This window comes from Actinomadura physcomitrii (assembly GCF_008923205.2).
Taxonomy (GTDB): domain Bacteria; phylum Actinomycetota; class Actinomycetes; order Streptosporangiales; family Streptosporangiaceae; genus Spirillospora; species Spirillospora physcomitrii.
In genome coordinates, this window is sequence record NZ_WBMS02000052.1 from 1 (window position 1) to 57,671 (window position 57,671).

Here is a 57,671-nt window from a genome sequence, read left to right on the forward strand (position 1 = left end):
CATCCACTGGCAGAACTGGCGAGACCGGCACCGAGCACGAGCCCGCTGGCACCACCAACGAACCCGCCTCCGCCGACCACTCGAACACGCATACCCGCAGCTCACCTAACGAAATGCGGCTGCCGTAGTAGCGACACCCGCCAGAGACAGATCAATAATGCGGATGAATCGCCCGTGACGCGGGCCCGCGTCGACGCGGCAAGAGCGACATATTGCCCACCGACGAAAGCTTGACCCGACGATCTCGGCTGAACGAAGAGCCAGGTCGCCCGGCTTTCGCACGCTCACCTCGGCTTTGCCTGCGCCCACCGGACGATGTCGCTCGACACATATTCGCAGGTCAGCGCGTTTTGGAACGCATCCAGCGACGCTTCAGCGACACCGCGTCCGTCCCAGAAGTGTCGCTGAGGTGTTCCCGCCGTGGCCCATACCTGCTGGCAACAGTTCGCAGCGACCAGCAGGAGACCACCATGACCACCCGGCAGACCGCCGAAGCCACCATCGCCAGCTCCGGCGCCATCGCGTCCCAGCCGACCCGCCACGACGCGGTCAACGCCCTCGACGTCGCCGAGCACTCCTTCCAGCAGCTGACCTCAGGTCCGACGCCGCTCGCGATCGACGGCCGCTCCATAGGGCATGGTCTTCCCACCCGCTCTATCAACCTGCGCGAACTTCGCACGCTGCTGCTGCAGCGGGGCGACTGCGGTGACCTCAAGGACGCGGCCTGGAGGGAGCTGGTGCGGCGAGCCCGTACCGGCGATCCCGCCTGGGTGGTGGGCTGCCTCGGCGTGGCCATGCCAGGGCTGAGGAACATCGCCGCCCGGGTCGTTCGCAGCACCCCGAGCCGTCACGTGGACGACGTCGTCTCGGAGCTGGTCGCCGAGTTCATCACGCAACTGGCCAGGGTCGACATCGACCGCCGGGGCATCGCCGTGCGCCTGCTGGCCTGGGCTCGCAAGAGCGCACTGCGCGCCCGGGGGCGCGAGATGCGGCAGGAGGCCTGCGACCTGCCGCAGGTCGCCGCCCCAGCGACGAGGTCGGACGTCGATCCGGCGGACCTCCTCGACAGCGCCGCACGATTGCAGATCATCAGCTGGGATGCCGCCGAGCTGATCAGAGCGACCCGCCTGAACGGTGGTGCGCTGTCGGAGATCGCCCAGCGTCGCAGCGTATCGGCGAACCAGATGTACAAGCAGCGGAGGGTGGCGGAGGCCAGGCTCGTCGCCGCTATCCGCGACGGCCGGGTCCACGCGGGCGCCGGCACGTGAGCCGTCCGAAGCATCGCTCACCCGGACGCACACATTCAGCAAACCGCCGAAATGAGTTCATTTCAGCTCGCAAGCGACAAAGGGAATGCAACTCGAAGAGCCTTGGCCTCGCCTGTACAAGGATTTGCCCTTGCGGCAATGTGAAGGCGAAGCGCACTATCCGGTTCGCGTCTACCATCGCACCGCACCCACGACTTGTCGCTGGTAGAAGCGCTCAACCGGCTCGACCTCCCGGATCTGCCGATCAAGAAAGTGGACACAACGTGAACAGAGATCGACAGCGCTCAGATGGGCGACCACCGCACCTCTCCGGCGCTATGGCAGGCGCCATTGGATTGGCCCTGCTTCTCTCCGGGTGTGCCGACCAGGGCGCGAATGCGGTCCTCCCCACCACCAGCCGCACGGCAACTCCGTCGCCACACTCCGCAAGCGATGAGGTCACCAATTCGTACACGAGCCTCGTGGCCGTGCTGGATCATGCGGACTCCCTTCCCGCGGATTCACGTCGACGGGAATTGTCGGCGCGCCTGGCCGATCCGCAACTGTCACGCGTGCTCGATCGCATCGAGCAGATGCACGCCAAGCACCTCGCGTCGTACGGGACGTCCGTCGTCCATGTCAGCAACGTCCGCGTCGATGGAGCGAACGCGATCCTCCGTGACTGCCAGGACTCCAGCAACGCCGGACTCATGAACACCGTCACGCACAAGAAGGTGAACCGCGGCCTCAAGGAGGAAGGCATCAAGGCGTACCTGTCCAAGGGCGGCGACGGGGTGTGGCGGGTGACCAAGATGGTCTCGCTCGGCAAGGGCTGCTGAGGATGGGCGTCACCCCACTTCTCGTCCTCGCGGGCGGCGCGGCAACCGCTCATGCGGTCGCCGCCGCGCCGGCACCGCAGGACCCGCTGCCTCCGGTCGCCAACAAGCAGGGCTACCTGTACGGCGCGCAGGCCGACGGCAGCACCGTGGACCCGTCGCCTGCCGCGCCCGAGGGCAAGAGCCGGCCCATCGAGAAGTCCGACGACATCGGGCCGCATGACTGCCGGACGCTCAGCGGCAACGTGCAGGTCTGCACCCCGGCACACCCGAACGGCAAGACGCCGAGGATCTCACCGGGCGAGCTGGCGCTCACCCGGTGGGCACAGCTGCCGATCCCGGCGCCCGTGGTCCGGACGGCGCCGCCGCGCCGCTCCGAGGGGCTGGTCGGTCTTCCGGAGTGGTTCTGGGTGACCAACTGGAAGCCGCTGAACGGGCGCGCCGCTGCGCGAGGAGTGTGGGTGCGGGTGACGGCCCGGCCGCAGAGCATGACGATCGATCCCGGTTACGGCGAGCGGGCCGTCGGCTGCCCCGGCCCTGGGACGCCCTACGACAAGTCGCGACCGGCGAGCTCGCAGCACACCCCGTGTTCCTACACCTTCTCTCATTCCTCGCTGCGGCAGCCGGGCCATGCCTACCGGGTGCGGGTGACCGTGGTGTGGAGCGGAACCTGGGTCGGCTCGGACGGCTCCAGCGGGGTTCTGCCACCGGCGAGCCGATCGACGACCTTCCGCCTCCGAGTAGCCGAGGCCCAAGCCCTCTACGGAAAAGGAACGTGATGACAGCGCTCGGGAAGAGGACCCGCCGCGATACCGGGTCGGCGAAGCCGGCGGCGTCCTTCAAGCCGCTACCAAGGCAGAGGCGCCCCGCCTGGATGGTGGGTGGCGTGGCGCTGGCCGTGATCGCGACGGTGGTGAACGTGGGCGTGTACCGCGCGTCCGATCAGCGGGTCGCGGTGGTGCGGCTGGCGCGGGACGTCCCCTCCGGGCATCAGCTGGTGCGGAGCGACCTGGACGTGACGCGCGCCGCGGTGGACGCGACGGTGCCGACGGTCCCCGAACGCCAGTTGCCACAGGTCGTGGGGAAACGCACGGCGAAGAGCCTGAGCAAGGGCACGCTGCTGGCGGGGTCGCAGCTCACCGCGCAGGCCGTCCCTGGGAAAGGCCAGGCGCTGGTGACCGTGCCGCTGAAGGCCGGTTCGATGCCGCTCGGCCTGACGCCGGGCTGGCGGGTCCAGGCCGTGTTCACCACCGGCGCGCAGGACCGGAGCACCGACGACGGCGCACCGCTTGGAAGCGATCGCTCATCGGCCGACGAGCCGGGAAACGTGCAGGCCGTGGTCGAGGAGGTCGGCGCCGCCAATGCCGAGGGCACGGTTCCGGTGCAGTTGCTGGTGGCCGACTCGGACGCGATGACGGTCGCGCGGAAAGCGGCGGACGGCCTCGTCGTGCTCATCGTGACGGAAAGGCTGGGCTGACCATGGCGCTGTACTGCCTGCTGTCGCCGGGCGGCTCACCCGGGGTGACGACGACCGCGCTCGGGCTGGCACTGACATGGACGGACCGGGTGCTGCTGGCCGAATGCGACCCGATGGGGCGCCGCGTGCTCCCCGGGTTCATGGCCGATCGGCTCAACGGCCCGGTCGGCCCCGGCCTCCTCGGGCTGGCGATGACCGCGCCGGCCGTCGGGCACGGGCCGCTCCCGCTGGAGGAGTACACGCTGCCGATACTCGATGACGGCCGCGTGGCGCTGTTGCATGGGCTGCGGGACGCCCGGCACGCGCGCCATCTCGCCGGGCTCTGGAGTCCGCTCGCGGAAACCCTGCTGGCCCGCGAGGGCGATGTACTCGCGGACCTGGGACGCATGGGCGGCCAGGACACCCCGGTCGAGCTTCTGCGGCACGCGGATGCCGTGGTCATGGTCCTCAAGCCGACGCTGGTGCATGTCGATGCCGCCGGGGCACGGCTGAACGCCCTGAAAGAGGTGGTGAGCGAGCAGGCCCAGGTCGGCTTGTGCCTGATCGAGGACGGCGGCCACAACCGGGGGTACGGCGCGGGCGAGGTCGAGCGGGCCTTGGGGGTGCCGGTGCTGACCGTGCTCCCGTGGTCGTCGGCGGACGCGTCCGTGCTGTCGGACGGAGCGCCTTCGCGCCGGCTGTTCATGGCCTCGCTGCTGATGCAGTCGCTGGGGCGACTCGGACGCCGGATGCGCAAGACGGTCGGTAGACCGTCCGTGTCGAGCATCAACGAAGAATGCCTCGTCGAGGCACCCGCCGTGCCCGCACCGGCGGGGCGCTCGTGACCGCCACGGGATGGACGGCCGCTGGTCCTCCTCCGAGTGCGACCAGTACCGATGCCGGCGAAGTGAACGTTTGGGCGGCGGCACGCCACGTATCGACTCAACTGGCGGACGCGCTCGCCGACGACTCGGACCGGGCACGAGCCTGGCAACTGATTGACGCGCAAGTCCAAGCATGGGCTCGCGAGCAACTCGCATCCGGAAGCCCTGTCTCCGCCGGTCTGGAGCGGCAGGTAGCGCGGCTGGTCTTCGACCGCCGGTTCGGCCTCGGCCCGCTGCAGCCGTACCTGGAACGGTCCGACGTGGAGAACATCGTCGTCAACGGCTGCCGCCAGACCTGGATCACCTACACTGACGGCTCGAAGAAGCCGGGTCCACCGGTCGCCGAGACCGACGACGACCTCATCGAGTGGGTGCAGCTGCTGGCCCGGCGTGGCAACACCGGGCGTGAGTTCTCACACGCGTCACCACTGCTGGACGTCGCCCTCGCCGACGGCGTCCGCCTCGCGGTGGTGGGCTGGGTGTCGCGCCATCCGCACCTGGCCATCCGCGTGCACCGCCTGGTGGACATCACGCTCCCGCAGCTCACCCGGCTCGGCACACTGACCGAGCCACTGGAGCAGTTCCTCCGCGCCGCGATCAGGGCGCGCCGCAACATCATCGTGTGCGGCGAGGTCAACACCGGCAAGACCACCCTGATCCGCGGCCTGGCCAACGAGATCCCGCCGGACGAGCGGATCATCAGCTTGGAGAGCGACTTCGAGCTGTTCCTCGACGACCCGCGCCTGGCGCACCGCCACCACGACGTGGTCGCCATGGAGGCTCGCCGGGCCAACGCCGAGGACGCGGGCGAAGTGCGGCTCCAGGACCTCGTGCCAGCGTGCCTGCGGCTGAACCCCGACCGGGTGATCGTAGGCGAGGCCCGGCACGGTGAGTTGGCGCCGATGCTGGAGGTGATGTACTCCGGGGCGCGCGGCTCGATGTGCACCCTTCACGTGCACCGCCCGGAACACGTCTTCAGCCGCGTCGTCCAGTTGGGTCGCCGCGCCGACCTCGGCCTGGCCGCCGACGACCTGCACCTGATGTTCGGACTCGCCCAGCCCCTCGTCGTCCACCTCGAACGCGATCCGGCCGACAACGCGCGGTACGTCTCGCAGGTGATGGAGGTCGGCCCGCCCGCGGACGCGACCGAACCGACCCGCAACCTCATCTTCACCCCCGGACCCGATGGGCGCGCCACCCCGTCGGGCGGGCACATCAGCGCCGAACTGCTGGACGAACTGGTCGGGCACGGCTTCGATCCGGCCCTCTTGGCCCCGGAAGAAGCCATCGCGGGCGGAGGATGGACATGATGTCGGTGCTGGCCGGGCTCGCGGGCCTCTGCACCGCCGCAGCCGTCCTCGTGTTCGTCGCCGGAGCCCGCGGGATCGAATTCGGGAGCCGGACCGCCCGGCCACCATCCCGGCTGCGAGCCGCGATGCGTTCGGCAGCATCACCGGGTCGGCGGAATCGGCTGCTGGGCGGGCTGACGGCCGGGGTGATGGTGGTGATCGCAACCGGCTGGCCGGTCGCCGCGCTGGCCGTCGCTGCCGGCGTGTACGCAGTGCCGCCGATGCTTTCGGGACGGCCGCCACAGCGCCGGATCGCGCGGCTGGAAGCGCTGGCGCAATGGTCGCGACGGCTGGCCGAGATGATGGGCGCCAGCCGCGGTTTGGAGCAGGCGCTGGCCGACAGCGCCCGCGTCGCACCCGAGGCGATCCGCGCGCCGGTCACCGTGCTGGCCGGACGGCTGAACAACCACGCCAGCACCGAGCAGGCGCTCCGGGCGTTCGCCGACGAACTCGACGACCCGATCGGCGACCTGATCGCCTGCGCACTGATCCTGGCCGCCCGCCGCCGCGGCCGCGGAACCCGCGAGGCGCTGAACCTGCTGGCCGACGCCGTCGAGCAGGAGGTCCTTGTCCGCCGGGACGTCGAGGCCGAACGGGCCGGACTGCGGACCACCCTCCTCGTCATCGTGGGATCCGTTACCGCGCTCAGCGCTCTGTTCGCCGCGTCCCAGACCCTGGCCGCCCCTTACGGGACACCACTGGGGCAGACAGTGCTGGCCGTGGTCGCCGCCCTGTATGCGGGCGGGCTCTGGTGGATGCGACGGATCGCCGTCCTGTCCACCGGCGCCCGCTTCGTCCACACGCCCGCTGTCTCTGGGAAGGAAGCGCATCCATGACCGCCCTCGTCGCTCTCGCCGGCTGCCTCACCGCCATCGGCGTCGTGCTGTTCGCGCGAGGGTTCCAGCCCGCGCCGCCGCGCCTGGACGCCGCACTCGCCCGCCTCCAGGCAGCCGCGCTTCCTCCTGTCCCGGCCGAAACCGTGAGCAGGCGCGATCGGCTGGGCCAATGGCTCGTCGCGAAAGTCGCGCGTCCGGCCGGGCCGCTCGCGGTTCCACGAGCCGATCTGAGGTTGCTGGAGCTGCCCGTCGAACGATTCATGCTGGACAAGCTCGCGCTCTTCCTCACCGGCCTGGCCGCCCCTCCTCTGCTGACGGGCATGATCGCCCTGGCTGGAGGCTCACTGCCATGGACCCTGCCGACGCTCGGCTCGCTGGTTCTCGCATCGGTTCTGGCGTTCGTACCGGACTGGAACGTGCGCGCCCAGGCACGGCAGCGACGCCGCGATTTTCGCTACGCCTTCACCTCCTACCTCCAGCTCGTCGTCCTGGAACGCGAAGCCGGCGCCGCCCTCAACGCCGCGCTGGAGGAACCAGCGAAGATCACCGGAGGGTGGCCCTTCCTGCGCGTCCACCAGGCGCTGACCCGGGCCCGGAGCGCCCAGCAGCAGCCCTGGCGCGCACTCGCCGAGCTCGGTGAGGAGATCGGTGTCCGCGACCTGATCGACCTGGCCCACACCGCCGAGATCGCCGGAACCGAGGGCGCCAAGATGCACGACGTCCTCGTCGCCAAGATCGCGTCGATGCGGCACGAGGCGTCCGCCGACGCACGCGCCGAGGCCAACTCCCGCACCACCGCCATGTGGGTGCCGACCAGCCTGCTCATGCTCGGCTTCGTGATCCTCGTCGGCTTCCCGTTCTTCTCCAAACTCCTGGCGTCCGGCTGAGCGGCCGGGCTCCCACACACGACGCATCGGGGGACCATGAACACACTCAACGCCGCGGCGATCCGCATCGCGGTCGCCGTACACGAGCGAGGCCGACGACTCGCCGCCAACCTGCGCGACCGAGGCGACCGCGGGTCCGGAGTGGTCGAGACGATCATCATCGTCGCGGGCTTCGCCGGGCTGGCCTTCGTCGTCTACATGGCCGTGTCCAGCAAGGTGCACGGCTGGATCAACAGGATCCCCGGATCGACTGGCCCATGAGAATCCGCACATCCGGCGAGCGCCCCGGCGACACGGGGTCTGCGACCGTCGCGGTCGCCATCACCTTCCCAGCTGTGGGGCTTCTGTTCCTGGCCCTCGCCCAAGCGGTCATGGTCTCCGTCGCCCGCGACGTCGCCCAGGCCGCCGCCGAAGAGGGCCTGCGCGCCGCCCGCGCCAAAGAGGGCTCAACTTCGCGGGGACTTACCGCCGCACAGTCCTTCGCCCACCACGAACCCGTCCTGCAGGCACCCGCCGTCTCCGTGTCCGGGACGAACACCATTGCGGTACGAGTGACCGGACGCGCCCCGTCACTTCTGCCGGGCGTCCACATCACCGTCCGGCGCACTGCCCGCGGCGTTCGAGAACGCTTCACCACCGAAGGCCCCGCATGACGAGGCAGGCCCGTCGGCGGCTCCGGCGACAGCTCCGGTCGAGCGACGCCGGGAACGCGGTGGTCGAGACCGCGATCCTCGCGCCGGTGTTCATCGTCTTCCTGGCCGGGCTCCTGGTCGCGATGCGGATCCAGCACGGCAGCTCCATCGTCGCCCAAGCCGCCGCCGATGCGGCACGCCAGGCGTCCATCGCCCGCACCAGCGCCCAAGCCCAAGCCGCCGCCACCTCCAGCGCCATGGCCACCCTGCACGACCGCGGTCTGCACTGCACACCGACCGTCCACCTCGATCTGGCCGGGTTCACGCGCGAGGTAGGGCAGGATGCGACGGTCGCGGCGCGGGTGACCTGCGTCATCCGGCTCTCCGACGTGGCCCTTCCCGGACTGCCGGGATCGCGAACGGTCACCAAGTCACACCGATCACCCATCGATCCCTATCGAAACAGCACCCGATGACGCCCGATATGACGGCGATCGACCTTCGCCGACGAACAGACCGCCACGCACTCAAGCGCCGCACGGACGAGGGCAGCGTCAGCGTCTTCGCCGTCATCATCACCCTGGTCGTAGTCGTGTTCTTCGGCGCGGTCGTGGACTTCGAGCAGGTTCTCGAAGCCAGGCAGGACGCCGGCACCGCCGCTCAGGAAGCCGCCCGCGCCGGCGCAGGCCACGTCGACCTCGAGCACGCTTACGCCGGCGGCCGGTTCATCGTCGACCAGGCGACCGCGCTACGCGCCGCCCGGGAGTACCTGCGAACAGGCGGCTACACCGGCACCGCCTCGCCGGTCGGCGCCCGCGCCATCCGCGTTCAGGTCTCCATCACCCGCCGCGCCCTCTTCCTCAATGTGATCGGCCTGGCCACCCTGCGCGCCGATGCGACCGCAACCGCCGACCTCACCACCGGAATAGAAGGACCCAGCCGGACATGACCTCACACAGCCGCGCCGTCCGCATATGCCGTGGGCTTGCCGCCCTCCTCACCCTCGGGACACTGGTGATCGGTGCCCCGATCGTCATGTACATGCTCGAGGGCTCCCCCATCCCGGACCGGATACCGGACTGGGAGACGGTGTCGGCGTTCCTGATGCGTCCCGACACCGACGGCCAAGCATTCCTCGCCACCCTTGACGTCATCGGCTGGGCGGCATGGCTGGTGTTCACCGCCATCATCCTCACTGAGGCGCTCGCTTGCCTCGCCGGATTCACCGCGTCGCTGCCCCGCCCCGTCCAGCCCGTCCAGCGTCTCGTCCGGGACATGGTCGCCTCGATCACCTTGGCCTTCGGCACCGCCGCGGTGCTCGCCAACCCCGCTTCGGCTTCCGTTCACACCACCTCCGGCACGGCGGCCACCGCCCCGCACAATCCCGAGGACGCCTTCTCGGCGTCGCCTGCCCGTCACGACCCGGACTACCAAGGCGCGCAACTCCAGGTCGTTGAACGGGGCGACACCCTCTGGGACATCGCCCGCCGCACCTACGGCTCCGGCGCCCAGTACCCCAAGATCTTCAAAGCCAGCCGCACCATCGACCAGCCCGACGGCCTGCCGCCTCTCACAGACCCCGACGAACTGCACCCCGGCCAGCGGATCCGCCTTCCACATATTCACAGGCACGGAACCGCTCGCCATGCTCCCCAGCCCAGCGCTCCCCACAAAGCGACGTCGGCTCCTCACCATGCGCCCGGACATGACCACCGCGGACCGGCCGCCGCGGAGCAGTACACCGACCCCCGAAACGACGCTTCCGAGCCGGCCACGCCCCCGCACGCATCATCCGTCCCGAAACAGCCGCCCCACTCCCCCGACGGAACCCCGACCCCACACCCCCATGAGAGCAACAAGGGCACGGCGCCCGGTAACGCCCCGTCCGCCTTCACACTGCCAACCGGCTCGCGGATCGGCCTGGGTCTGGCCGCCGCGGTCAGTGTCGCGCTGGCGACCGGACGCATCCACCGGCGACGCCGCGCCCGAGCCGGCGCGGACGTCGAAGCCGTGACCACGGCCGAACCACCGCCGCCGGACGCCGTCGCCAAGGCACACAGAGCAAACCTGGACACCTACGCCGACCGCAACCAGCCGGTCCCGACCGACGCCGAACTCGTCATCACCGACCGAGACACCGAACCGCCCGACTCACTCATCCTCGGAACCCGCGACGGCCGCCCCACCGCCCTGTCGCTCCATGGCCTCAACCTCGGAGTTTGCGGTGACGGTGCCGTCCCCTTCGCCCGCGCACTCGTCACCGAACTCCTCGCCAAGGCCCACCGCGACCGCGCCGAACTCGTCATCACACAACCCGATGCCGAGACCCTCTACCCGCACCTCACCGGCGAGCTCCCGGGGCTGACCATCACGCCTACGCTCGACGACGCCGCCTTCCGCCTCGAGGCCGAGTTCGTCCACCGCTCTCGCCTCATGGAAGCGGCCAACCAGCCCGACCTGACCGCCCTGCGCCTCCACGACCCGGCCGAGCCCCTGCCCACCCTGCTCCTTGTCACCTCGGTAACCGACGAGACCAAGCAGACGCTGGAACTGATCATCCGGCTGGGACGCCGCTACGGAATCGGCAGCCTGATCCTCGGAACCGGGCCGGCCGACGCGACCAACATCCGCCTCGCCGCCGGCGGAACCGTCACCGACGTCGGCGGTCCCTACGCCGACATCCTGACCGGTGCGAGCCTGTTCCATCTCACGGCAGAGGACGCCGTCGGCATGCTCTCCACCATCCGCACCGCTGCCGACGATCCCGCTACAGGGTCCCCGAGCCCTGCACCGCCCGCCACCGAATCCGAATCGGCGGTCATCGAACACACGCTCGCCGAGCCCCCGGCCGCAGCCGACGGCACCACCGGCCACCCCGTCAAGCTGCAACTCCTCGGCTCGATCCGCGTGTCCACCGCCGACGGCCCGATCAGCACTGGCCTGCGGACCAGCGCCCGCGATCTCCTGGCCTACCTCGCCCTCAACCCCAACGGCATCACCCGGGAGCAAGGCACCGCGGCACTCTGGCCCGACCACACCCAGAGCCAAGCCAACGACCTGTTCAAAACCGCGGTCACCACCGCCCGCAGAGCCCTGCGCACCACAACCGGCCTGAAGGAACCCGCGTTCATCAACCGAACCGGCATCCTCTACCGGCTCGACCCCCACCTCTTCGAAGTCGACCTCTGGAACCTCAGCACCGCCATCACCAGAGCCCGCCAAGCCCTCGACGACGCCGACCGCACCCGAGCCGTCCAGTCCATCGTCGACCTCTACACCGCCGATTTCGCCGTCGGCCGCAACTACGAATGGGCCGACAACCACCGCGTCTACCTCCGCCGCACCGTCACCAACACCCTCGCCCGCCTCGCCACAGACCTCCAAGAACAGCACCCCGACGACGCCACCAGCGCCCTCGAACACGCCATCAAACACGACCCGTACTCGGAGTCCGCCTACCGCTCACTCATGACCCTCGACGCCCGCCTCGGCAGGCACGACGCCGTCCAGCGCACCTTCCACCTTCTGGCCACCCGCCTCGCCGACCTCGGTACCGAGCCCACGCCCGAGACCCACCAACTCCTCTCCGACCTCCGAGCCACGCCCCCGCAACAAGCCCCTTGAGGGGAGGGCGCTACCTACGACGTGAGCGGATCCTGCGCGAATTCGGCATGGTGATGGACGACGTCGTCATCGGTCACCTCGAACACGAGGATGCTGAGCAACTCCCGGATTCGCGGGCCGACTCGAAGCGCCGCTGAGACGGCGCGCGAGGGCACGACCACTCCGAAGATCTCCGAGCCATCGAGCACCGCAGGAACTCGCCGGAGCAGTTGACCGTACAGGGTGTCAACGTCCAAACCAGGGGAGGATGTCCGCCCCTTGGCCTCCGCGTACAGCGTCTGGCCGTCACGACTGGCGACGACATCGCAGAACTCTTGTTCTCTCGCGACCGTCCACCCATGGGCCCGGAGGTGCCGACAGAAGGCATCCACGACCCGAGCTTCATCACCCCTCACCGACGACCTCACCCTTTCGGAAGTACCGGTCGAAGAACCGGTGGAGCGTTCGAGCCGAAACCGTCACCAAGCACCATAGACCGGGTCCCAAGATCGCAGCCTCCGGCAGCACTCACCTCGGAAGCAATGTCCGCGACCAACGTCTCCTCGCGCGCGAAGCAGAGTCCTGCCCACCAAGAGCGGCTGCCGGGCTGCCGGGAATCCGTTGACGCCGCCTCTCACCCTGCGAAAGCCTTGCCTTCAATGCTGATCGATGTGAGGGGAACGAAGGGCGACTCCTGGTGAGCGCACCACCGGGCTGGTACCCGGATCCACAGTGGATGGGCCGCGAACGATACTGGGACGGTCAGGGCTGGACCGATCAGTCACGCAAGTGGGAGGGCAAGGCCGGAACCAGCGCAAGTTCGTCGAGCCCCACCCCATCAACGCCCCTGAGAAGCCGAGCCCCGGTGCCCTCCACCAAGGTCTCCAAACCCTCGACGCGAACTCGCGATACCGGCCTGAGTATGCCGAGACCTCTCGCGGCGATTCCTCCGCCAGCACGGGCGAACACGCCAGTCCCAGCGTCCGCGGCCAAGCCGAATCGGCCCGCGCTCGGCGAGCCGGGCAGCAGGGCAATGTCCGTCCTCGTGATGCTGGTGGTGCTGGCGTTGACGCTCGCCAGCGAGGCGACAGTCCTTGTGCCGGCCGCCTACGGCCTGCACCTGATCTGGCCGTTCTTTGGCGCGCTCATACCGTTCGGCGTCTGGTTGGCACTGGCGTTGGTGTTACTCGTACCGGGCTTTCGGCAACTCAACGTGCGCCTTGCCTACGGCGCTCGCGAGCCCCGTCACGAGGAGCAGACACGGCTACAGGAAGCCTGGCTCGGCCTCCTACCGGCCCACCAAGCAGCCGGATTCCACCTGATGGTGTCCGACACGGAGGACCTGAACGTCTGCACCCCGGTCGGGCGCGTCGTTATAGCCAGCGCCAGCTCGGTCCAGTCCCTCCCCCTCGCCCGGCTACAGGCTGTTCTCGCGCACGAGCTCGGCCACCGAACAGGGCTGCTCGCCGCCTCGGCGTTCGTAGATGCGCACCTGCTTCTGCCGAGCCGGGCGCTGTTGTGGGTGTTGCGTGCGCTGTGGTCCCCCGTGAAACCGATGTGGAAACGGGCTGTCGCATGGCACCGCCCCATCGGCTTCCTACTTGTCCTAGTCCTTGTGCTGTGCGGAACCGCCGTCACCTTCATCACGGCGCTGCCCGCCGCCTTGGCGCTTGGCGCCTCGGCGGCCGCTCGGCTGGCGAAGGGCCACACCGACGCTCGCGCGGACGCCTTCGTCGTCCGGCTCGGCCTCGGAGCCGAACTCCTCGCCGCCTTGGAGCACCGGATCGAGAACACCAGCAGGCCCGCCGACTCCGAGCACCATCCTGCACTCCCCCTACACCTTGTCCGGCGCGCCCAACACATCCGCCAACTGATGCAGGCGACGGCTCCGGTCATGTACTAACGACAGGGTGAAGCTGCGGATGGCGGGAGCCACTGACGCACGCGGCCCCGGACGCTGTCCAACCCGTAATGAGAGCCGGCGCGATGCCAACGGAAGGCGTGACGAGCTTCCCTGAGCGCCCCGCAATGAGGTCCTCAGGCGAGAGCCGGTGGCGGCGTCGCTCCAGTACCTCTATTCCGGTCGTCCGAGGCGGACGCTCAGGCCCTAAGTTCCACCACGCACGACCCTTGAGCCACAAACCGGCTGTTTGACTCAGGTATCTGAACGCATGTCCGCCTCGCTCAACGCGCATCTGCCAGCCACTTATCGGCGAGTTCGCGAGCGTCGGCGAGCAACTTGTCCAGCGCCCCATCGGATGGATTCGTACGAAGAACCAGTCCCGTCAACAGGAGCGTGCAGTACTCGCCTCGAGCCTCATCCCCGATGTCGTCGATATTCTCGTCGGTGAATGTGGCCAGGAGCAATCGTTCGGCGATGCGCGGGTCGAAGTCGTCTGTCAACGGGTAATTGGCCCGAAGATCGGCCACGAACGCGATCGCGGCGGATGCATCCTTGTCCTTGAACAACCGGCCGCCGGCCAGGGCGAAGGCTGCGGAGACCAGTGCACCGTAGGCAGGTGCGGCCGCCGGGTCCAGTTGACGGTCGATCTGCTCGAAACGCTCGGTATTGCGGGTGATCAACGCGCGCACCGACTCAACCTGGTCAGCGGTTACCTTCATTGCCTCTCCATTCTCGAATCCTACTCAGAACCCGTCTGCCTGCTTCAGCTCCGACGACGCCCAGCGTGAGCAACGCTGATGCCGTGCTTCCAGCGTCGATACCGGAGTGATGTGGCTCGGCCATCGTGGGGCCATCTACTCTGGTCTCTGCGTGGCCAGTCGGGCGCGTCCCGAAAGCCTGGTCTATAGTTTTACCGATCGCCTTGACTCGGTCATGAATGTCGCTGTAGTTCTTATAAGCCGCTTGCCGGAACTTGTCGTCCCTATCCTGATTCTCGTCGCCTTCCGCCAATGCCTCGCCGGTCGGCAGGTCCCCGAAACGGTCCACCCCGCCGGTCCACTCAGCATCAGAGCTGCGAATAGTCCTATCGAAGGGCTCCTTTTGCCCTTCAGCCTTGCCACGATCCGGGGCGAATGGGTCGATATTGCCCTTGACCGCCCCTTCTTCCAGCTTAGCTGAACCGGAACCACTCTTGCCCGTTTCGAGTGTCCGCTCACTCTCTGCGCCGTTCCCTTGGGTGGCCTCTCGACTTTCTTGCCGGGCGTCGAACTCGTTCGTCGGTTTGTCGGAACCACCCGCTGGTGTCCGCTCAGGTGAGGAGTTGCCCTCCTTTGACTTCACCTGGCTGTGTTCACCATCCCGACTACGATCGGGTTGGGTCGATTCCGACTCGCCGGGCACCTCCTCGTTGACTTCCGGAGGCTTGGAGTTGCCTTCAACCTTCTCTGTCTGCCCACCCGGCACGCGAGTTTCCGGGGAGGGCATCCGGCCCCCGCTGTCGTTTGTCCGCTCAGGTTCTTGTCCGCCATCGGCAGTGGCGCGAGCGGGCTCCTGATCGCCAGATCGTCCCCTGTCCTCCACCTCAGTGGAACGCTTCTGGTCAGCCGTGCTGGTCTCGGCTTCCGGCCGCTGCACGTCCGGCTCGCGGGTTTCAGACTGCGTCGCGGGTCGGTCGTGCTCGCCGCGCGAATCAGAGACGGAGCTGTCCGTTGGTTGGCTACTGCCCTCACTCGTGCGGCCGTCTTTGCGGGGCGCATCCCGCTGCTCGGGGCCTTCCGTCTCTGGCTTGGACGCGGTAGCAGTGTCTCGTTTCTCACCGGCCGACTCCGCAGGCGCCTGTGGTGCTGGCTTGTCCTCGCGCTCGCCACGTTGTTCAGCGCCTGTTTCCCGAGGAGCCTCTCGGGCGGCGGTCGTCGCGGCGCGGCTCTCGGCACGCGAAGGGGCGCCTTCTGCTCCTGGCTTGTCGGGTGGGGGCGATGACGGTCGGTCGGCTGCTTGCGGCTTCTCGACGGTCTCTACGTGGGTGTCGGTGCCGCTGGTGGGGTTGTCGGCGGCCATGAGTCAGCCCTTTCCGCCGAAGAGTGGTGGAGGGCCTTGCCGACGAGGAGGATTTTCTGGTGGCTCGCGGCGAGGCCGGGGAGGCGGTGGGGCCTGACTCGACGGTTTCCGCTGGTCGGGCCAGCTTGATTTTGGCTCCCTGAAGTCATGCTCAGGCTGACCGCCGTATGCGGCCGCAGTTGGGCTGGCCGCAGGGTGCGGGCCCGTCTGGTAGCCGGTGGGCAGCCCGGGCTCGTACGGCAGGGGCGCGCGCGGTGTCGGCGGGGTGGGTGGTGTGGCCCACTGAGGAGCGCCGGCAAGCGGGCCGTACCCAGCCGCGGTACCGATGATGGCCTGCTGCGGGGCCGGTGGATCGGGTAGTGGGGCGGTGCTGACGCGGTCCAGAGTGATGATGGCCGGGTCGCATTCCACCGGGGTGAGGCGTCGACCACCGCCGGGGGCGGATTCCACGAGGAGCAGGGCGTGGTCGGGCAGATGCTGCAGGGTGACGGGTTCGACGACGTACTCGTACACGCGCTGGGTGGTGTCGGCGTCGCTCCAGTTGGTGCCTTCGGCGTAGGAGTAGGCGGCCGACCAGTTGCGGGAGGTGGAGACGGCGGTTCCGGTGGTGTCGCTGGTGTTCTGGCCGCCGCCGCGGCTGCTGCCGGATTGGCGGTTGGTGGAGCGGTCGGGGAACAGGCCGAAGGCTTCGCCGCCGGAGTAGTTGACGCCGGACGAGCGGGTGGTGCCCCAGTTGGTGGATGTGCCGGTGGAGTGGCTGGTGCTGTGGGTCGTGGAGTCGCCTTCGCCGGTGGTGTCGGTTTGGGTGTGCGACTCGTTTCCGCCGATGTTCTTGGTGATCTGGGAGAGGACGAAGCGGTAGTCGCGGCCGATGAAGTCGGCCGCGCGGGAGGCGTCCTCGTGGTTGCCCAGGCGCATGAACGCGACCGCTCCGCCGCCGATCATTTCCGCAGAGGTCTCGCGAAGCCGCCGGAACAGGAAGGTCAGGGGGACGCCGCGGCGTTCGCAGGCGTCCGAGAGGCGTTCGAGGTGGCGGCGAGCGAGTTCGTCCGCGCCGGCGACTACGAGCGCGGGTGTGGACTCGCCACTGGCGGTGATGCGGTGGGTGACCCACTGCACGATCAGGTCCGTGAGCAGTTCCGAGCGGACGTTGCGGGCCTGGCTGTCGAGCGCGATGCAGGTGAGGTAGCCCGTGGTGTCGCGTTGTCTGGGCTCGGTCCCCAGGGTTTCGAGGGGATGAATGTAGGACTCGATCCGCGACAGGTTGGCGTGGGCCTGCCGGCGGTACTCCACGGTGAACAGTTCGTTGCTGATGCGACGCCGTTCGTCGCGGGTCAGGGTCTCGGAGGTGTCGGGTTCGCCCATCAGGACACGCAGTGCGGTGGCGATTCGTCCGAGTGTGATCTCGCCGCCCAAAGCGTCGCAGATCTTGCTGAGGATCCGGTCGTCCATGCTGCGGTCGGCTCGCGCGGCGTCGGGGGTGCCGCCGTGCATGGATTCGACTATGGCGTCCACGAGCTCCTGGGGCGAGAGATCGGCGAGCAGTGTGGACGAGGCGAGTTCGCTGGGAAGCCGCTGGAGGTCGACGCCCATCCATGCTGATTGGCCGAGTTCGGCGAGTTCTCGGGTGACCAGTTCCCGGGACAGGTCCAGTACCAGGAGGGGTTGTCCGGGGAGGGTGGACGAGCCGTAGGTGGTCAGCAGCGCCTCCCAGGACCACAGGGTCCCGCCGAAGACGTCCAGGCGGCGGGTGGGGCGGGGCACTGCTCCCCATTCGGGCAGTCCGTTCAGGCGAGCGTGCTCGTTGGCCTCGTGTTCCTGTTTCCGGGCCTGCCACTGCCGGAGTTGGGTGTCGTGGCTACCGATGGTCTGCTCGTGGGCCAGAGCGTAGGTGTTGCGTGCGGTGTCACGCTGCCGTGCCGCGAACCATGTCATGACCACACCTGGCGCCGCGACGATGACGGCCAGGATCAAGGCGCCGACGGGGAGCGGGGTCTTGGACATCTGCGCGTCGCTGGCCTCGCACGCCGAGAAGAGCACCAGGATGGCGGCGGCGGCGAAGCTCAGTGGCAGGGTCCGGGACATCCGGCGACGTGCGGCCTGTTCGGTCTCGCTGACGCGACGAGCGAGATACTCCGGCAGGTTCTGCTGCTGGGGCGGCGCCTCGTTGAAGGGCCGCAGGAACCACCACCGGTCCCTGAACACCCAGCCGAGGCGCGGGTCTGGGCTGAACAGCTTCTCGCGGCGAGCCAGTAATCCCTGGTGATCGACCGGTCCGCCCCTCACGACGCCGAACCCCCGTTCCTTTTGGGTGCTGTCTCGATCATCACGGCCCCGGCACTGAGCGTGACGACACCGCAAATCACCCAAGCAGATTGACAGCGGACTTGTCACCACGTCCGATCAGAATGGGGGGTTCCCATTGGGGAGCTTGCTCAATAGCCTGACTGAGCCGCGCCTCGGGCGGCAACACCTTCGCCGCAATCGGCCGCCCAGCCGCCGGCGGGCTCCAGCAGTCTTCGTGGAGGATTCGGACGCATGGTCGCGTGCCTGATGGCACCTGTCCCTTCACCAGAGGTCGCCGCATCGCAGGAACGTCGTGACCACAACGGCACCGCGCTCGGGGACGGCAATGGCACTTGATCACACCGCCGATGCGGGCGGCACCGTCGAAAAGGCCGACGAGCGGGCGAGCGCTGAGCAGCCGCCTCCGCCGGACCGACCTGGCACCGCGGGCGCGCCATCTCGAGGTGACAGCCGCGCCGCCACCGCGCAGGGCGGTGATCGCAGTGCCGGCGCCGCGCCAACCGAAGAGCCCCGGACCAGCGGCCCTGCGAGCTCGCCGAGCGCCGGGGCAGCAGGTGAAGGGCAAGGCCCCACCGAGCAAATTGACGAAGTGCCGTCCGAATCAGCCGACGCACGCGACGCCGAGGTGGTCGGGGCTGATTCAGCGGAGGTACCGGACGCCGAGTCCGACGATGATCAACCTGAAGCATTGGGGACCGACGGCCAGGAGACCGAGATCGACTCGGACGGCGATGCTGAACCACAGCAGGCCGCGGACGACCTGGCCGACGAGGCCGATCGAGATGGTGGCAAGAAGCGAGTCGTCGTCGACAAGGATACCGACGGAGTAGGGCCGCACTCGGCTGGGCCCACGCCCGAAGCGGGAGGCTGGTTCGGCGGCGCCGACCAGACCAGCCCGGATCACACCGCCGCTTCAGACGGCAACAGCGACCGTCCCGAGTATCCCGAGGTCACCGACCGCTCCGAGTACACCTTTACGGAACGCGAGTACGCGTTCGCCGAGGTGTCGCCACAGCAGGCCCAGGACATGCACTCCCAACGCGTGCCCTTGGGAATGGACGGCGCCCGTTGGGGTGAGTGCCTGAACGAGCTACGCGAGGCGCTCGCAAACGAGGGCATCGGTGACGCTGACGTACGCCTGCAGGGGCCGGGAGCGCGGTTCTGCTCCGAGGATCCCAAGAAGTGGTTTCCTCAGAACGAGGACGAGTTGCGCGCCAAGGTCGCCGAGCACCACCGGAACGCCCCCGAACAGGACCGCACCCAACGCGCCGAGAACGCGGTCTCCGCCTATCGGGCCGCCGGATTCTCCCAGGATGGGCGCAAACCCGTGGCGCCGTTCTTCGACAGCCTCCACAGGCTCAATCTCAGCGACAGACCCGACGGCTACGACTTCGAGATCGTCAGCGACGACCTCGCCAGGCGGTTGCAGGAGCAGGCCACCGACGCTCCGGACACCGAGTCGCGTCCCCAGGGCGACACCCGCTTCGAACACCGTCACCACGAGCATGCGGCTCCAGCACTCCACACCTGGGCCCGACGCTGGGAGGACACTCTCGATCGCGAGGTGACGCTGACGACCTTCGACCGGCAGGTTCCTGACGCGGCCTCTCACGATGACGACTGGACGGTCATAGCTCCTGAGGAGCCTCGGTGATCGCGCGGGAGAACCATGACAGTTGATCCCGGCGGTCCCGTCTGGGACTTGGTGCGGAACCTTCCAGTCTGCCGGCTGCTGGAAGTACCGCGCCGCCGCGGCCAGGACGCGGAAGCCGACGGGCGCGATGAGTGGCGGGACCAAAGGCTCGCGGCGCTGGTATCGGCCTACCACGCCGTCGGCGGACCAGTGGGCAGCAGCGCGGTGCTGGTGGGCTGGCGGCGCGCCCAGGCGTTCGGGCCCACCGAAGTGTTCGTCGGCGGGGATGCGCTCATCGCCGACCACGCCGGCGGCACCGTGCCAGGCGCCGCAACGTTGAGCCTGCCCGCGGGTGGACGAGGCTCGATGCTTCCTCCCGGCGTGATGGCCGACGCGATGCTCACCATGCCGCATTGGGTTCGGATCGGCGCCATTGCCGATGGCCTGCTGACCGAGTCGTCGTCCCCGAGCCTCCCCGAACTTGCGAGACCGTCCCTGGAGGACGGTCTGCTCTCGGTGTGGATGCAGCCGTTCGCGTGGCTCCTGGTCGCCGAGCCCGTCGAACCACAGCAGGCAGCCTCGCTTGCCGACGAGCTGGCCGACCGGCAGCAGCGCGCCCAGTCGATGGCGGAGATGTCACCGGAGAACGCTGTGGCCGCCGTCCGTCTGGAGCGCCGTCACCGCGAGATCCGGCAGGCCGCGACATCCGGGCTGTGGCGCGTGCACCTACTCGCGGGCGCGGCGACGCCCCAGGCCGCCGCGCGGGTGGCCGCGCTGGTGTGCGCGTCCGCCGACCTCGACCAGATGCCGTACGCGCTGGTACCTGAACCCCAGGTCGACCTCACCAAGCAGCTCATCGGCCACCACGACGACGTGCCGGGGCCGTCGGTCCCGTTCGAGGCGAGTACGCAGTTGGTCGCCGCCCTGGCGCGTCCACCGGTCCGCGAGGTCGCAGGTGTCCGGTTCGTGCTGCGTCCAGAGTTCGACGTCACCCCCGAGCCCAGCGGCAGCGGCGCGGCGGTGCAGGTGGGACGGGTTCTGGACCGTAACCGCCGCGAGGTCGGCCCGCTGGCGCTACCGCTGTCGAGTCTGAACCGGCACACCTTCGTGTGCGGCGCCACCGGGGCCGGCAAGTCGCAGACCGTCCGGGCCCTGCTCACCGCCGCGACCGGCGCAGGACTTCCCTGGCTTGTGGTCGAGCCCGCCAAAGCCGAGTACCGGATGATGGCCGCCCGCATCCCCGATGCCGAGGTCGTGGTGATCCGGCCCGGGGACGCAGAGGCGATCGCAGCCGGCATCAACCCACTCCAGCCCTCATCTGGACCGGACGGACGCGCGTTTCCGCTACAGACCCACGCCGACCTCGTCCGCGCCCTCTTCCTCGCGGCGTTCGAGTCCGACGAACCGTTTCCCCAGGTGCTGAGCGCGGCCCTGACCCGCTGCTACGAGCAACTCGGCTGGGACCTCGCGCTCGGCGAACCCGCCGTTCCCGGCACGAGCCCCCGCTACCCCACGCTGGCCGACCTTCAGGCCGCCGCCGAGCAGGTCGTCTCGGAGATCGGCTACGGGCAGGAGATCACCGACAACGTCCGCGGGTTCATCCGCGTCCGGCTCTCGAGCCTTCGGCTGGGCACTACCGGACGGTTCTTCGAGGGCGGTCACCCCATCGATTTCGACGAGTTGCTCGCCCGCAACGTCGTCCTGGAGATCGAGGACGTCGGCGACGACCGCGACAAGGCGTTCCTGATGGGCACCGTTCTCGTCCGCCTTGTCGAGCACCTCCGCCTCCGCGAACGCCAGCGCTCCGGCGCGGGCAGCGGGTTGCAGCATCTGAGCGTGTTCGAGGAGGCTCACCGGCTGCTGCGGCGCAGCGAGCAGGCCGGGCCGGCGTCGCATGCTGTGGAGACCTTCGCGGGATTGCTCGCCGAGATCCGCGCCTACGGCGAAGGGCTCATCGTGGCCGAGCAGATCCCGTCCAAGCTCGTCCCAGACGTCATCAAGAACACCGCCGTCAAGATCGTCCACCGTCTGCCTGCCAAGGACGACCGCGACGCCGTGGGCGCCACCATGAACATCACCGACTCCCAGTCGCAGTTCCTGGTGACGCTCACTCCAGGCGAGGGGGCGGTGTTCACAGACGGGATGGACTACCCGCATCTCGTCCGCATGCCCGACGGCACCCACCTGGAGGCCGCCTCGACAGCGCCCGCGGCCTCACCGCACGTCCTGGTAGCGCCACGCAGCAGCACGTGCGGTTCGGAATGCCGCGCTCTCCCGTGCACGCTGCGCGACATGCGTACCGCCCAGCGCGCCCTGACCGATCACCCCGAGCTCGTGCTGTGGGCCGAACTGGCCGCCGCCGCACACCTGACCGGATGGGGAGCCCCCATCCTCGCCCCAGCTGTCGTGGACACGGTGCAGTCGATGCCCGACCGATTGCGCGGCTGCGCGATGTCCCATGCGATCGATGCTGCCGTTGCGGCCCGATCAACCGTGATCCCCGCGGCCCCCAACACCAGTGGTCTGGCCAGCCACCTGCTCGCCGTGCTGGAAGGCCAACTCGTCGGCAAGACCGTCTGTGAAGGCGACGAGAGCGAGTACTTCGCCCAGTCGTACCGTTGGTGCCTCGTACTGGAAGAGCTCCAGCAGGCCCACCGCGCGACCCCCGAGGCCGGGCGCCACCCACGGAGCGACGAATGGGCGACGATCTACGAGAGGTCCATCCCCGGTGACACGCTCGCGGAGCAGCTCTACCGGGTCACCGCGTGGTGGGACCGCGGCCAGCGCGACCAGGACGCCCGGACCGCCGCCCTGTGGGGAACCGCCGTACCCTCGGCGATCGAAACCGCCGTCGGCGCGCGACGCAACGACGAGGACTGGCCCCAACTCCTCCGCGAAGCCACCGCTACGCTGGGCAACGTCGATGGCCTGCTCCGCTTCTACCTCCCCCCCGACCCGCCTGCCGCCTCGCACGACGATGCAGACAGGGCGCGATGACCTCGGTCCACGCTCATCCCTCCCCAATGAACACCATGGTCAGCGACAACACCGACAAGCTCGCCGTCCTCATCGATGCCGACAACGCCCAACCTGGGATGACCGAACAGCTGCTGGCCGAGGTCGCCAAGTACGGCACCGCCCACGTCAAGCGCGCCTACGGTGACTGGACCGGCACGAACCTGCGGAGCTGGAAAGAACAACTGCTCGACCAATCCATCCAGCCCATCCAGCAGTTCGCCTACACCACCGGCAAGAACGCCACCGACGCGGCAATGATCATCGACGCGATGGACCTGCTGTACTCAGGACGCTTCGACGGTTTCTGCCTGGTCTCCAGCGACAGCGACTTCACCCGGCTCGCCGCACGGATCCGCGAATCCGGGCTGACCGTCTACGGGTTCGGCGAACGCAAGACGCCCAAGCCCTTCGTCGCGGCGTGCGACAAGTTCGTCTACATCGAGAACCTCACCTACGCCCCCATCTCCACCGCGCCCACCGGCGCGCCACCAATGTCGGTTCCCACGCGTGCCTCGAAACTCAAGCAGGACACCACCCTGGTGGTACTGCTCCGCAACGCCGTCGAAGCGGCCTCCGACGAGGACGGCTGGGCCGCCCTAGCGTCCGTCGGGCAGATCATCACCAAGCAGCGCCCAGACTTCGACGCCCGGACCTACGGCTACGCCAAGCTCAGCGAACTGATCGCCGCCACGACGCTGTTCGACCTGGACCGCCGCAGCCCCGGCGACGGGAAAGCCAAGGTCGTCTACGCCCGCGACAAGCGTCACCAGGGCAGCTGATCGGCGCCGCCCACTGCAGGCACTGCACCGCTCAAACGGATTCGTCGGTCCCGGACTGCCGGAGGGCCTCGACCTGGTTCCGGTAGAAACGGAGCTGGCCGCCGGGCGTCCGGGCGAAGTCCAGCAGCCCGCGATACGCCCACGACAGCACGGTCGAATGACTGACCCCCAGTCGGCGCGCTACCTCGCTGGTCTTCAGCAGTTCCGGTGGCGGCTGCTCCTCCCCCTCAATTCGATCACTCATGGTGTTCGCCTCACGCACTCGGGAGTCTCGCCGCCTGCCCACCGCCAACGACGTCGACCGTCAGACCATCGGCGGTCATTGATCGCGGCGACGGCGTGTTCACGGCTATGCGCTCGTCTGCTGAAGGCGCCGTTGTGCGGGATCGCCTACGACGAACCACACCCGCAGTTGCCCGGTCTCCAGCCGGTCGAAGCCCCAGTCGCTGGCCAGCGCCTGCATGATCGGAAGGCCACGGCCGCCTTCTCCGCACGGGTCGTCCCGATAGTGCGGCAGCGTTTGTCCCCCGCCGTCCACGACTTCGACGCGCATCGCACGCGCGTCACCGAAGACACTGACCTCGACCTGGTCTCCGCTGCTGTAGCGGACGGCGTTGGTGAACGTCTCGGAGACGAGCAGCGCGCAGTCATCATGCGCCGGGTGACCGTCATGGTGCCGGGTGGCCGCCCACCGCCGCACGATCCCGACCTGCTCGGGCGACGCCGGGAAGACCCGCTTTCCCAGCGGGCGCATCAGCCCGCCGCTCCGGACGGTCCGGCCGCGAAGCCGTCCTCATGCTGGTCCCGAACTGCATCGGCGCGACGACGTGACTCTTCCGTACGTCCGGCACCCTGGTCGGCATCCTCATCGAGGAGCACCACCGCGAGCCCGCATGGGACGAGAAGCTCACGGACCCGCACCAGGGCCGCTGCTAGGTTGCGGCATCGGGCGATGGGCTCGCCGGTACTCGAGAAGAACCAGGGCCGGCGGCGAACGCCCTTTGGACGAACAGTGATGGAGTCACCGACTCCTGGGAGCGTACGGAAGTAGACCCGCACCAGCGGCACCGGCTTGTCGTACCGGTCGACCGCCCACCCGGCGTCCGTGAGAACCCGCGCGAGCCGGTCGAGATCGGGTCGGCCGTCGCGGGATCTGGCCCACGGCAGGCGCCGCGTAACACGTATCGTCATCTAAGTCCTCTCAGCAAGGGGATGGACGCCGCGCGGCCGGACGAGCCTGGAAACTTGTATCCGGCCGCGCGGCGGCTCATGGCAACGGTGGTCAGGGACCCGGAACCTTCACCGGGCGACCGCCTCGGCGATCGACCAGGCCGCGCTCGGGCTGACCTCCACGCGGCGGGTGCGCCCCCAGGTGAAGTAACCCTGCGGGCCCTCACGGCAAGCCATGATCGTCACGTGGTGCCCGCCGCGCACGGGGAGCAGGACGACCGGATCGCCCCAGCTCTTGAAGACCACGGTCACGGTGCATCTCAAGAGGCGGTGCAGGTCGCCGGCGAGCGCGACCAGCACCTGGAACTTCCACTCCTGTGCCGTCATGGCTGCATCACCCAGGTTCGTTCTTGTGATCACCCGTGCGCGAAGCGTGCATGGAACTAGCCTTGATGGTGGAGCATCGAAGAGAACATGACAAGCAGAACCGTAAATTTACGGGCTGGCCACTCGTACGGCCATGCCCGCCGAACGCCCCAACCTTCGGGACCAGGAGTTACAACCCCCATGCGAGCATCGACTCAAGGCCCAACCGTCCGGCGCCGCCGGCTCGCCGCCGAGTTGCGCAGGCTCCGCGAGCGCGCGGAACTCACCCTCGAGGAGGCCAGGGGTCGGCTGGGCTGGTCGATCGCGAAGCTCAGCCGCATCGAAACCGCACGCCAAGGCATCACGGTGAAGGACCTGGAGAAGGTCCTCGATCTTTACGGCCTCGAAGACGCCGACCGCCGCGCGACCCTGAAGGCACTCGCGCGCAACGCCCGCACCCGGGGCTGGTGGGACGCCTACGCCGACTCACTCCCGACCGACTATGCCAACTACATCGCGCTGGAAGCCGAAGCCGCCGCCATGCGCTCCTTCAGCGTCCACATGCTCCCCGGCCTTCTCCAGACATCGGAGTACGCCCGGGAGATCATCACCTCGGCGCTCATGGCCCTCGTTCCGCCGACCGAGGTCGAGCGGCGCGTCGAGGTCCGGACGACGCGCCAGCGGATCCTCACCCGCGACGACGCCCCGCTGCGCTTCTGGGGCGTGATCGACGAAGCCGTCCTCCACCACGTGGTCGGGTCGGCGGACGTCATGCGCGGCCAGTTCAAGTACCTGATGCAGTTGACCGGACGCCCCAACGTCCAACTCCAAGTGCTCCCGTACGGCAAGGCCGCCCACCCCGCCACGGCGGGCAGCTTCACCATCCTGGAGTTTCCCGAACAGCATGATCCCGACGTAGTGCACGTCGAGATGATGACCAGTAATCTGTACATAGAGGGAGATAACGACGTATACATGCACGCCCTCGCGTTCGACCACCTCCTCGCGATGGCCCTCGACCCGGACGAGTCCAGGGACCTCATCGCCGCGGTGGCCGCGAAGATGATCTGACCCACGAGCCGAGGAGCACACGTGTCGACTCCGGCCTCCAGCCCTCACCGGTGGCGCAAGAGCAGCCACAGCGGGAACGGCCCCAGCTGCGTCGAGGTGGCCTCCTGCACCTGCTGCCAGATCGCCGTCCGCGACAGCAAGAACCCCAACGGTCCCCACCTCACCTTCGCCTCAACCACATGGACGATCTTCATCGACCAAATCAGGCGCGGCACCTACGACCTGCGCTGACAGCTGACGCCAAGGCTTGGACGACGCCCAGAGATGGGCAGTTGAAGGTCGTGCACCAGCCGAACGGCGGCCTGCCCGTCCTGCCAAAGGGACCGCACTCGCCGACGATCACCTCCCCGCCCTACCAGAGCGTCCCTGTGTGGCTTCGCGCCGAAGCTCAACTGCTCGTGTGAGGGTGATCTGGAAGTGGCAGGTTCTGGTACGCCACTCGAAGTCGATCTTCATGCGCAGGGACTCGAACAGCCGGCGGCGATGGCCGTCGGGCACCAGAAGAAGCTCGATGCGCCTTGATGGCGGCGCAGCAAGCAGCCCTGGTTGAGGATGAACGGGCTGGTGTTGGTCCACCACCGCGCGTTGCGGAACGAGGAGGTCTCGGTCGCCAGTCAGCTCGGTCGATCGGATGCGGACTACGGCCTCCGCGGGCTCGGGATCCGGATTCCGAGGGCGGTGAGGGTCGAAGACGTTGTCGGTGAGAAAGTCGGACAGCTCGTCGATGATCAGGTCCTCACGGACCCTGATCGTGTTGGGATGGCCCTCGGGCGCGCATCCCTTGGGTGGGGAACAGACGTAGTAGACGGTGCCGCGGCTGGCCTTCCCGTTCATCCGCCGACCGCACCAGGCACAGAACACGAAGGAGCGCAGGCTGTAGGTGCGCTTGGCGTTCGGATGGGAGCTGACGCCGTCGGCGTTACGGGAACTCCACCGGACCGCGGCGACCTTCTGGGCTTCGATGAAGCAGTCCTTGGTCACCAGGGGCTCGTGGGTGGGCTCACTGGACCACACCCATGCCTCGGGCGGGTTGGCCCTGCCTCTGCCGGACGTGGTGGCACGGCGGTTCCAGACCATGTAGCCGGTGTGCTTCGGGTTGGTGAGGATCTCGCGTACCGAGGACTGCGTCCAGTGCCCGACAGCGCGTGTCGGGTCGACCGGCATCGGTGGAGGGTAGCGGTCCAGGTCCTCGTTGAGCCGCTCGGCCAACGCCTTGCAGCCAAGCCTCTCGGCCACTCGCCAGGCGAAGAGCTGAGTCACGACCGGCCCGCGGACCGGGTCCGGGCGAAGCCGGTGCTTGCAGGCTCCTTCCGCTCTGCGTGCAGGCACCGGGTGCGGCATCTTAGCTGCGACGTATCCATAGGGCGGTTTGCCGACGTTGTACCCCTGCTCGGTGTGGGCTTCAAGGCCTCCCCAGGACTTCTCCAGCAGTTCGAGTACGTACCACTCGGACACGCTCTGTTTCACGCGCCGCGTCAGGACTTGGGTCGCGCGCTTGCCGTCAGGGCGAATGCGTTCTCAGGTAGTGAGATCGAGTAGTTGAAGTGCGTGGTCGGGGTGTGCTCGGTAGTGGTCATTGGCGGCGGCGATGTTGCTCCAGCCCATGAGGTCGGCGAGGGCAATGGCCAGGTTGCGCAGGCCGGCCATGATGCGTGGTGCGTGACCGGTGCGGATGGTCGAGCGGTCCTCGGCGTAGGTGACGTCGCGGACGTGGTGTAGGGCCTCGATGGACCAGTGCCCGCGGACGAGGGCGGCCAGCTGGGCGGGGGTGGCGTGATCCGGGGCGAGGCTGGTGACGGCGTAGACGGTCTTGATCGTCGTCTTGCCGGTGGTGCGGTCGGTGCGGCGGCGTTTGACCTGGATGGCCTGGACGGCGTGCGGGAACAGCAGCCCGGGTCGGACGGTGCAGACCTTCAGCCGGCGGATCTCCCGGCGGCCGTGCCCGTCTTCAGCGGTGCGGTCGTGCAGCTCGATCTCCCGCCAGGGCAGGTGTTTGAGCTGCCGGTGCAGGCTCTTCTGGTTCCCCTTCACGACCAGGAGGTAGTGCGCGTGGTGTTCCCGGACCAGGTGGCGGGCGTGTTCGCGCTGGGTGTGCAGGGCGTCGGCGGTGACGATCTTGCCGGTCAGGTCCAGGCCGGCCAGCAGCGGGACGAACGCGGGGATCTCGTTGCTCTTGGTATCGACCTGCCGTTGCGCCAGCACGGCCCGGCCGTCGTGCAGGGCCGCCGCCAGCAGGTGTGTCACCGTCCCGTCCGGGTGGCGGCTGCCCCGCAGCGTCTTGCCGTCCACCGAGACCGCCTGCGGCCCGGCCTGGCTCCCGGCGTCGGGGTCGTGGGCCAGAGCCGACAGATAGGCCCCGATCGCCTCGTCGAAGGCGTCGCCGTCGAGGCGGGCCAGCAGCCGTCCCAGCGTGGTCACGACCGGCCGTGCCGCCGGCAGCCCCAGGTCGGTGAGCACGCGTGCGTCCAATTCCCCGGCGATCCTGCCGATCTTGGCCAGGCTGGTGGCGCCGCTGAGCACGGCGACCAGGCACAACGCCAGCACGGAGCCGAGCCGGTACCGGCGACCGCGGCGACGCCGCGGATCGGGAATGCGGTCCAGCACCTGCACCAGTGTCGGCAGGCCGGGCAGGTCGGTGGCGGGACATGGCAGGACGACGCCCTCGCAGTGGCGAACCAGGGCGTCGATCGGGGAGGATGGCACGCGAACGCGGTCCCTGTCTTGATCGTCTGGCTTAGACACCCAAGATCATCGGGGACCGCGTTCGTCGTTCACAACCCGGATGCCACCCGCCGTTGGCCTGCCGATCTACCGGCTCATCTCAGCACCTGAGAACGCATTGGCCCTGGCTTGCCGTTGAGGTTGAATGGCTCGTCTGCCGCGAGAAGCGGTACGCCCGCCTCTTCGAGTTTGTTCTCGATTAGGGTGCCAACGTAGGTGCGGCGCGCGATACGTTCGATCGATTCGCAGACCACCACGTCGAACCTGCGCTCTGGACTCGCCACATCTTCCAGGAGCTCCTGGATGCCTCCTTCACGAGGGACTGGGATGGCAAAGCGCTCATGCCCGCGTCCACGACCCCGCGCATTGAGGGCTTTTCGACCAGATTCGATGTCGTAATAGTGTGCGACGATGATTGCCTGATCCGGAAGAGCGGCCCGACAATTATTGAGCTGCCGGGGGAGAGACAAGGTTGGGTCCTGCCGGTCCTCGGTCGAGGTACGGCCGACGAAGGCGACACGAAAAGGCTCTGACCACCGATCTCCTTGGCCAAGGCCGGTCAGCCATCCTCGGGATTCCCTGCGCGAGCCTCGCGCGAGGATATCGAGCGGGATGGGTGGTGTTGTCCGTGCGCCCATTCCAATACCTCCCTGATTGCATCTGCTTGTTCGCGTTCGAGATGATCGGCCAGATCTCCTTCAGCGACGTTGATCGTCCACTCGAACGGGAGGCTGCGGCCAGTTTCGCCGCGCCCGCCAACTTCCTGTTCAGTAGTCGGAAGAGACCGTTCGAGTCCGCAACTTCGGTCATGGCTTTCGTTGCCGTTGCCCTTCATCACCCCTCCGTGCGCCGACCTTCCCGAGTCGACATGGCATGGCCTCACAGATCTGGTCGTCGGCGAGGAAGCCGGCTCTTTCCTCAAGTGGCGGACCACTGACCTCCACGATGCGTTTTACTTTTCTTTGCCCTCGGCGAAGACACGCCACACCTTCGATCGTGGCACAATTTTCGGCTGAAGAAAAGGTTGATGGTAGCCAATCCCCAGCAATCCGCAAAAACATGACAGGATGCGATATGGAAGTTTTTGAGTTCTGTGCGGAGCGCCCGAAACGCCGTCAGATAGCCATAAGATCGTCACTCTGTGTGGTGCGACATCATGAGGGATTATCGCTCCTTCGGGTACGGTGCGCCCGTTTGAAGTGAGTGGTCAGGTGCCACGCGAGATAGAGCACACACGATCACAGCCCCAAGAGCGGGCGGCCACGTCTCCTGAGACGGGAGTATCGGCGCTTGCGAAGGTATTAGTAGAGGTCGCCGCTGATGGGTTCCCATTGGACTTTCCGGACGTCCCAACGCCCCTGTGCCAGACATCGCGGACGCTGAACTCGCCGAGCTTGTACGCCTTCCCGGGCGTAGCGGTCAGCTGCGGCTCGACATCGGACCCGAGCCGATCCTGCAGTGCAGTCACGAACATGGCACCCTGACCAGCAGGTCGCGTCGCGCCACCGAGTCATTCACAAATGCACCCTCTTCAGGGCCACTGCTCACCGGACTGCCGAAGCGTGCCGTGCCCACCCCACCACCCGCACGACCTAACGGAGTGCCGCTTCCCAAATACATCGATCCAGCGCACGACGGCGGGGGAGACGTCCCTGCCTGGTGAAGCCATCTCAATCGCCCTGGGCAGCCTTCGTGACGACGGGCGTGCCTCACTGGTGGCCATCGGTGACTGTTACGTTCGCATCTTCTGTGTCGTGGTCATGTGCAGATGCTCAGACGGCGGATGCCTAGCGCGGGGCGCTCAAGCGGGACGATGGACACCGCTAGCGCGAGCAGACCGACAAGCCGCGCCTTGTAGTGCGCGATGGGGCCGAGTTGACAGCTCATCCCGGAGCAGGTCGTACCTTCGCGATCGTTTCGCCGAGACGTCTGTATGGGCGCTGGACTCTGCCCGGCACGGCCTCCGCAGCTTCGATGACAACCGGGACGCGAGACTGGTCATCCTCCCCCAGATAAGCCCACGGATCGTCGACCTGCGCCTGGCCACGGCGGCGCCCTCTCTGCCTCCCAAAGAGGCTGACACCGATCGACGGAACCTTCTACTGTGATCACATCCGCTAATTAGCGCCCGTGACGCATTGCTTCCCCTCGTGATCCGCACCTGAGCAACCCTTGGTAAAGCAGGAGGTTCTCCGCCATGACCCAAGAGCGCTGTATTCACGATCTCCTTCCCGGCCAATGCGCCGAGGCCGGCTGCGCTCCCGTCCCGCCAGGACTGACCGCCCACGTGTACGCAACCGCAGGCGGGAAGTGTTTCCACCGCTCCACGCGGTGCGCAGCCCTGCTCGACGGCCAACGCTATGCCGAGCGCATGGGTATGAACCTCCACGACCCGCAACGCCTCCCCTTGCGGGTGGCACAATCACGCGGCCTCAGCGCTTGCGAAGTCTGTTTCCCACTGGCCTGACTCTCCACCCCGCCACGCCCCCTTGTCCCTGGATGCCCCTGCACGATTCGATTCTTTGTGATGACGGGGGACCGATCGCTTACCCGAAGCGGTTACCAGTTCGCGGGATCGGGGCCAGGCCATACCTTGGCAAGAGTGTGGGCGAGCCAGGTACCGCGCTCATCGATGGCCTGCTCATCCCAGGTATCGCGTTCTGCGATACGAGCGTTGAGCAACAGCCTGGTGTGCCGGTTGAGTTCGGCGCGTTTCACCGACCACGGAGCGTTGGACATCGCGCTGTTGAGCGGCTGCGTCACGATGGTGAGGTTGCCGAGTTTGTGCAGGCGGGCGGCACGTTCTGCGGCTGCCTGCTCGACCACTTCGCCGTCGATGAGCTCGCCGCCATCCGCGCCGAGCGGCCAACTGTCCTCCCAATCATTGGGCAGGATGTGCTCGAGCGAGAGGTTGGACGGGATGTTCCTGATGTCGGTCTTGGTCGAGTGCAGGGACATCTCGGCGGCTGCGAGCGCCATCACCAGGCGCGGTTGGGCAACCCATCCGTAGACATCCCGCGTGGAGAGGAAGTTGATGAATTCCTCATCGTCTGGCCAGCGGCTGATCTCCCCTTCGGAACCGGACAGTGCTTGAAGCAAAACGTCGTCGGCATGCACCAGATCGGCCTTCATCCGGGCGACCAGGCGGGGCACGAGGCGGTTATAGTTCTTGGCCGTCAATCGCATCAATGCACGGCGTGCGAGCCAGCTTTCCAGCATGCGCAACGCGCGGACGCGCCGTGTCCGGTCGATCTCTGGAGAGCGGAACAGCAGGAGGACGATAGGCAGCACGGTGCCGGCATCCAACACCGTCAGCCGAGCGAAGAAGTCGGCCTCGCTGCTCCCGGCCTCGGGTGTGTCGAATGCCCGCATCGTCACGGCGTCTGCGCGAAGTTCTCGGATCAGTGCCTCTGCGTCGGCATCAGATGTCAGCACGTTCTGGCGAAACGTTGCGAAAAGCTCCGTGGCCGGAATCACCCGCTCGAGCTTCATCGTGAGCCAGTGCATGAGGAACAGCTCGGCGACCGGTCGGTTCAAACGCCCCTGGCGGCGCTCCCGGCGCCAGTAGCCATCGTCGAGTTCCGGACGCCACACCTGCTCATAGAGGTGATCGGTGTCGCAGCCCTGGCTGGTGGCCTGGCGGAAGACCGCGTTCTTGACGAGATCGAGGGCGAGCAGCGGGGTGCCGCGCGCGTTGAGCGTCTCGAAGATGACCTGCGCGTTGTCATCGCCTTCCAAGGTGATCGACACCACCTTGAGCAGATCGCAGAGCGTGATCCGCAGCCGTTCGACGCGTGCGAGGATCTTCCCGCTCGGTCCGGGCGGCGTGTCGGCACCGCCGTCGATGGTCTCTGCCGCCTCACCGAACGGCTCGTCCTCGATCTCCTCGGCCCCTGTCAGGTACTCCGTGACACGTGCGGTGAAGTAGTCGAATGCGTCATTGATCCGGTTTCGGGTGTCGTTCCACCGGTCGGTAGATGAACCGTTCGACGACATTACTGCCACGAAGGCGGCCCGGTTGGCGCTCGTCGGCCAGACCTTGAGTCGCTCGTCGCCCTTGACCCTCCGGGGATTGTTGGTCGTCAGCTCTTGGAGCAACGCGGCATCGTTCTCGGCCCCGACATCTCCCATCGCCTTGGCGGCGGCCGCAACGATCAACTGCAGCGTCGTCAGCCGCTGCTGCCCGTCAATGACGGTGAACCGAGGAATCTGCCCCGGGGCGGTGTTCTCCTGGTCGAGCACGACCGCCCCCAGGAAGTGCGACCACAACATGGCGAGCTCGTCGCCCTCTTGGTGTTGGAGGAGCGCGGTAATGTCATCCCACAGCGGGGCCCACTGATCCTCTTCGTTCCAGACGTAAGGCCGCTGATACAACGGAACGACATATCGGACATCGCTCTCGAAAAGCGCTGAACGGTATGCGTGCCAGCCTTCATGGCTTAGCAGGATAGTTCGGCAAGGACGCGACCGCGAGGGCGTACATGCGATCGGGGTCACCTGGTTTCAGGGGAAGGGTCGGAAGCGGGGTGAGGCCGTTCGCGTGCGATATGAGGGCATCGAAGACCTGCGCTGCGTCGGCGGGACGATTCTCGGGCTCCTTGGCAAGCAGAGCGGAGACGACCTGCTCCAAGTCTTCGGGAACGTTGTCGCGGATATCGGAGAGGGCGGTCGGCTCTTCGGTGTGATGGCGGCGGAGCTCTTCTATGGCGGAGGCGGCTTGGAAGGCACGCCTGCCGGCCAGCAGCTCGTACAGCAGGCATCCGAGTGAGTACAGGTCGCTGCGAGCGTCGGCCTTGGTGTGGCCGTCGATCTCGGGGGCGGTGTAGAAGAGGGAGCCGGGCACCTCGCCGGGGTGGGTGATCTCGGAGAACTCTGCGGTGTCGACGGCCATGGCCACGCCGAAGTCGAGGATCTTCAATGTCCCGCTGCGGGTCAACACGACGTTGGACGGCGTCAGGTCGCGGTGGATGAGGCCGGCTCGGTGCGCGGCGGCGAGGGCAGCGCACAGTTGCGCCCCGATGGCTCCGGCCCATCCGATGGGGAGCAGTTCGGGTCCGCGCTCGGCGACCAGGTCGCGCAGCGTCATCGCGCCTTCGACCAGTTCCATGACGATGAACAGGTCGTCGCCATGGGGACCGAAGTCGTAGAGCACCGGGATGCCGGGGTGCCGCAGGCGGCCCAGGATCCGCGCCTCCCGGTAGAAGCGGCGGCGCGCAGTGTCCTCGTCGATGTGCCGGGCGGGCCGGATCAGTTTGATCGCGACCGCCCGATTCAGCCTGGTGTCGGTCCCTTCCCAGAGCTCACCCATGCCACCGAGGCCGAGCGGTGCACCGCGGACGTACCGGTCCGCGATCTTCTCCGCGCCTGGGGTTTGGTCGCGCCCGTTCACGACGAGGCCGGCAGAAACGGGCTCGGAGTGCCGTGCCACGAGACCAGCAGGGAGTCACGGGCCCGGGTGGCTGCGACGAACAGCAGCGAGCGCGCCCGCTGGAGCTCACGGTGGTACCGGACCGGATCCGTCCCGTCGTACTGGCGTATGTACGCTTGCGGGACGAGTCCGGCGGCCGCACCGGCGATGATCATGTGCTGGTACTCCAGGCCCTTGAAGCGGTGCATGGTGCCGACGTGTACGACGTCGTCGACCCTGGGCCCGTCGGGGCCGATGGCGGCGGCAGGGATACCCGCCCGGCCGAGCCGGTTCTCGATATCGGCGACCATGCCGCGCTCCGGGACGCAGATCCCGATGGACGAGCTCGGGCCGTCGATCCGGTTCGAGACATGCTCGGCGATCAGGTCCTGCTCTTCCTCCCAGGACCGGGCACCGCGGAAGATCGGACGCGGCCCGCGCAGCACCGACCGGTAGCCGTTCAGGTCTTCCTTGCCGTCGTCGAGGTCGTCCCAGGACTCCTCGCCCAGCAGCGCCAGGGCGGAGCCCAGGATCTCGTGGGTGGTGCGGTAGCTGAGGGTCAGCTTGGACGATCGCCCTCGGATGTTGATCCCGAGGCTCCCGAGCGACACGTAGTTGTCGTAGATGCGCTGGTGGCTGTCACCGACGATGAACAGGTCGTTGCGGCCGACCGGCACCATGGCCCGCAGCATCTTCCAATGGGCGGCGCTGAGATCCTGCGCCTCGTCCACGACGACGTGACGGTAGCGGTGCCGCAGCAGGGCGACGGAGTCGTCTTCGACGTGGACGTTGACCCCGTGCTCGGCCTTGGCCTGCTCGTATGCCCTGAGCTTGGCGGCCCGGGCGATCTCCAGGCGGGCGGCCCGCTCGGCGACCTGCCGGTAGGTCCAAAGGTTTTTCTCGTCCAGCCGCATGACGAATCGCTCGACCAGCTTCCAGATCTCTGCCCGCTGGGCACGGCCGATGGTGCGGCCCCGGCCGGCCCGCCGGACCCGGAAGTAGTCGGCCCGCGAGTTGATCGCGTGACCGAGGATGACCTGGGTCCATTCGGCGTGCAGGAACTCGGCGTCCCAGGTGGTCTCGTTGAGTTCGGCCAGCAGGTCGCGCCACTCCTGGAGCGCCTTGTTGTCGTCGATCCAGCGGCGTTTTCCGCCCGGTTCGACCTTGGTGACGATCTGTGTGGCGAGCCTGTCGATGTTGACGATGTCGACCCGGGCGGCCACCTCCGAGCCGCCGAGTTCCAGCAGCCGCTTGCGCAGGTCAGCGGCGAGGTTCTTGTTAAACGTGGTGAGCAGCACGGGTTTGTCGTCACCCGGCGGGAGCCGGTCCACCAGGTGCTTGACGCGGTGCAGCGCGACGATGGTCTTGCCGGTTCCGGGGCCGCCGCTGACCCGTGCCGGGCCGCTGTAGTTGCGGTCGACCAGCTTGCGCTGGGTGGGGTGCAGGAACACTCGCCACTCGGCGAACTCGCCGTCGACGACGGCCTGCAGGTCGGTGTCCTCGGTGGTGACGCGGGTGGACGGCCGGGACAGCGCGGCGGAGTAGTCCTCGGTGTCGATCTCTTCGTCCGGCGTGACCGGCCGCGTGATCTCTTCCAGGACGTCCTCGTACGTCCGACCGCCATAGAGGGCGAGCAGGACTTCACCGGTGTGCTCGGGGGCGTACTCTACGAGCCCGAGCAGTTCGTCCTCCGTGGTGATCTTCCTGATGAGCGGCAGCAGCGGCACGGCCACCCCGAGGTCGAGGAGCTGCTCGTCGGTGAACGCGGCGAACAGGGGCTCGGGTTCGGCGCGGGCCGGTGCTGGAGGGCGGATCGGCTCGGGGGGCGGCGCCGGGGGCGTGGTGATGCTCCGCTCGGCGGGCACCAGGTCGATGAACTCGATCGCGCCGGTGACGTCGTTGATCTGATACCGGTAGCGGTCGAGGGCCTCGTAGACGTCCTTGCGGTGCCGGACGGCGACCAGAACGTAGTCCCGGTCGGTGACGTGCAGCAGCAGCGCCCGGTAGTCGGCGGTGACGCGGGCGGAGAACAGCCGCGAGTCTCCCTGGAGCCGCTTGAACTGCAGGCCGGGGCTGTCGGGGTTCTTACGGAACTTGTGCTGGAACTCGTAGATCGCTCCCTTGATGGTCCGCGGGAGCTTCTGGATCTCTTTCTCCGCCTGGTAAAGCAGCCGCAGCGTCGCCTCGCCCCGCATCCTCACTCGCTCCCGTTCATCGTTCGTGCCGCCAGTTCGTCCGCCGTCCACAGGCGCGCCGTCCGGATCTCCCAGCCGGCCTGCGCGTAGGCGCGGTAGCGGTCCGTCGCCTCCTGGTCGTTGCCGGCGAGCACGACCGCTACCTTTGCGTGCGGCCATGCCATCTCGGCCTGCCACCCGTTCTCGCCCAGCTCGTAACCCACCTCCGGGACGGGGACGCCTCGCTCCTCGAGGGCCCGCGCCAGCGTCGCCAGCCCCGGCTCGTCCGGATCGAGCAGGTCGAAGACCTCGGTCCAGGCAGCACCGGATTCCCCGGCCGGGGGCGGCGACACGGGCTCCGGCCGCGGCTCGCCGGCCGGCCGTTCGCCCTCCGGTACTGTGGCCTCAGGTTCTGCCTGCTGCCCGAGCTCGATGTCCGCGGTGTCGTCGTTGACAAGTCCAGCGTCCGTCCCGGGCACTGTGTCCGCACGGGCCCAGGCGCCTGTGACGGTGTCGCTCGTCTCCCCCAGCTCTTCTGGGGCCAGAGGCGTCAGGCCGAGGGTGCTGAGCAGGCCGTCACCGCCGATGACGGCCAGCGTGGACGGGTCGAACGCGTCCAACGCCGTGTAGGCGAGTTGCCCGCCGTCCCCGTCGCCGTAGGACAGGAACTGCAACAGGTTTCCCCAGTACAGCCATGCCTGCCAACGGCGTTGGTGGCCGCGCTCGTCCGCCGCGATGGTGGCGGGACGGTCGTCCACGACGGCGAAGCCGCTCCACACCCGGGTCCTCGGGTTGGCGATGACGGTCAGCGGGCACCCGGACGCATCGGCGGTGGACACCACCACCAGGTCACCCGCGGGCGGCGTGGGCAGGGGTTCGCCGCGCAGTGCCGCCGCCACGACCTCGCCGAGGTGTCCGGGCGCGCAGGGCCGCATCGCGACGCCGGGCATGACGAGCCCGGTTACGGCGGCCTCGGAGCGGCGCCGCCAGCGTTCCAGGTCGGGGTCGGTGAGAAACGCCAGCAGGGTGTGGACGGGGCTCGTCCAGATCAGCCCCGCCAGTTCGCTCGGGTCGCCTCCGTAGGCGAGGTGGCCTTCGCGGGCACGTTGCTGGGCGTTGCCCTGGTAGGGGTGCCAGGCCGGATGCTCCGGCGCCTCACCGGTCTCCCAGTGCCGGATGTCATCCCAGTTGAGTTGGAAGACGACGTGGCCGTGGGCGCGCAGCCGGTCCCGCTTGGCAGCGTCGTTGGCGAGCCGGTTGTGTTCGGGCGAAGCGTGGTAGGCGTACCCGTCTAGGTAGACGTCGACTTCCAGTGGCGCGGCGTCGAGCCGCCGGAACCGGACGTCGGGCCTGGTCTCCTTGACCGTGCTTTGCAGGATGACCTGCCAGTGCACCACCGCCCCGTCCAGACCGGTGACGCGCAGGTCGGCGGTGCGGCGGTCGTTGACCAGCCCGCCGGGGCCGAGCGCGCGCGCCGCGCCGGGTTCGGCGGCCCAGAGCTTGAGCCCGGCCAGGAACCGGTCCTCCAGCTCGCTTTCGACCTGGTCCCAGAGGGAGATCTCGTCGGTGCTCGCGACGGGAGCGGCCGCCCAGCCGTCGAGGAGGTCGTGGAGCATCTCGACGGCGAGGCCGCGGTCGGCGTAGGCGAACTCGTCGTCGTCGGCGTGCGCGAGCAGGCAGCGGTGGCAGGCGTTCTTGCCCTCGTCGTCCGCGCAGGGGCAGTCCTCCACGACGGCCAAGGCGTGTTCGAGGACCTCCTTGAAACCCTCTTCGGAGGACAGGCGGTGCAGATAGCCCGTGCCACCGGGCAGCGTGTCGTAAAGGACGAGAAACCGCCGCCGGTGCCCGCTGTGGTGCAGGTGGTCGGGCATGGTGGCGGTCACGATGTCCAGGTGGTCGGGGTCGCCGCCGTACTTACGGGCGATCCCGACCATCAGCGCCGTCCGGAACGAGGCGGTCCGCTCGGGGATCAGGGTCGTCGCGACCGGGACCAGGATGCGCAGTGCCTCGGTCTCCAGCTCGTGCGCCAGGATCAGGCGGACATGCTCGACGTCGTCGCCGCGCCGCTGAGGGCACCAGGGCCGGTGGTGGCTCACCGATGAGTCGAAGGTCGTGCCCGCCGTCCCGGCGAGGCGCCGCCCGCCGTCCGGCTCGCCATCCGCGGTGGCGCCTCCGCAAGACGTGCAGACAGCGAACGGAGTGATGCGCCGCAGTTCACCGGCGAACTCGTCGCCCGCGGGTCGGTCCATCTTCAGCGTGCCGAGGTTGAAGCGGCGGATGCGGGCGTGCCGGGTGAAGTCGATCCCGAACGTGCGCCCGGCGTGCCGCCACGAGCCCGGCTCGATCGCCTCGACGGGGACGTCCACGGCGACGGCCCGCTCGTAGTAGCGGCGCTGCCGCTCATCGTGATCGTCGCGGATGCGGGCGTCGTCGCGCCGGTCGTGCGCGGTGACCTTGGTGGGGACCAGGACGGTGTGCAGGGCGCTGCGATCGCCGATCTTGTGGTTGCGGCAGCGTGGGCAGAGGGAGGTGTCCTCCACGGCCGCGGTGGTGCGGACGTGGCCGCACTGCTGGCAGATCCGCCACTGCTGGTAGGCGGGACGCTGCGGGGTACCGATGTCCAGACCGGTCACGGTGTGGCGGTAGCCGCGGATGTAGAAGCTGTTGCCGGGGGCGAGCTCGGTCAGCGCCAGGAGCGCGGAACGTCCGTATTCGCGTAGTTCGCTGTGGTAGCGGCGATCGCCGCGGTCACGGGCGCGACCTTCCTGCGGCCGCTCCGTGCGGTCGCCGTCCAGCCGCTCCTCCCAAGTGAGGGTCGCCTCCAGGGCGGTGGGAGTGTCGATGAGCGAGTAGTTGGGCAGCAGGCCGAGCTCGACGAGGGTACCGTGTGCGTCGCGACGGCCGATCTCGCCGATCCGCCGCTGGACGGCGCGCAGCTCGGCCATGAGCTCGGCCCGGCGGGCGCGCTGCTGCGGGTCGGACTCGACCATCGCCGCGACCGCCGCCTCGATCACCTCGATGCGGGCGCGCAGGTCCTGAAGGCGCTCGGCCCAGAGCCGTTCGGCGTTCCCGATCGCCTCGCGCAGCCCGGCCGCGGCGAACTCGCGTAGCCGGGCGGCGGCCTCGGCCGTCACGCCCCGCTCGGCGTCGCCCGCCACTGGCCCGAACAGGCCGAGGAAGGACTCCACCAGTTCTGGGCCGCGTTCGAGGACCGCGTCCCGGAACGCGGCGAGCCACCCGGAGTCGCCGAACAGCGCCGAGGCGGTCCGCGGCAGCGGCAGCACGCCGGGGAACTTCTCGCGCGCCGCCAGGTCCACCAGGTGCGCGACGTACTGGCGTTGCAGGATCTCGATGGCGGACAGGTAGCAGCCGGGCGGCACGATCTCCCCGGCAATCATGTCGCGAGGCTCGGCGAGGTAGTAGCGGTCGCGGGCGCGCCTGCCGATGAACGTCAGCAGCAGGGCGTTGCCGGTCTCGCGGCCCGCACGGCCCGCCCGCTGGACGTAGTTGGCGGGGCCGTGTGGGAGGGAGGCGAGGATGACGGCGGACAGGTCGCCGATGTCGATGCCGAGTTCCAGTGTCGGCGTGCAGGCCAGCACGTTCGGGTCGCTGTAGCGCTTGCCTTCGCGGAACTCCCGCTCGACCTTCTCCCGCTGGGGCCGGGTGAGCGCGCCGGTGTGCTCGGCGGTGATGACGCGGAACGGTTCGGCGCTGAGGTACAGCCGCCGGTAGTAGTCGTTGGCGAAGCGGTCGTCGTCATTGGGTTCCAGGCGGCCCGTGCAGCGGTACCGGGGGCAAGGGGCGCCCAACCATTCACGGAAGCGAGCAGGGTGGACCGTCTGCTTCCAGTTGCAGACGGGACAGTGGACCCCGGCCTCGCTTACGTGGTCGTCGGTGAGCCGCCACACCTGGATGTGGCCGGGCAGCAGCCCATACACCTGCGTGGTGCCGTCGCCGGCGGTGCGGCGGGCCAGGACGTCCTCGTCGACGAGCAGGTCAAGCAGGCGGCCGAGGTAGCCGGTCGCCGCACCGGCGTCGAGCCCGAGACAGCGGGCCGTCCAGTCCTGGTACCAGTTGCCGCGGCCGATGATGCCGTCGAACTCGCTGCGCTCCTTGCGCCCGCCGAGCAGGAAGCGCGGCGCGGGCAGGCCGCTGGGGAACGCGGGCATGCCGTCGGGGCGGCGGCCCCAGATGGTCATGTAGCGCCTGGTTCCGGCGTTGTCGATCCAGCCGTCCAGCCAGTGGTGCTTGATGCCGCCGCGCATCCGGATGCGTTCCAGGAGACCCCGCACGTAGTTCACATACATGGACTCGTCAGGGAGCCCGGCCATCTGGGCGGCAGTGCGCAGATGCAGGTCGCGGGCGAGTGCCCCGACGCGGTCGGGCTCGTCGAGCATGACCTCAGCGGCGGCGGTCCGGGTGAGCTCGAGGGTCCGGCCCTGCCGGGAGCGGAGCCCGAACTCCAGGACGGCGGCGAACGCCAGGCGCTCCCCGATAAGCCGCCACGTCCTGGACGACCCTTCGGCCTCCCCGGCCAGCAGGGCGTCCACGTCTTCGCGGTCGTGCAGATCGGGAGGGACCACAGACGGCAGGTACTTGGGGTCGCTGGCCTCCTTGACCACGTCCGATATCAGCTCGTTCAGCGGGACGGGCGCCGCCTCGTCAAGCCCGCCGGCCAGCAGCAGCCGCAGCGAGAACCCGTACGAGCGGTTGGCGACGAACCCGGCCCGGTGCGCGGCGTCCTGCACCGAGTCATTGAACAGCAGCGTCTTGCGCTGTTCGGCTTCGAGCTGGCCACCGGTGAACAGCTCGGTGATCGCGACGGAGGCGAGTGCGGCCAAGCCAGAGCCGAGAAACCGGGTGCCCTGATCCATGCCGCAGGCCGGGCACCTGTCGTTCTCGGCCGCGCGGTTGCCGTCCGCGTCGTGGGACAGGTCGGTGAGGACGAAGACGTCCCGGAAATCGCTTCTGCTGGCGTAGTCGGCGTCCCGTGACGGGTTGACCGGCCGCACGTGGTGGCCTCCGGCCTCCAAGACCATCACGGCGGGTCCCGGACGCCCGGCGAGCTGGTCGGCGACCTCGTTCGGCGTCGCGGTGATCATGGCGCGGACGAGGCGCTTGTCGGAGATCCCGGCTCGGTAGATGCGGGCGGCGTCGGTGACCAGGTCGTACGGGTCCCGTTCTGGGGAAATGGCGGCCCATCCGGCGCGACCGCAGTGCCGGCAATACACGGCCGGGAGCATCTCGCGCCCGCCGCCCGCCATGGTCGATTCGGCGTCCAGCGCGGGGAGCGGCTCACCGAACCACCCGAACGACGGCTTCGGCCCGACGGCGCGCAGCAACCGCGAAACCGACCGCACCCACAGGTGCGTTTCGATGTGCAGGAACGGGGCCTTCCCGCGCTCGTCGTCCGGGTCGCGCGCGATCGACAGCAGCGCCACGAAACGGGCCAGGGCCGTCGCCGCCTGCTTGGGCGAGAGGCGGATGGCCGCGCCCCAGTTGTAGGCGCCCTTGCGGGGCAGCAGTTCGAGGATCTCCTCGAACGTGTGCGGCCTGCCGTCCAGGACGTCCAGGACGGCGCTGGTCAGGATGTGTCGTCGCAGCACCACCGCGAGTTCCTGCGCGCTTAGCGCGTCCCGTCCGGTGACGGCCGCCATGACTCGCCCCATTGCCGAGTCGTCACCGTGCGGGTCGGGGATGCTCGCGAGTTCCTGCGGATCCGGTAGAGGGAGTGTGTAGTCGATGTCGCCGATGAACTCCTCGACGGACTGGCGGTCCTCGCCGATGACCGAGTCTTCTGGGAACGGGGTGCCGAACACCGTCTCGGCGACCGCCCTGATCTTCGCGCCGTCGCCGCCCTCGCCCAGCGTCGCGCTAGTGGCGACCGGGCAGATCCGGCCGAGGGGCCGCCCCGGCTCGCTGTGTCCGGTCGCCGCCGCCAGCCGCCGCAAGAGCATCGCGACGTCGGTGCCTTGCGCGCCGTCGTAGGTGTGGAACTCATCCACCACCACGTAGGCGATGTCGGCGCCCTCCCAGAGAGGGAGGTCGTCGGCGCGCTGGAGCAGCAGGTCCAGCATCTTGTAGTTGGTGATGAGGATGTCCGGTCGCGTCCGCCGGATCTCCCCGCGTCGGGTCAGCACGCCCGCGAACTCGGTGTCGGGGACATCGCCGATGTAGAGGCCCGCCGAAACATCGCCGAGGCCGTGCCGGGCGAGCAGCTTGCTGATGCGGTCGGCCTGGTCGGTGGCGAGCGCGTTCATCGGGTACAACACGACGGCCCTGACCCCGGGGTTCCCTTGTTTCCGCTGCCTCCGGCAGTGATCCAAGATCGGGATCAGAAACGACTCCGTCTTGCCCGACCCGGTCCCGGTCGTGATCAGTGTTGGCTGCGCCTGCTTCCGGTATGTGCTGAGCCGTTCGAACGCGCGGGCCTGATGCCGGTACGGTCGAAACCCGTCCGGCGCCCACTCGAACAAGCGGCGCCACCCGTCGTCCGCCCTGCGGAATGGCGTGCGGATCCGCAGGTAGGGGCCGCGGAAGATGCCGAGTTCGGGATGGTTGAGGAACCTCTCCAGCCCGTCGCGCACCTGGTCGTCGGCGAGCGCGAACGTCGTGGAGAGGTACTGCGTCAGGTTCCGCCGCACCTCCTCGGCGGCAAGAGTCGGCCTCACCCGAGCACCCCTTCCACTCCGCTTCTCACCCTCGTCGGCCTGCGGCGGGCCTCCCACAGAGGCGGCGCGCCGTGCCCCTCTGCAGCCAACCCACTCCACAGCCCCGGTCGAGCGCACCATTCCTGACCGGCGCCGCCCGTCGAATGCTGAGCGCGTCGCTCATAGGCAAGGCCCGAAGTCACCCGTCTCCGCCACCTTCCGGCGACCAGCCGGTCTCCTTGGTCTTCCGCAACCGATCCGAGAAGGCGGCATAGGCCTGCCGATACTCTTCCTCTCGATCCACCCTATAGAACGGCGCAACATATCCTTCCGGCGGAGGAACATTCTGTGGATCATCCAGATGTTCCATTAGCCGGAGATAATTCTCCTTGGTTTGGCCATGGCCGTAGGCGTTGAAATTCTCTGCAATCCTACGGCCCTCAGCGTCGAACCACATCGCGCTCTCATATGTCACTGCGTGCGGGAATCGCGCCCAATAAATGGCCATGAGTTCCTCGGTTCCCATGCCCAGCATCAGAGCGATAATTGCATCAATCTCCACGAGTGCCGCGCGACGCTCATACTCGGTCAGCAATGGCGTATCGTGATCCCAGAACGAAATTGCTTTTTCGAGAGGGCGGATTCTCGGCCATGGCGCAGCCCATCGTTCACTACCCCATTCTTGGACGTAGAGCTCCTCCCAGAGTTCCCCGTAGGCTATGGTCAGGCAGTTCAAGCGCAACGTTCGTAGCAAAAGTGCGTTCGCGAGAGGATGGTCCGGGTCGGCTACGGGAAGTGTGCGAGCGTCCGTCACATCGAGGTGACCACGTCCTGTGACCCGCAGCAAGTAATCGAGAGGCAGAGCTGACCAGAAACCTGCCACTAGCGCTGTCTCGCGATTGCTGGGAAGGGCCATGGAACGGACCAGGTGGATATGCGCTGGACCGGGAGGAATGAGGACAGGAAAAAGACTGCGTTCGGTGCTGTTAGGAATCATCTCCCGCCAGGCAACCCGGTAGAATTCCGTGTACCTTCTATGTGCCTTCTCGCGCAGGTATGCCCTCACATGGTCTGTCTCTACATCGGCAAGAGCTATGCCTTCTCGTGCAGCTATAACACGTCGAGCGTCTTCAACGGCCTTCTCGGACGCCAGGAGTTGGGCGAACCGCTGGTGATCGAGCCATCGGTCCTGGGCCTGCCGATAGCGTTCCAGATCAGTCGCTCGTCGATAGTCGGTCGACGGTACGGCGTCCGGAGGCAATTTCTTCAGATCGACCGGGCGATCGTTACGACCCATGTTGGGCGGCTGCTTGGCGAAGGGCGTTGCGAGTGAAAATTGCGGCCCACGCAGAATCACCTCTGACCAGTTGTCTGAATGCCCTGGTCTCCATTCGATGAGCCCGCTCTTTTTGGCATCAGCCTCATGGAAGCCAGCGCTGATCTGTGGACTCATCTCTTGCAGGCGATGCCCCACCGCCGCAAGTGCGGAGATGGCACTCCTCTCTGCGGTCGTCACAGGATAGAGGAGCCGTGTCTCGCTAACCCCAGCTTTGACCTCCCCAGCCAAGCGGCGCCAATCCGAGAGAACCTGCTCATCAACCCACATCATCCGGTCACGATGCGGACGGAGGTCCCATTGGCCATTATATTTAATACCCGGACGTTCTCCGGTGCCATCATGATCGAAGGATCCAAGCAGTGGGTCGATGCCGTAAAGCCAACTTACGTGGACAAAGCCTACCGCCTTCTCCGGGCCATAGATTTGAACTGCATATTCCACGTTCCAGTCTATATCGGCGAAAAGAAGACGCCTGTTGTGAAAGTGGGCATGAATGCGAAGATGTCGATAAGCGGCTGCGCGGAGCTTTCCTTCGTGCGCCCCATTGAAGTGAGAGTCTGGATGAAGTAGACCTGCCCTGCCAGCAGGTCCCAGGCTTCGCCATGCCCGTACCATAAACGCTCGATACAGATTCGGTTGGGTTCCAGCAAGCAGCTGGAAGGTAGCTGGCGAGCCCAAGAAGCTTGCTACACCTATGCTCGCGACGAGTTCATCAAGAAAAAACTGTTTTGGTCTCTCAGGGCGAAGCGCAAGCTCTTTCTTCTGCTTCCACGTCTCCGCAGATGGCCTGTTGGCGAGCTCGAACCACGGGTCGAGCTCGGCCAAAACCAGAGATTCCTCCCAGCGTGGGCGGACCCAAGGGGGATTACCGACCTGGAGGTCGAAGCCGCCGCGGTGGAAGATCTGGGCGAAGTCGAGTTCCCAGTGGAAGAAGCCCTGCCGTTTGGCGATGTCCTCGATGGTGTCGAGCCAGGGGAAGCGTTCGCCGAGACGGAACGGGTCCTCCATACCCATCCAGGCGAGGAGCTGGTCTTCGTGCTCGTCCAGTTGAGCGAGGGAATCGAATTCCGGGAAGAGCGAGCCTTGGGGGATGTCGTCGACGCCGAGAAGGGCCTCGGCGAAGTCGAGCCAGTCGTCGAGGTCGTTGAGCGGGATGACAGGCCGGCGCTCGGGCCGCCGGGGCTTGGGCCGAGGCCGTGGGCGCGGCTTCACCGGGGCCAGTTTCTCCTGGACCGGGGATTCGCCGAAGAGGGACTGCTCTTCCCACGTCGCCGGGAATCCCGCGGGTTCGGGGTCCGGGACCGTTAGGGAGATCTCATTGGGCCGGGTGTCGTGGCGGCTGTCGAGAACGTCAGAGCTGAGCCGCTCGTAGATCTCGTCGGAGCCGTCCAGGAGGCCGACCTTCTCCAGCGGCCAGAACCAGAGGGCGCACCAGGCGTCCATGAAGGTCTTCAAGCGCCAGTAAGGCGTGCCTGCGGCGGTCAGGTTGGCTTTGATCTCGTCCCGGGTGAGGGTCTCGCGGGGGTGGGCCAGGCCGTCCGCGCCCCAGACGTCGATCGGACGGCTGATCTCCCGTTCGGAGATCTGGAGGCGCTTGATGACCAGGTCCCACAGGTACTCGGCTCGGCGGGAGAGGGCCTGGAGGCGATCGAGCTGGGTTAGTTTCTCGCCTTGCTTCTTCTTGTCGCGGGGGTCCTTGAGGAGCTGCTTGCGCCAGGCGGCGAGTCGCTTGGCCTCTTCGGGTGCGAGGGCCTTGGCCTCCTTCTCGCTCGCTACCGCGCCCCAGCCCGCGGCGGGCAGGAGGAAATGGTGGACGTGGCCGTTCGGGATCGGGCCGTCGCGGAACGGGCGGTCGTTGGGGGCGGAGTTCAGCCACTCCTTCTTCTTTAGCTTGTCCGGCGGATAGAGGCGGCGGCCGGCGCCGATGAGGGAATTGCCGCGGCGCAGGTGGAGGCCGAACCACGGGGCTTGGAGGCCGGGGTACATCACGTTCAGCCAGAGCGAGACCTCAGCTAGTTCCACGGCGGTCTCGTTCAGGTCGACGCCATAGGAGTTGTGCAGCGCGATGTACGCCTTGGCCTTCTGGAGCTCGTCGGCGTACTGCTCCGGTTCCAACTGCTCGTTCTTCTCGGCCTGGCGGCGCTTCAGGTACTCGGCGGCGACCTGGTTGATGGCCTCGTTCAGGAATGCGCCGGAGCCGAGGGCGGGCTCGCAGATCGTCCAGTGGAGGATCTCGTCGGCCTTTGTCGTTTCGCCGTTCTGGTCGAGGCGCTCGCGCAGGGCGAGCTGGACGGTGACCTGGGTCAGGGACTCGGGCGTGTAGTAGGACGCGCTGGTCTGGCGGTCGCGGCCGGCGAGCCGGTAGACGAACGCTCCGGGCTTGTAGACGACGCGGTCCTCTGTCTTGAATCCGTTCTCGTCGATGCGGCGGACGAAGACCGAGTCGTCATAATCGTGGATCTTGGATGCGGGGATCATCCAGGAGCCGTCTTTGGGGTCGCCGTTCTTGGCGACCTCGTACAGCTCCTCGTCCGCGATGAAGCCCGTGTACGACATCAGCCCCTCGTACACGGCGCCGAGCTGGTTGATGCCGAGCTGGGCGTAGGAGATGAAGCCTCCGCGCTCCTTGCGCTTGCCCTTGGCGAGCATGAGCAGGCGCAGCACCCGGTAGAGCGCCTCGTTGCGGAGGCGGGTGTCGATGTGGGGCGAGTCCGGGGCGTCCTCGTCCATGACGATCTCGCCGATGAGGGACGTGCGGGACGGCTCGAACAGATCCGCCTTGAGCGGCTCGAAACGCAGGCCCTCGCCCTCGGACGCGTTCTCGGCCGAGGCATCGTTGCGGTGGTTGTGGCCCCTGTTCACCATGTCGAAGAGCAGGTCCAGGGACTCGTACAAGTGGAAGCCGCGGCGGGACTCCTCCGACACTAGGTCCCGGACGATCAGGTCGCCGATGCGGGCCATGCTGTAGCCCTTGACGTATGCCTCGTCGTCGGAGGGCAGCACGCCGAGTTCCGGACGGGCTTCCGCGTACAGCAGGAACAGGATGCGGTACAGGTACCGCAGCGCCTGGCGGCCGAGGTTCTTCGCCAGTGCGGCGGGCTCGTCGATCTCGCGCGGGTTGACGCCCTGCTCGCGGATGCGGTCCAGGACCTCGTTCGCGATGATCTCGATGGAGTCGCGCAGGCCGTCACGCAGGTCCTCTGACACACCGACGGCGTGCTGGCGGGAACCGGTGAGCAGTTCGGCGAGCTTCTCGGTACCGCCTTCCTCGGGCGGGAGCAGGGAGTCGGCGCCGAAGAGGGCGGCGATGGTGTCGATCTCGCCGGGCATCGCGTTGCCGCGCCCGAGCGCGACGTCCAGGCTGACGGCCAGGTAGCGGCCCTCGCCCCAGGTGGCGCGGTCTGCGAGGATGATGACGCCGCCCGCGAGGACCAGCACGTAACGGGGCGGCTCGTCGCAGGCGAACAGCCATGTGGCGAGCTTGTCCCCGGTCTCGATCCGGTCGCGGTCGTCCAGGTCTACCGGTGCGAGGAGCAGGCCCGCCTGCTCGGGGTCGAGCGCGGCGTCCACGTCGGGCGCCCAGCCGCATTCGATCGCGATGACGGTGGGCCGGTCGGCAGGTTCGGCGTGCGCGACGGAGACCTCGTACTGCTTGTCGGCGCGTTCGACGATGATCGTCCGCGGTGCCGCGTCGAACCCCAGCGCGCGGAGCACGTCGCCGTGCAGTTCGTGCAAGGTCTTGCGCCATTCGAGCGGGTGCTGGCGGACGTTGCCCTCGCGGATGTTCGCCAGGAAGTCGGCGAAGTAGGCGCGGTTCTTGAAGTACTCCTTGCGCAGGGCGCGCAGGCCGCTGCGAGGGGTCGCCTCCTTGTTCTTCTCCCGTTCGGTCCAGCGGGCGAGGAGGCTGTCCTTCTTCTTCAGGTCCTTGGGCAGCACTTCGGCCAGGTAGTGCGCCGAGAAATAGTCGCCGCGGTTGACCAGCGAGTCGTAGCTCACGCGTCCTCCTCCAGCACGGCGAGGATCCGCACCAGCGGCTCCCCGGTGGTCTCCAAGCTCCGCAGCAGCCGCTCCTGTTCTGCGACCGTGCTGCCTACCGCCTGCCGTTTGCGTCGTGCGTGCGAGTCTTCGCCGATGCCGCTCAGCGCCGTCTGCTCCCACTCCTGGATCCGGCTGCGGTGCTCGCGCAGCGGAGCGGTGACCCGTTCGGCGTGCTCGTCGCGCCGCTCGTCCAGGAATCGGCGGGCCGCGTCGACGGCCGGGCGGACGAGTGTCTGGAGCGTCGGCAGATCCGGGTGGCGCAGCGTGTTGATCATGTCGGGTCCGACGCCCGCCTCGGCCAGCACTTCGGTCATGTCGCGGACGACCGGCGCGCCCGGCAGGCCGCTGACGGCCATCCACTCGACGACGGTGGGCTGGCCGAGATCGTTGGAGTAGACACCCTGGACCAGGAACGTCGGCTCGGTGACCTTGGCGGCGATCACCGGGGCCTGCTGGCGGACGAGCTGGATCTGCACCTTGTCGACCAGCCACTCCACCATCGGGTGCAGATCAGACAGATAGGCGATGTCCGGCCAGAGGGTCTGGGTCCTGCGGGCCTGGTCCAGCTTCCGCTGGGCCAGGTCGCGGTCGAAGGTCACCTTCATCCGCTCGGTAATCTTGTGGGTGCGCAGGTAGGAGGCGGGCAGCGCGGATAGGCGGTGCACCAGGTCTCGGGGCGGTTCGAGCGCGAGCATCTGGCCGTCGTCATCGACCTTCAGGTCCGGGACGACGGTGCGCAGGGCCTCGCGGACGAACGCCTCGGTGGAGCGGAACAGCCGGGGCACGTCGGCGCGCTCCAGCTCTGCGACGACCTCCTCGCTCGCCACCGTGCCGAACAGCTCGGCCATGAAGTCGACGGGTGGGGCCTCAGCCAGGGACTGCTCGACGGACTTTCCGGCGAGCAGGTCCTTGATGAGGCGGTCCTCCTCCTTTTTCGCGGTGAACTCGCGGGTCACCGCTTCGGCGGTGCCGAGGCTGCGGTGCGCCTCCTGCTCGCGCAGCAGCAGCTTCTCCGCGACGGTGGTGTCGTCCTTGGTCCCCTTGACCGACGACTGGAGGATCAGCGCGCGGAACTGCGGTGCGTTCTGCTGTCCGTACCGGTCGATGCGGCCGTTGCGCTGCTCGATGCGGATCAGGCTCCACGGCAGGTCGTAGTGGACGAGGTGATGGCACTGGCGGTGCAGGTTGACGCCCTCGGACGCCACGTCGCCGGTGAACAGCAGCCGGACTTTGCTGTCGGCGAGGGAGAACTCCTCGACGATCTGCTGTTGCTGCTGGTCGGAGCAGCCGCCGTGCATCAGCAGGACCTGGTCGGATTTCAGCCCCAGCTCGGGCGGGACGGTGTCGCGGAGCCACTCGAGGGTGGGGATGCTCTCGGAGAACACCACGGCCCGGGTGGCGCTGTTCTCACCGACGCCGATCTCCCGGAGCTGCTCGACGAGCGCCGTGCGTTTGGCAGAGTCGGTGTCGTCCATCGCGTCCACGAGACGGGCGAGGTCGTTGAGGGCATCGATCTCGCGCGGCTCAGTGGCGTTCTTCAGGCGCCTAGCCACGGTGGAACCGAGCGCCTTGTGGGAGGAGAGAAACGCCTTGAGTAGGGTGTAGGGGAACAGGCGGCGCTCCTGGCCGACGACGGACCCGCCGGTTCGCTCGGGCCCGGCCAGCCAGGTCCGGGTAAGCTCCGCGAAGATCTTCTCTTCCTTGTCGCCGGCGGGGCAGCGGATCGGGAGCGAGGGGCCGCGGTCGGGCCACCTTGCGCCGATCTCGTCCCGTACCTCCCGGCTGATCTTGGTCCGACGCAGGTAGAGATGCTTGATCTGCTCGGCGGAATAGCTGCGCGGGTCGGCGATGGCGGCCGGGTCGAGCAGACCGATGAGCTGCGCGAACGATTCGGCGTCGCCATTGTGCGGGGTCGCGCTGGCCAGCAGGAGGGCGTCGGTGCGCGCGGCCAGCAGCCTGGCCAGCCGGTTGCGCAGGTTCCCCTCGTTGATGAGGTTGTGGGACTCGTCGATCACGACGGCGTCCCAGAACATGTTCTCCAGGTGCTGGCCGTACCTGCCCTGGTTCTTCAGGGTGTCGATCGAGATGATGACGCGCTTGTAGTACAGGAACGGATTGCGGCCCGCGGGGATGTCGCGCTGGATGCGCTCGATGCCGACCGAGTCGAGCCGGACGAGCGGGATCGCGAACCGTGTCCACAGCTCGTGCTGGAACTGCTCCAGTACCTGCTGCGGCGTCACCACGAGGATCCGCTCGCCCCGGCCGCGGCGGATCAGCTCGGCAAGGATCAGCCCGATTTCGAGCGTCTTACCGAGGCCCACCACGTCGGCGAGCAGGATGCGCGGCCGCAGGCCGGCCAGCGCCAGCTCAGCGGGACGCCGCTGGTAGGTGAGCGGGTCGAGCAGGAACCCGTCGGCGAGCGCTAGCCCGCGTTCGGACTGCGGGAGGGGGGTGCGGCGCAGCACCGACTCCAGGAACAGCCGGGACCTGGCGAAGGCGGGGCTGGTGTCGGCCACGAGCACCGTGTCCTCCGGCCGCAGCGGTGTCACCCGGTCGATGCCGGTGAAGAAGACCGCGTCCTCGTCGCGGACGAACTCCGAGACCCCGACCGCTCTGATCATGTAGCCGTCGCGCGCGGTGGGCGTGCAGGTGCGCACCATCCATTCGGCGTCGCGGACCTCGATCCGCGCGCCGGGCGCGTAAGCCGTCGTCGCGCCGGTGGCGGTCACTCAAGGGCTCCTTCGTTAGGGCTCGGCCTGGGTTAGGGGACGGGGGCTGCGCGTCTGGGCTGCATGCAGGTCATAGTCGCGTGCCGCGCTGGTAGGCGCTGCGCAGTCGTGTCGCAAGAGCGTCCACCGCAGGGACGGGTGGCCGGACCTCCCGGCGGCGCACCGGCGGCCTGGGCGGCTCGATGTCGGAGGGCGGATCCGTTGGCTGCTCGACATAGGTGAGCGTGGCCAAGTGCACGCGGGCGTCCTGCGGAGAGAGACCGGCGCTCCAGCACACCTGCCGGAACTCTGCCGACGCTTGCCCAAGGGTCGGGCGCACTTCTGGCTCGTACGCCACCATCGCGGAGATCACCGGCTCCAGCGTGGCGGGCACGCCGCTCAGATCAGGCGAGGTACCGGGGTCGGTGATGGCGTGGATCATGGCGGGCAGGTTCGGCCGCTCGTACGGATAGTGCTGGGCGAGCGCGAAGACGAGGGTCGCGCCGAGGGAGTAGACGTCGGCCGCGGCAGTGAGGTCCCTCGGGTTGGAGATCTGTTCGGGGGAGCACGTCACCGGAGTACCGATGAACTGGTTGCTCCGCGTGAGCTCCTGATCGGAACCGAGCAACGCCACCAGCCCGAAGTCGATGACCTTGGGGCCGTCGGCGGCGAGCATGATATTGGCGGGCTTGAGGTCCCGGTGCCACAGGTCGGCGGCGTGGATGGCGCCGAGGGCCTCGGTGAGCAGGTCACCGAGCGCCGCGCCCATGTCGCCCGGGAGCGGTCCACGGGCGTCGACGTACTGGCGGAGCGTAAGCCCGCGGATGTAGGCCATCGCGAGCCAGGCCGGTTCCTCGCCCGGCTCCGACGCGGCGACCAGGGACGCCACGCGCGATCCCTGCACCGTGCGCATGGCCCCGATCTCATTCTCGAACCGTGCGCGCAGTTCCCCGTCCGCCGCCGCGCTGCGCTTGCTGATCACCTTGACGGCGACCTGGTCCCCATCGGGGGTAATCCCGAAATAGACCGTCCCCATGGCGCCTTCCCCCAGCCGCCCGTGCAGCTCGATGCCACCAATCGTGCGGGGATCGGACGGCATGAGGGATTCCATTACCACCTGCCCTGTCGCGACGGCCCGGGCCGCGTCAGATATGACGATCAGTGCGCTGCCGAGCCAGAATAGGGCGTCACGCGGGGCCATGAGGCGGCTACCGGAGAGTCGCGCGCGGTGGGGAGGGCAGACGCACGGCCGGTTCCATGGCACGCGCCGATTCACTCGACCTTCCGAGCGCGGTGACATCGCAGGTCGCACGCGTCGCATCGGCGCACATTGGACGGGTGGTCTCATAGCGCGCCGCCTCCCCAATCAAGTCCCGTGCGGATTGGCCGTATCTGGACAAGGGCCGAAGCCGTTCGGCCCGTCGTCGCCCCCTCGAAAGGGATTGGCGCGAGTTCGGATGCCTGGCGCAGTTCTGTTGCGCGCCGGTCAAGGCATTGGCGGGCGTCACCAAAACAGCACCGGCCGTCGAACGGGAGCAGCGAGATCTCGGTTCGGCGGGCGTCCACGCGGCAGTTCGACGCCTCCTCTTTTCGGAGGCTCGGGGGAGTGAAGGGCGTTCCGGCAGAGGTCACGACGGCGACCCGCCCCACTCGGCTGTTTCTCATGACGGCTCGATGCCATGAGGAAGGAGCGCCCCGCCACAGAGGGTGTTGGCGAGAAGCTCCGCTGTCTCCTCGGCGCGCTCGGCGGCATTCCGTGCGCTGACTCGGAGTTCGTGAATTCTCCGGAACGCCAGGCCGTAAGCGGTCTGCTCTTCCGGGGGAAGCAACGGGACGCGTAGCCGAGTCGCAACGAGTTGGTGCGTCGAGGTGCCGGTCGTCGCCTGGCTGACGTTGTCGGGTGCGCTGACGAACCCGGCGAGGAACCAGGGATCGAGCCGCTCGGGATCCGGCCGGAGCAGGAACACCCCGCTGCCGAGCAGGCACCCGGCGTCGTCCTCACCGGCTACCCGGGTGGCGGCTCCCTGGGGGCCGACGATCTGCGTGAGCAGAACATCCCCCTCTTCGATGACGACCGGGGCGGCCGGCTGCAGCTCGCCGGGGTCACCGCCGGCCGGGATTCCATCGACCAGGTCCCTTGCTCGAAGGACACGACGGTCCGCGACGTCGGCGGTGAGCGGAACGCCGGCCGTGGGGGCACGCTCTCCTCGGTGGACTGCGAGCGCGCCGCCGCGGGCAAGATCGGCGACGGTGGCGCTGCGCCAGGTGCGACCGGTCTCCCCAGCCGCAGCCCACGGCCCGATCCTGCTCGCCTCCGCCAGGTCCGCCACGTCCGTCTTGAGACGCTCGGTGAGTTCGGTGACGTGGCGCAGGGCTGCGTCCGGCGTGATCAGCGCTGCTGAACGGACGTGCCGTGCCGGCGAGAGGTCGACGAGTTCGTCGAGGAGGTCGATCGGGGCCATAGCCCGGGCGGTACCGGGAACCTCGCTGAACTCGGTCGACGTTGTGAACGCTTTCCATGTGCTGAGGATCGTCTCGTGTAGCCCGCTTCCGTCCGATGCCTCGCTTCGGCCAGCCGACCGGCCCTCGGTGGCAACGGCCTCGTCGGCCGCGTCCATCAGCAGGACCAGGTCCTGACCGGGACGTTCGGCTTCCGGACGCCGAAATATCCACACGTGGAGCCCGATGTGGTACGGCACAGCGAGACCCGGCGGGAGCGCGATGACCGCGCGCACCGCCCCATGCCGGAGCAGCTCCGCACGGATCCGGCGGCCCGAGGACCGGGACGCGGTGGCCGGCGGCAACAGCAACACGGCCAGCCCGCCGGCGTTCAGGTGCGCCATCGCATGCTGGATCCAGGCGAGTTCAGGCTCGGAGCGCGGCGGTACGCCATAAGCCCAGCGCGTGTCGAACGCCAGGTCGTCGTGCCCCCAGTCCCGGTCTCCATAGGGCGGATTGCACACTACGGCGTCCACACGAAGGTCGCGAAAGGCATCGTCGCGCAGACTGTCTCCAGTCCTGACGTCCGCGGGTGGCCCGGGTGACTCATCGGCGATTCGCGTCCTGGCTAGGGCGGCAGTGACAGCACGGTACTCCTGACCATGGACACCTGCGCCGGGCTCGAGCCTGGCTGCGGCCGCGGCGAGGAGCCGTCCGCCCCCGCATGCGGGGTCCAGAACGCTTCGAACCCGCGGGCCTCCGGTCACCGCCAGGTCGGCCATCATTTCGGCGAGCACCGGCGGTGTTGCATGCAATCCTCGAACGCCGGTCGGCGCTTCAGAATGCTCCTCAAGTACGTCGAAGACGGCGAGGGGACCTTCCTCACGAATCACGTTTGCCGCCGACCGCAGGAGAGCCGCCGGTACATCCGCATGGCTCCGCTCGACCGGACCGGTGGACGAGGCCGCTTGCGAAAGCAACCCGAGAAGCTCATCGTCGCCGAGCGCCGCGATCTTGTCGCGTTCCTTCTTGCCAAACCCGGCAACGTGCGCCGCAAACAGCGCCACTGCCTCGACGTCGCACTGCGTGGGCTCACGCAGCCCGACTCGCAATTCGTCTCTGGCCGACCGTGCGGGGAGGCGACCGCGCGCGTCGAGCCAAGCTTCGACCTGCCGCCGGTCATAGCTGGGGCTGGCTTCCGTTCCTCCGCTGGGCTGCGGGAAGTCGGGGTGACGCCGACGCCAGTTGCTCACGGTCGCGCGCGTCACGCCGGCAAGCCGGGAGATCTCGGCGGCGGTCAACCGCTCGCCCTGCGATGCCATCGGAACTTCCCTTGTCTGGTTTTCGGGAGCACGGTCACTGTACACCAATCCCTCGATCGAAGTCATTTGACAACGCTTTCATTCGATGTTCTCCTGGTAGAGCTTTCAACGGCTCTGCCAGGGATAGGCCGATCACCACGTCGAGCTTGCCCGGCACGGGAAGGCGAGCGGCCGGTGTACACGAAGGACGCTTCCGGCCCGAGACCGCCGGGATGACTGGGCCCTTGTCCTTCGAGGCGACGCAGGGTCATGTCGTCCCCTGAAGAGCCGCTGCAGGCTCGGCTTATCGATGTCGCCAGTGCATACCTCGCCACGGAGTCGTCAGTGCACCTCAGCAGAGTGAGAGTCCAGGGCTTCCGGTCAGCCGCGAACGGCGTGCTGGAGTGCCGGTTCCCCGGCTCGTTCAGCGTTCTGATCGGCGGAAACAACGCCGGGAAAACCACGCTCAGCGATGCCCTCTATCTCGGCCATCGGGAGGTCTTCCCCAGCCTGCAGCGGCCGCCAGCGTCCACGCTCGGACCGGCTCCGCGCACGATCACCGTCGATTACGACTACGCGCCCGACGAGGCCAGCGCCAGCCCGCTGGACCACATGCTGCACGCCCAGACCGGTACGCGCAGCTACGGGACGACGGCCGCCGCCTGGACTCGGACTCTGGTGCGCTCGCTGGGCAAGGTGCGGGCGGAGAACACAACGCCGTCCCCGCTGGAGGACCGTATCCGCTTCATCTATCTGCCTGCGCACCGTAACCCCGTCGACGAACTGGCACGTCGCGAGGCCCGCGTGCTGGTCGAACTGCTGCGCGCCCAACAACAACGGCTGACCGGTTCAAAGAACCTGGTCGAGCTGCGTGCCCGCGCCTCCGCGCTGCTGGAGTCACTCGCAGGCAACGGGCTCATCCAGGCCGTCGAGGAACGCATCGACACGCACATGGCCGCCCTCTCCGCCGGGATCAGTCGCCAGTACCCCTTCGTCCGAGGCCAGGTCATCGACGACACCTACCTGGCGCGGGTGCTCGAACTGCTGATCGCGTCCGTCGATGAGCGAGCGTCGGCGAAGCGGCTGGAAGTGTCCGGGCTCGGCTACGTCAACCTGCTTCACATCGCGGTGACCCTGGCGGCCATCCCGGACCCTGCACGGCTGCCAGCCCCACTATCCGTTCCGGAGGTAGCGGGCACCGGTGAGGAGGAGACCGAGGACGAGCCGAGCCCTGAGGACCTGCTCGTCCAAGCCGACGCAGAGCGGGACGCCGAAGAGGATTCCTTCTTTCCGTCGTCCGCGTTCCACGCCACGATCGTCATTGAGGAGCCGGAAGCGCACTTGCACCCGCAGCTCCAGCACGGCCTGGCTCGGTATCTCCGCGCGGTTGTCCAGCAGCGTCCCGAACTGCAGGTGATCCTTAGCAGCCACTCGTCGGAAATCGTGACGGCCTGCCGTCCCGAAGAACTCGTTGTGCTGCGCCGCGACCAGAGCGGCGGAACCGCCGCCCGGACCATCGCGTCTATCCCGTTCAAGAGACGGGACGGGGTGCTGCGCATGGCACGACTGCACCTCGACACGACCCGCAGCGCTGCCCTGTTCGCCGAGCGCCTCGTCCTCGTCGAGGGCGTCACGGACGCGGCACTTCTGCGCCAGTTCGGCCGTGCCTGGGCCGGCGGCGATCCGGCTAGATCGGCGTTCGCCGAAGCGCTCACCATCGTCGTGATCGGGACTAAAGTCGGGGCCTGGCCCGTACGTCTGCTCGCCACGCGAGGTCACGAATGTGCGGCCAGAGTTGCGATCCTGCGTGACAGTGACCAACCGGTCGACGAAGTGCCTCGGGAGCCCCATTGGCTGGCCGACCACGATCCAGACGTGGTCGGCTTCTTCGCAAGCCATCCCACGCTGGAACCCGCGGTCACTTTGAAGAACGAGAGCGCCGTCAGCGAGGTTCTCACCAGGTTGGGAAAGCCACTGCACGAGCCGATCACGCCCGCCTCAGTCCATGCGCATTTCCGTGGTGCCGTCAAGTCCCCCGATTCCGGGTCCGCGCTGCCCGCCGGTCCGGCGGCCAAGCTCAAGGGCGAGTTCGCCGTACTGCTCGCGGACGAGCTGCGACGGCGGCTGGACGAGGGTGAATCCGTGCACGTCCCGGACCACATGAGCGAGCTGTTCGAGTTCCTCTACGCGGGATCTCCCGGAACCGAGCTGTCATTCGTCCAGCAAGACGGACCGGATCTGGAGGCTGCATTCGCGGACGGGCTCTGGCAGGACAGCGATGAGTGAGCCTGGCGAAGGACTGACGGACGAGCAGATAGCAGCCGTATGCTCCCGATCACGCCGCACCTATATCGAGGCGGCACCGGGCTCGGGCAAGACCACGGTGGCGGCCATGCGCTTCGGCCTGCACCGGTTCACGGGTACTGCGGAGGGCGCGGTCGTCGGGCTGAGCTTCACCCGGGCGGCAACGAACGAACTCCAGCAGCGCATCCGCCTCCGATGGGGCGCCCAGGCGCTGACCTGGCCGCATCGCGTCATGACCTTCGACGCTTTCCTGGAACGCCTGCTCGGCCACCTTCTGGAACTGGGGCTGGTCAAGTGGCCTGGCGGACTGACCGCGGTCACGGTGAACGACACGTGGAAAGGGCGGGCGCGTCAGAAGTGGGGCACCCGCTGCCCGACCCTGGTCCTGAAAGGTCGTGCCATCGCCGTGGGTACGCGGCCGGCGCGACAGGACAGCCATGTCGAGTACGCCGATTTCGTCGCGCGAGTGAACGACGGCGAGTGCACCCACGACGAGGTCCGCGCTGTGCTGGAAGCGGCGCTCGATCTGGAGGATGTAAGGGGCGCGATTGCACG

Annotated in this window: 39 protein-coding genes and 1 pseudogene (1 of these 40 running past the window's edge); 22 read left to right on the plus strand and 18 right to left on the minus strand. The window is 68.0% G+C overall.

What is annotated here, in order from left to right:
* The first annotated feature begins 470 nt into the window (after positions 1–470).
* The 13 genes from F8568_RS40235 to F8568_RS40295 all read left to right on the plus strand — a co-directional run bounded on the left by F8568_RS40235 (position 471) and on the right by F8568_RS40295 (position 11,751).
* Positions 471–1,268, plus strand: coding sequence for a sigma-70 family RNA polymerase sigma factor (locus F8568_RS40235; protein ID WP_151599054.1), 798 nt, complete (start codon positions 471–473; stop codon positions 1,266–1,268).
* A gap of 551 nt (positions 1,269–1,819) precedes the next feature.
* Positions 1,820–2,086: a hypothetical protein gene (locus F8568_RS40240; RefSeq protein WP_151599056.1), complete on the plus strand. Its 267-nt coding sequence runs from the start codon at positions 1,820–1,822 to the stop codon at positions 2,084–2,086.
* A gap of 2 nt (positions 2,087–2,088) precedes the next feature.
* Positions 2,089–2,862, plus strand: a complete 774-nt coding sequence (locus tag F8568_RS40245; protein ID WP_151599058.1) for a hypothetical protein — start codon at positions 2,089–2,091, stop codon at positions 2,860–2,862.
* Between the two features lie 107 nt (positions 2,863–2,969).
* Positions 2,970–3,560: an SAF domain-containing protein gene (locus F8568_RS40250; RefSeq protein ID WP_151599060.1), complete on the plus strand. Its 591-nt coding sequence runs from the start codon at positions 2,970–2,972 to the stop codon at positions 3,558–3,560.
* 2 nt (positions 3,561–3,562) lie between these two features.
* Entirely contained in the window at positions 3,563–4,384 is an 822-nt protein-coding gene (locus F8568_RS40255) for a hypothetical protein (protein ID WP_151599061.1), read from the plus strand.
* A 62-nt stretch (positions 4,385–4,446) separates the two neighbouring features.
* Positions 4,447–5,733 carry a CpaF family protein gene (locus F8568_RS40260; protein ID WP_160573931.1) on the plus strand — a complete coding sequence of 429 codons (1,287 nt, stop codon included), beginning with the start codon at positions 4,447–4,449 and terminating at the stop codon, positions 5,731–5,733.
* Positions 5,730–6,608, plus strand: coding sequence for a type II secretion system F family protein (locus tag F8568_RS40265; RefSeq protein WP_160573932.1), 879 nt, complete (start codon positions 5,730–5,732; stop codon positions 6,606–6,608). Before F8568_RS40260 ends, F8568_RS40265 begins: the two co-directional genes overlap by 4 nt.
* Positions 6,605–7,495: a hypothetical protein gene (locus F8568_RS40270; RefSeq protein ID WP_151599067.1), complete on the plus strand. Its 891-nt coding sequence runs from the start codon at positions 6,605–6,607 to the stop codon at positions 7,493–7,495. Before F8568_RS40265 ends, F8568_RS40270 begins: the two co-directional genes overlap by 4 nt.
* Before the next feature lie 36 nt (positions 7,496–7,531).
* Positions 7,532–7,756 (plus strand): hypothetical protein, encoded by a 225-nt coding sequence (locus tag F8568_RS40275; protein WP_151599069.1) that lies wholly within the window; start codon positions 7,532–7,534, stop codon positions 7,754–7,756.
* The gene (locus tag F8568_RS40280) at positions 7,753–8,148 is read left to right on the plus strand and encodes a TadE family protein (protein WP_151599071.1); all 396 of its coding nucleotides are present in this window, start codon (positions 7,753–7,755) and stop codon (positions 8,146–8,148) included. Before F8568_RS40275 ends, F8568_RS40280 begins: the two co-directional genes overlap by 4 nt.
* A gap of 59 nt (positions 8,149–8,207) precedes the next feature.
* Entirely contained in the window at positions 8,208–8,603 is a 396-nt protein-coding gene (locus F8568_RS40285) for a TadE/TadG family type IV pilus assembly protein (RefSeq protein WP_160573933.1), read from the plus strand.
* Between the two features lie 8 nt (positions 8,604–8,611).
* On the plus strand, positions 8,612–9,076 hold the full coding sequence (locus F8568_RS40290; protein WP_160573934.1) for a pilus assembly protein TadG-related protein: 465 nt from the start codon (positions 8,612–8,614) through the stop codon (positions 9,074–9,076).
* Complete coding sequence (locus tag F8568_RS40295) at positions 9,073–11,751, plus strand: BTAD domain-containing putative transcriptional regulator (RefSeq protein WP_151599077.1); 2,679 nt, start codon at positions 9,073–9,075, stop codon at positions 11,749–11,751. The genes F8568_RS40290 and F8568_RS40295 overlap by 4 nt, the downstream gene beginning before the upstream one ends.
* Before the next feature lie 14 nt (positions 11,752–11,765).
* Here F8568_RS40295 and F8568_RS40300 read toward each other — a convergent pair whose 3' ends face one another.
* On the minus strand, positions 11,766–11,987 hold the full coding sequence (locus F8568_RS40300) for a hypothetical protein (RefSeq protein ID WP_151599080.1): 222 nt from the start codon (positions 11,985–11,987) through the stop codon (positions 11,766–11,768).
* 440 nt (positions 11,988–12,427) lie between these two features.
* On the opposite strand from F8568_RS40300, the pseudogene F8568_RS51300 reads away from it, so the two are divergent.
* Positions 12,428–12,508 (plus strand): annotated as a pseudogene (locus F8568_RS51300) (DUF2510 domain-containing protein); the annotation flags it as partial.
* A gap of 255 nt (positions 12,509–12,763) precedes the next feature.
* On the plus strand, positions 12,764–13,633 hold the full coding sequence (locus F8568_RS40305; protein WP_236009962.1) for a hypothetical protein: 870 nt from the start codon (positions 12,764–12,766) through the stop codon (positions 13,631–13,633).
* 281 nt (positions 13,634–13,914) lie between these two features.
* Here F8568_RS40305 and F8568_RS40310 read toward each other — a convergent pair whose 3' ends face one another.
* Genes F8568_RS40310 through F8568_RS40320 form a run of 3 tightly spaced genes read right to left on the minus strand, consistent with a single transcriptional unit; the run spans position 13,915 to position 17,977 of the window.
* Entirely contained in the window at positions 13,915–14,352 is a 438-nt protein-coding gene (locus F8568_RS40310) for a hypothetical protein (protein WP_151599082.1), read from the minus strand.
* Positions 14,336–15,691 (minus strand): hypothetical protein, encoded by a 1,356-nt coding sequence (locus F8568_RS40315; protein WP_151599084.1) that lies wholly within the window; start codon positions 15,689–15,691, stop codon positions 14,336–14,338. Before F8568_RS40315 ends, F8568_RS40310 begins: the two co-directional genes overlap by 17 nt.
* Before the next feature lie 3 nt (positions 15,692–15,694).
* Positions 15,695–17,977 carry a hypothetical protein gene (locus tag F8568_RS40320; protein WP_151599086.1) on the minus strand — a complete coding sequence of 761 codons (2,283 nt, stop codon included), beginning with the start codon at positions 17,975–17,977 and terminating at the stop codon, positions 15,695–15,697.
* 346 nt (positions 17,978–18,323) lie between these two features.
* Here F8568_RS40320 and F8568_RS40325 point away from each other — a divergent pair, with 346 nt between their 5' ends.
* Genes F8568_RS40325 through F8568_RS40335 form a run of 3 tightly spaced genes read left to right on the plus strand, consistent with a single transcriptional unit; the run spans position 18,324 to position 23,428 of the window.
* Positions 18,324–19,652 carry a hypothetical protein gene (locus F8568_RS40325; RefSeq protein ID WP_151599088.1) on the plus strand — a complete coding sequence of 443 codons (1,329 nt, stop codon included), beginning with the start codon at positions 18,324–18,326 and terminating at the stop codon, positions 19,650–19,652.
* A 15-nt stretch (positions 19,653–19,667) separates the two neighbouring features.
* The gene (locus tag F8568_RS40330; protein ID WP_151599090.1) at positions 19,668–22,628 is read left to right on the plus strand and encodes an ATP-binding protein; all 2,961 of its coding nucleotides are present in this window, start codon (positions 19,668–19,670) and stop codon (positions 22,626–22,628) included.
* 26 nt (positions 22,629–22,654) lie between these two features.
* Positions 22,655–23,428, plus strand: coding sequence for an NYN domain-containing protein (locus F8568_RS40335; protein WP_236009963.1), 774 nt, complete (start codon positions 22,655–22,657; stop codon positions 23,426–23,428).
* Between the two features lie 31 nt (positions 23,429–23,459).
* Here the strand turns inward: F8568_RS40335 and F8568_RS40340 are convergent, their stop codons facing one another.
* From F8568_RS40340 to F8568_RS40350, 3 genes are all read right to left on the minus strand, one after another.
* Positions 23,460–23,672 carry a helix-turn-helix domain-containing protein gene (locus F8568_RS40340; RefSeq protein ID WP_151599092.1) on the minus strand — a complete coding sequence of 71 codons (213 nt, stop codon included), beginning with the start codon at positions 23,670–23,672 and terminating at the stop codon, positions 23,460–23,462.
* Positions 23,673–23,777: 105 nt separating this feature from the next.
* Complete coding sequence (locus F8568_RS40345; RefSeq protein ID WP_151599094.1) at positions 23,778–24,182, minus strand: ATP-binding protein; 405 nt, start codon at positions 24,180–24,182, stop codon at positions 23,778–23,780.
* 545 nt (positions 24,183–24,727) lie between these two features.
* Positions 24,728–24,985, minus strand: coding sequence for a hypothetical protein (locus tag F8568_RS40350; RefSeq protein ID WP_151599096.1), 258 nt, complete (start codon positions 24,983–24,985; stop codon positions 24,728–24,730).
* Positions 24,986–25,165: 180 nt separating this feature from the next.
* Between F8568_RS40350 and F8568_RS40355 the strand changes: the two genes are divergently transcribed.
* Both F8568_RS40355 and F8568_RS40360 read left to right on the plus strand, forming a co-directional pair.
* Positions 25,166–26,035, plus strand: a complete 870-nt coding sequence (locus tag F8568_RS40355) for a helix-turn-helix domain-containing protein (protein WP_151599098.1) — start codon at positions 25,166–25,168, stop codon at positions 26,033–26,035.
* Positions 26,036–26,056: 21 nt separating this feature from the next.
* Complete coding sequence (locus tag F8568_RS40360) at positions 26,057–26,266, plus strand: DUF397 domain-containing protein (RefSeq protein WP_151599100.1); 210 nt, start codon at positions 26,057–26,059, stop codon at positions 26,264–26,266.
* Positions 26,267–26,374: 108 nt separating this feature from the next.
* Here the strand turns inward: F8568_RS40360 and F8568_RS40365 are convergent, their stop codons facing one another.
* From F8568_RS40365 to F8568_RS40415, 11 genes are all read right to left on the minus strand, one after another.
* Complete coding sequence (locus tag F8568_RS40365; protein WP_202125916.1) at positions 26,375–27,490, minus strand: recombinase family protein; 1,116 nt, start codon at positions 27,488–27,490, stop codon at positions 26,375–26,377.
* 63 nt (positions 27,491–27,553) lie between these two features.
* Complete coding sequence (locus tag F8568_RS40370; protein ID WP_160573936.1) at positions 27,554–28,738, minus strand: ISAs1 family transposase; 1,185 nt, start codon at positions 28,736–28,738, stop codon at positions 27,554–27,556.
* A gap of 113 nt (positions 28,739–28,851) precedes the next feature.
* The gene (locus F8568_RS40375) at positions 28,852–29,394 is read right to left on the minus strand and encodes a recombinase family protein (protein ID WP_151599106.1); all 543 of its coding nucleotides are present in this window, start codon (positions 29,392–29,394) and stop codon (positions 28,852–28,854) included.
* A 1,921-nt stretch (positions 29,395–31,315) separates the two neighbouring features.
* Positions 31,316–33,253 carry a DUF262 domain-containing protein gene (locus F8568_RS40380; protein WP_328601242.1) on the minus strand — a complete coding sequence of 646 codons (1,938 nt, stop codon included), beginning with the start codon at positions 33,251–33,253 and terminating at the stop codon, positions 31,316–31,318.
* Positions 33,189–34,145, minus strand: a complete 957-nt coding sequence (locus F8568_RS40385) for a serine/threonine-protein kinase (protein ID WP_160573937.1) — start codon at positions 34,143–34,145, stop codon at positions 33,189–33,191. The genes F8568_RS40380 and F8568_RS40385 overlap by 65 nt, the downstream gene beginning before the upstream one ends.
* On the minus strand, positions 34,142–36,358 hold the full coding sequence (locus F8568_RS40390; protein ID WP_151599110.1) for a UvrD-helicase domain-containing protein: 2,217 nt from the start codon (positions 36,356–36,358) through the stop codon (positions 34,142–34,144). The genes F8568_RS40385 and F8568_RS40390 overlap by 4 nt, the downstream gene beginning before the upstream one ends.
* A gap of 2 nt (positions 36,359–36,360) precedes the next feature.
* Complete coding sequence (locus F8568_RS40395; protein ID WP_328601243.1) at positions 36,361–43,008, minus strand: DEAD/DEAH box helicase; 6,648 nt, start codon at positions 43,006–43,008, stop codon at positions 36,361–36,363.
* 178 nt (positions 43,009–43,186) lie between these two features.
* Entirely contained in the window at positions 43,187–48,322 is a 5,136-nt protein-coding gene (locus F8568_RS40400) for a class I SAM-dependent DNA methyltransferase (RefSeq protein WP_151599114.1), read from the minus strand.
* Entirely contained in the window at positions 48,319–51,093 is a 2,775-nt protein-coding gene (locus F8568_RS40405) for a DEAD/DEAH box helicase (RefSeq protein ID WP_328601244.1), read from the minus strand. Before F8568_RS40405 ends, F8568_RS40400 begins: the two co-directional genes overlap by 4 nt.
* Before the next feature lie 70 nt (positions 51,094–51,163).
* Complete coding sequence (locus F8568_RS40410; protein WP_160573938.1) at positions 51,164–52,171, minus strand: serine/threonine-protein kinase; 1,008 nt, start codon at positions 52,169–52,171, stop codon at positions 51,164–51,166.
* Positions 52,172–52,733: 562 nt separating this feature from the next.
* A complete protein-coding gene (locus F8568_RS40415) occupies positions 52,734–54,833 on the minus strand; it encodes an N-6 DNA methylase (RefSeq protein ID WP_202125918.1) in 2,100 nt (699 codons plus the stop codon).
* Positions 54,834–55,157: 324 nt separating this feature from the next.
* On the opposite strand from F8568_RS40415, the gene F8568_RS40420 reads away from it, so the two are divergent.
* Positions 55,158–57,098 carry an ATP-dependent nuclease gene (locus tag F8568_RS40420; protein WP_160573939.1) on the plus strand — a complete coding sequence of 647 codons (1,941 nt, stop codon included), beginning with the start codon at positions 55,158–55,160 and terminating at the stop codon, positions 57,096–57,098.
* A protein-coding gene (locus F8568_RS40425) for a UvrD-helicase domain-containing protein (protein WP_151599120.1) crosses the window boundary here: on the plus strand, positions 57,091–57,671 show its 5' portion. The gene runs 880 nt beyond the window's last position; the window shows 581 of its 1,461 coding nt (coding positions 1–581); its start codon is at positions 57,091–57,093; its stop codon lies beyond the right edge, outside the window. Before F8568_RS40420 ends, F8568_RS40425 begins: the two co-directional genes overlap by 8 nt.

Coding starts and splice junctions, on each gene's coding strand:
- F8568_RS40295 (WP_151599077.1), top strand. CDS start 9,073: ATGACCTCACACAGCCGCGCCGTCCGCATATGCCGTGGGCTTGCCGCC.
- F8568_RS40340 (WP_151599092.1), bottom strand. CDS start 23,672: ATGAGTGATCGAATTGAGGGGGAGGAGCAGCCGCCACCGGAACTGCTG.
- F8568_RS40375 (WP_151599106.1), bottom strand. CDS start 29,394: ATGGGCGCACGGACAACACCACCCATCCCGCTCGATATCCTCGCGCGA.
- F8568_RS40335 (WP_236009963.1), top strand. CDS start 22,655: ATGAACACCATGGTCAGCGACAACACCGACAAGCTCGCCGTCCTCATC.
- F8568_RS40390 (WP_151599110.1), bottom strand. CDS start 36,358: ATGCGGGGCGAGGCGACGCTGCGGCTGCTTTACCAGGCGGAGAAAGAG.
- F8568_RS40280 (WP_151599071.1), top strand. CDS start 7,753: ATGAGAATCCGCACATCCGGCGAGCGCCCCGGCGACACGGGGTCTGCG.
- F8568_RS40355 (WP_151599098.1), top strand. CDS start 25,166: ATGCGAGCATCGACTCAAGGCCCAACCGTCCGGCGCCGCCGGCTCGCC.
- F8568_RS40305 (WP_236009962.1), top strand. CDS start 12,764: ATGTCCGTCCTCGTGATGCTGGTGGTGCTGGCGTTGACGCTCGCCAGC.
- F8568_RS40415 (WP_202125918.1), bottom strand. CDS start 54,833: ATGGCATCGCAGGGCGAGCGGTTGACCGCCGCCGAGATCTCCCGGCTT.
- F8568_RS40255 (WP_151599061.1), top strand. CDS start 3,563: ATGGCGCTGTACTGCCTGCTGTCGCCGGGCGGCTCACCCGGGGTGACG.
- F8568_RS40290 (WP_160573934.1), top strand. CDS start 8,612: ATGACGGCGATCGACCTTCGCCGACGAACAGACCGCCACGCACTCAAG.
- F8568_RS40330 (WP_151599090.1), top strand. CDS start 19,668: ATGACAGTTGATCCCGGCGGTCCCGTCTGGGACTTGGTGCGGAACCTT.
- F8568_RS40410 (WP_160573938.1), bottom strand. CDS start 52,171: ATGCCGTCCGATCCCCGCACGATTGGTGGCATCGAGCTGCACGGGCGG.
- F8568_RS40345 (WP_151599094.1), bottom strand. CDS start 24,182: ATGCGCCCGCTGGGAAAGCGGGTCTTCCCGGCGTCGCCCGAGCAGGTC.
- F8568_RS40350 (WP_151599096.1), bottom strand. CDS start 24,985: ATGACGGCACAGGAGTGGAAGTTCCAGGTGCTGGTCGCGCTCGCCGGC.
- F8568_RS40235 (WP_151599054.1), top strand. CDS start 471: ATGACCACCCGGCAGACCGCCGAAGCCACCATCGCCAGCTCCGGCGCC.
- F8568_RS40325 (WP_151599088.1), top strand. CDS start 18,324: ATGGCACTTGATCACACCGCCGATGCGGGCGGCACCGTCGAAAAGGCC.
- F8568_RS40315 (WP_151599084.1), bottom strand. CDS start 15,691: ATGGCCGCCGACAACCCCACCAGCGGCACCGACACCCACGTAGAGACC.
- F8568_RS40275 (WP_151599069.1), top strand. CDS start 7,532: ATGAACACACTCAACGCCGCGGCGATCCGCATCGCGGTCGCCGTACAC.
- F8568_RS40310 (WP_151599082.1), bottom strand. CDS start 14,352: ATGAAGGTAACCGCTGACCAGGTTGAGTCGGTGCGCGCGTTGATCACC.
- F8568_RS40265 (WP_160573932.1), top strand. CDS start 5,730: ATGATGTCGGTGCTGGCCGGGCTCGCGGGCCTCTGCACCGCCGCAGCC.
- F8568_RS40270 (WP_151599067.1), top strand. CDS start 6,605: ATGACCGCCCTCGTCGCTCTCGCCGGCTGCCTCACCGCCATCGGCGTC.
- F8568_RS40245 (WP_151599058.1), top strand. CDS start 2,089: ATGGGCGTCACCCCACTTCTCGTCCTCGCGGGCGGCGCGGCAACCGCT.